A 57,671-nucleotide genomic window follows, 5' to 3' on the forward strand; every position below is an offset into this window, starting at 1 on the left:
GTTGAGCAGCCCTTGCTCCATGCCACTGGAGGCCAAGGCGGCGTTAAGTCGGCCAGTGAGGTCGGTAAAGCCCTCGCCTGGGGTCACCACCCGCAGGGTCTCGAGGCTTTGGCGAAGCATGCAGATGGATATGTTTCAGATCATCCATAGCATTCTGCCTAAGATAGGTTGATACCCATCCAGTGCCCCGAGAGGCTGCCATGCGCATATTACTTTCCTTGTTGATCGTTTTACCAGGCCTGGCAGTGACAGCCCCAGCGGCCCAAGCCCAGCGGCAGGTTCCGAAAATCGGCAACATCTGCCCAATGGGATACGTAGACATGCTGAATGGCAAATGCAGCACCCTGGGGCTGATGACGTACACGGTGCAACCAACCAACGGCAAGGCCTGCGCTGCAGGGTGGATGAACGTAGGCGGGAACTACTGCCGCAAAAAGTGAATTCTTCTAGCCACAAACACTTCAACGCAGCCGATTGCCCAGCTCTTACCCTTCTCTATGACGGGGGTTGCCCCCTGTGCCTGCGGGAGGTGGAGCTACTTGGCCGCAAAGACAGGCAGCGCCATGGTGAGCAGCTGAAACTCGCTTTCGTGGACATCGATCAGCCCGAATACAACCCAGATAGCTACGCCGGCATCAGCTATAGGGAAGCTATGGGGCGCATCCACGCCATTGATGCCAGTGGTGCAGTGCTGCGTGACGTCGAGGTGTTTAGGCGGGCATACGAGCTAATCGGCATGGGCTGGCTCTATGCCCCAACCCAGTGGCCCCTGCTTCGCCCCATGACGAACCTTGCCTACGGGGTCTGGGCAACTTTGCGGCTACGTATCACTGGGCGCCCCAACTTGGAGAGTCTCTGCCAAGCACGCAACGGCGCATGTCGTATCAACTAAACCAGAAGTAAATCGATCTAGTTGTCAACGGTAGCCTTGAATTGGAATGAACCAGTTACTCACCAACGGCATCACCTGCTAGATCAAGGCTGAGCTGGCCAATGGGTTCCCTACTCAACCGCCTGCCACTTGAGGAGCGCAGACCAGAACGCCGTGAACCGTGACGTTGCTGTATGGCATCAGCAGTTGCCGCAAAGCCATGCTGCTGGCGTAGGGCCCAGACTCGATCGCGAGCCAAAGCAGCAGCAGTATTCCAATCGATCAGTGGCAGCGGATAGGCGCGACCGATCTCAATGCCAAGCCGGGCCTGGGTGAGGTGGTCCATCGTCCAGGGGGTATGCAGATACACCGGTGGAACAGCCGCTAGCTCAGGCAGCCAGCGGCGGATGAAGACACCTTCTGGATCGTGGTCTAGGCCCTGCTTTAGCGGGTTGTATATACGGATTGTATTGATGCCGGTAGTGCCAGATTGCATCTGACACTGGCTCCAGTGGATACCAGGTTCGTAGTCGACGAATTGGCGAGCGAGATGTACGCCGCTCTCACGCCAAGGAATCCACAGCTGATAGCTGGCCACGGAAAGCAGCATCGCCCGCATACGGAAATTCAGCCAACCCGTAGCATTCAGGGCACGCATACAAGCATCCACAAAAGGAAGGCCCGTGTAGCCCTTTGCCCAGGCTGCCAAACGCTCAGGGTTACTTTCACGCATTCCGGCAGTGAGGGGATGGAGCTCGCTGTATTCCAAGCTGGGCTGGCATTCCAACTTCTGGATAAAATGGCAATGCCAGTGCAGTCGCTCATCAAAGCGCTGCAGGGATCTCCGCCATGGGGTAACTGAGAGAGCCTGGCGGCGTAGACGGCTTTTTTGCACTACCTCACGCATCGACAAGCTGCCCCAACTGAGATGGGGTGAAAGGCGCGAACAGTTCACAAATGCCGTATTGGGGCTAGACAAACCAGATTGGTAGGAGCGGCTGCGCTGATCCAAGAAGGAAGCGAGGGTTATCAAGCCCTGGGTTCGCCCACCCCTTTGCCGCCCAGGACAGGAATCGGGCTCCAGGCCAAGCTCTGCCGCCATAGGCAAGGGAGCAGGGTCGAGCCCTGGTAGTGGGGTGAGACGGGGCGGTGGAGCGCTTATCTCCTCGGCCATGCGCTCCTCCCAGCGCTTTGCCCAACCCGTTCGCCTGCTGAGCCGCCGGGTGACACCAAACTGGGGAATCTCACACCATTCAATGCCGTGCTGGCGAGCCCAGCCGGCGACGCGCAGGTCGCGGGCGTAGGTCCAGCCGTTGCCAGTTTCCTGGTGGCTCCACAAGCCAGCTACTCCAAACTGGCGATGGGCCCGCTCCAGCACCTGCTCGACCACACCGATACGCACCACAAGTGGTTGGCCGAGACCGGCAAGGTCCGCGCGCAGCTCTACTAGGCATTCACGGCAGAAGTCCCACTGCCGGGCGGAGCTGTCTGGTTGGCGCCACAGGTCAGGCTCCACCACATAAAGCGGCAGCACTGGTCCCCGCAGCGACGCCTCCAATAAGGGCCTGTGATCGAAGCTGCGCAGATCGCGCTTGAACCAAACGATTTGCAGCGGCCCCATGGCGTTAGAGGCGATAACCGCAGCAGAACATTAATCAATCTGGAGTCAGCCAGGCGGCCCAACCTGGTTACGGTGGCACCTTTCCCATCTCCCCCCACCTGAGCCCACGATGATCTACTTGCTGCAGCATCTGGCCGTAGTGCTGAGCCTGGCCCTGTTTCACATCGTTGGTCCGGTACCGATCGAACTGGGGATGCACGACGGCACCCTGGCCCCTTGTCCCACACCAGCGCACTGCGCGAGGGCGGACTGGCCTGTCCAGGAGAGCGGGGGCGATACTCCCCAAAGCGCCCTCGAAAGCCTGATTCCCGTGATTCAAGCGATAGGCGGCGCCGAGATTGTGGAGCGTGCTGAGGGCTATCTGCACGCAACCGCAACCAGCGCCCTGTTTGGCTTCGTCGACGATCTAGAGCTGTATGCCGACAACGAGCATGCAGTTCTTCAAGCTCGCTCCGTCTCTCGGCTTGGCGATTCAGATCTAGGCGTCAACAGCAAACGCCTAGAAATCTTGCGAAAAGCCCTCATACCAGCTCCAAAGGTATGAAATCAGCTGGCCGCCAACCTGCTCGGAGCGAACTCAGATTTTGCTCAGGAGGGAGGCGTTGATGGGTGCTTATGGGCGGGCTTTGGTGTTTCAGCGGCTGACTTCAAGCCATCAAACAACTGACCAAGCAGAGTTTTCATCTCAGGAGGCAGGGCCTCCTGGGGAGCTGCCTCAGAAGCCAGTACTAACAGGGCACAGACATCAACCAAACTGGATGCCTCTGATGCCGTAAGGGCGACCAGGTGCTCACCGTTGCACTGCGTAATTCGCATACAGCTGCGTTTCTACCAGTCAAAAGGTACTCCTTAAAGATTCTGGGTGTGACGAACCACTCCCAAATCGCCGAATCAAGGGTTCAGCAGCTCTTCAGACCAGGAGCCAGAGGCGCACCAGCGCCTGCGCTGGTGGGGTTGCCCGCCAAGTTCCAACAACTCGACTTGATGCACCTCAAAGCTCAACAGTTCAAAGTGACTGGGCATTGGTGTGGTGTCGTCAAGTTCCTGGGGAAAGGCTGCCTCCAGCTCGAGGGGGATTCCGGGCTCCGGCCAGCCCCATAGGGCCCTAGCGGAAGGTGTGAGGTTTTGCCAGTGTTGCTGACGCTGCTTGAGCAGCTCCGCAGCAGGAGACTGAGAGCGCCTTGAACGCAATCGAAACTGGCTTCGAGCCCGAGGCAAAAGCCAGCAGATTTCTGCGTCTGGCAAATTTCCCAGCTCGCGGGCTTTCTCACTGCGACCATCAGTGAACAAATCCAAAACTGCTGGAGCTGACCAGCCCCTAAATACCAAGGTGCGCACCCTGGGGGTTCCATCGCTGGCGACAGTTGCAAGTTGCAACCAGCGGCTACTTGAGGAGCTGCCCTCCCTCTGCAGGGCAGCTCGCAAAAGGGGGCGCCATGGGGGAAGACTATCCATTAGGCCTCCCCAAAACAGTCAGCAATCTCAGCGGTTTGAATTGCTGGCATTTATTTGCACGTAAGCAGGGGTCAAACCTGAAATGCGATCTGAGGGGGCAGACATTTCTGGCTTGATACGAACAGTTGGCTTAACGAGCAGACCTGGCAGCATGCCAGCATCAAATGAAAAGCGGCCTGGACCAACAAGCAACAGTGCAAGGCTGCCGCCGAGGTAGAGAACGACCAGTTCGAGCACGTAAATATTTAGACCAGCCGTAAGGATGTGTTGGTAAGCGGCAACTGTCATCGTGCCGGTGAGGGCGAGAGCTCCAACGGGCGTGAGCAAGCCGAGAATTACCAACCAACTGCCGATCAGCTCGGAAAAGCCAGCGGCATAGGCGAAAAACAAGGGGAATGGCAGGTGCAGAGATGCCACATAGGTATTGGCAAATTGCTGTGGATCGGCAAGTTTTTCATGGCCATGGTGAATCATCATCACGCCGATAGCCAAGCGAAGCAGCAGCAGGCCAAGCGACGCAACGCCGCCTGGCTTCAACACATAAGCCTCTAGAACGGAACGGATCCGTTGGGCTTGACCAGTGTTGATCCATAGAACATTTGCAGGGCTCTGGGCTGCAGCCGGTTGATCAGCAGGGCGGCTGAGGGCCACAAACCAAAGGGCCATACAGGCAGCCAGGAAGCCTCCAAACAGCTCAAGAAGTAGGGGCGTGGACATGGTGGGTTGATTGCTTCACCAATCCTGGCAAGCTTGGTGAAGAAACGTGAAGCGCCCGGCTTGGCTTGCCCAGGGCCTACCCCAAAGCAATGGCGATCATGCGGGCACTGGAGCGGTAGGCAAGTGTTTCAACTCCTAGAGCTTAAGGAGCATCGGGATGGCCGGAACCGATGCCGCGAAGCAGAGCAAGGTTCTGGAGGCCGCATTCCAAATGGCGCTGAAGTTGTCCTACCCGGGGGGCAGAGATTGAAGAGCAAGCCAATGAAGTGGCTGGTCTCAACAAAAAAGGATTGACCTGGCAGATAAATCGCCTGCTGGCCTGCCCGATCAAACCAATCCTTGCCCTCGATGCGAAAACGGGTGGATTTCACCGTGAGCCCTGTTTCCTCGGCAAAGGCATCACTGTCAAAGCGCAATTCACCAACTTCCCGGCCGAATGCCAATGCCTGAATGCCGAGCCAGTCCATTTGTTGGTGAAGCGGCGCATCGGGGGCAAGAGCAGGGACTGCCGCGGAAATACACTTTTGTAATTTATTTAAGTTGCAGGTTAAAAACGTTTCGCCAAAATTTCATCTACTTCGTATTTACTTCAAAAATCAAGGGGTTTGATGATACATCTGCTCTAAACGCTCGCGGCTGAAATCGACGTAAAGCACCTCTTCGCCGGGCTGGGGAGCCTCTGGATGAACCCTGCTGCGTTTACGAGGGGCTTGAAGAGAATCTCTCTGGTGGGAACTACGCAAGTTTTGGGACATCAGCGCGAAGGCACCGCCAGCGATGGCCGCAAAGAAAACCAAATAAATGACAACCAGTAAATCGCTCATCAGCATTCCGCTTTGCTGAATTTTAATATGAAGAAATATGAAACGTGGTTTTTCGATCTGTTGATGCGGCGCTGAGATCCCACAGCAGCCGGGCCAGTGCGTCGGAGCAGGCCTCCGCGCTGGGTTGGCTGGTCTCAAAACGCAGCCGACCCGGCCCCACAGCTCGGTTGCTCCAGTATTGAAATCCACTGGCGTGCGGTTTTGAGCCATCGGCGAGGCCGGCCAGCAGGGCGCCAGCCCTCTGGGGAGTTTCGGTGAGCCGCAGCAGGTCGCGAGCAACAAAGGCGAACAGGGCCTGGCCCACGGGGTTATGGCTGCGGCTGTAGCGGAAGAAGCCCCCCTTGCTGCGCGGGATCACCAGCCCCGGGCTCCAGGCGAGCACCGGCAGATGCGTGCCCTGCTCCCTCAGCCGCCGCTCCACCTCCCTTGCCATCAGCAGGTTGCAGAGCTTGCTGTCTTTGTAAGCCTTTTCGGCACTAAAGCTGCAGCTGCCATCCAGCATTAACGCCCCAGGGCCCTGACGCAGACCGGCAAGATCCCCGAGGCCAGCCGGGAGGCCCACTTTCCCCCCGGCGCTGGTGGGGTCGTGCACCTCCGATGCGGTGACCACCAAGCGAGGTGCATTGCTCCGGATCAACAGGGGCAAAAGTTGCTGCAGCAGGGCCTGGTGACCCAGGTGGTTGACGGCGATGGTGAGTTCAAACCCCTGGGCCGACCAGAGGGGCTCGACCATGCCGCTGTACTGCATGCCGGCGTTGAGCACCAAGGTATCGATCGGCTCGCCCTTGGCCAGCAAGGCTTCAGCACAGCGCCCGATGCTGCTCAGATCAGCCAGATCGCAGCTAGGGGTATCGATCTTGTCGCTCAGGCGCTGGCGCAGAAGCGCCGCGGTTGTCCCATCCCGGCAGGGGATGGTGAGGTGGTGACCGGCCTGGAGCAGCAGGGTTGCCGCCTCAAAACCGATCCCGGAGCTGCCACCAGTGAGCAGGATTTTGCGTGACTCTCCAGCACTGCTCTCCTCAACGGCCATAGCCCCTGTTCCAGGCAACACCCGATTCTGTTGATCCAAAAGGCGGATCGCCAGGTAGCCGGCTTGGCGCCACGATGGCTACATCAAGAGCGCAGCGATGGGGGTCGATGTTGGAGTGGGTGGGCCGTAGCGAATTAGGAGCAGTGGTGCTGCCTGGGCTGGTGGTGCAGGCGAGCAGAGCAGCAGTGAAGTATTGGGAAGAGGGTTGAATTAGCGATGCCTGGTGGGCACCACCTGCAAGCCAATCGGAGCCAGGGCAATCAACGCCAACTTGATGTGCTGCATGCCAAAGGGGATGCCGATCATTGAGTTGAGACCTGCCCCGGCCTGTTTTCTCAGTGCTGACGCTCGATCTGGAGGACTATGTCTTGGGGAGCCTGGCGCTACCTAGGGGTGTTTGGCATCTTGAGAGGGCCGAAGCAAAGTGCCATGAGCTGGTCAGAGCTGGAGCGCTTGGTGGACCAGGCCGAGGCACAGCCTTCCCTGCGGCGCTCGCTCAAGGAGTGCTGCTCGACCCCAGAGCTGATCCTGGCGGCACGGCGCCTTGGTGATCGGATCACCAGCAACGATCTCCTGGACTTTCTTGCGAAGACTTGACGCCCCTATTGGGAGTATGGGTTTAACTCAGGGCTAGGGGTGCGGCGTTGCTTAGGGGTGTGAAACCCCTTTGCAAACGCTTTCCTGCTCCGCAAGGTTCACGATGGGACAGGTTCAGAACAATATGAGCCCCTTCAACCAGGGCTTTCGACGACGCACCCGGAGTGTCAATTCGATAATCGAGCAGTGGCCGATCGTCTGTGGAACGGGGTCGTTGCTTGAGGCCCATCTGGTGGGCCGGCTGGGACTAGCTGAGGCCCTACCCGGTTTGGTTGGCTGCGGCACCAATGAGCAGGAGGTCTGGCAGCTCAGCACCACGCTCGAGCGGCAGGGGCTGGTGGTTCTTAGCGATTCGATCGCTGCCGATCGGGGGATCGCCCTGATCCAGCGTTTGCAAATGGGACACCTGGTCCATCGGGTGCTGTTGCTGGTGCAGGCAGTTCAAGCCGGCCGAATCAAGCTGCTCCTGAAGCGATGCCATAAGGCTTCGCCGCTGGCGATTTTGCATGTGGAAAGTTTCGGCTCGGGTGCGGTTATTCGAGCGCTTTTGTCCTTAAAGGCTGGTCGCAGCTATCTCGATCCCCAGCTGCGGGAAATGCTGGAGCTTGGTGCGGATTGTCAGTTGACCCGTCGGGAAACCCAAGCGCTGCAGGGTGTGGCCCGGGGCCTGAGCAACAAGCTGATCGCCGCCGAACTGGGGATTAAACCGGAGACCGCTCGCGACCATGTTTCGTCTTTGCTGAGCAAATTGACAGCTCATAACCGCACCGAAGCGTTGGCAAAGGCCTTGGAGATGGGCCTGATTGATCGCTGAACTGCTTTCAACGCACCAGCTGATTGCGCTTAAAGCGCAAATGCACCCAAAACGCACAGAAAACACCCCTATTTGCAGGGGGTTATAATGTTTGAGAGGCCGTAGACTAATTAGTAATTAAGCAAAAGTAATGCCATATTCCAGCAACATCCAGGTCGTCAACGACGCCAACGGCACCGCCCACGCCTTCCTGCTCGAGGACGGCGCCATCTGGCAGGGGGTATGGAACGCCGAGGCGGCGCGGTGGGACAAGGGCACGATCGTGCCGGGGGCGTTCGGCGGCGAGACGCTGCAGGCATTGGTGCTGCCCCGCTTCTGGACCACCGCCAACAACGGCGGCACCGCGGCCACGGCCTGGGATCCGGCGCTGGTGCTGGCCTACCGGGTGGGGCAGGGCAGTGGGGCGGAGATCCAGGCCAGCTTCGGACGCTGGGCTGCCCAGGGGCAGCTCACCTGGACGGCGCCGGTGCGGCTCACCGATGACCAGAGCGGTGATCGCCGCTTCACGCTCAGCGCCGGCGAGAACCAGACCCTCAACCTGGTGCTCGAGAAGCAGGTGGGTGCCACGCCCGCCAATGCGGTGCTCGACGCCCTGGCCAGCACCGCCGCCAGCGATCCTGCCGCCCTGCGCGATCAGCTCACGGCAACGCTGCAGAGCACCGCGCCGGACAGCGATCTCTACGTCAACCGCTACCGCATCGACAGCACCGGCACCCAGCTGGAGCAGCTGGTGTCCACCAGCGTGCCGGGCGGGCAGTGGCAGGCGATCACCAACCAGGCCAATCCGCTGGAGCCGGCGCCAATCACGGCGCGTCTGAGTCGGCCGGCGGTTTCGCTTTCGGGCAACACCCAGCTGGTGCGATCGATGCTCTATCCGCAGCAGCCGACACAGCTGCAAGCCGTTCAGGCGGCTGCCGGGCCCAGCCGCCTGGATGGTCCGGGCGCCCTGACGGCAACGGTGAATCCGACAGAAGCAAATCTGGCAGCCGCACAGCCGGCGCCTGTGCAGACGGCTTTTTCCGCATCCGCGGCGCCTAGTTTCCTGCGGCTGAATGTGAACGGCCCCTTCGGCGGCACCCTGGGTGTGGGCCTGAAGGGCCAAAGCGTGTATCGCTGGATCTATCAGACAGCCCAGAAAAGCACCCTGAGCCCCAATATCGACATTCTGGACCTGACACCGGAGCAGATCCTTGCGAGGCAGCGCCTCGGCCTCGAAAACTTCACGAATCTGGATGCTCCCTTCATCGGAGCCGCCTCAGCCCTGAACAAGGGGCTTGATGCCGCCACCCGGGAGAGGATCAACACCGACGCCATCACTCTTTTAAACGGCGGAAGCAACAAAAGACTTTTCATCTCCTCAGCCACGGGTGGTGTCAGTGCCACCCCTGTCTGGAACCTGAGGATCCAGGGTGGTTTCGGTCTGGTTCAAGGCGGCGAGAACCAGCTCAAATCCGTGAGTACCGCCAAGTTCGTGGTCGGCTACGGCAACGACACCACCCAGGTGAGACAGGGAACGGGGGCTCCTGGTTTCCAGAATGCTTACCTGGGAAATGGCAGAGACGGGACCCTGCGAGCAATCACGGCCGGGACCGAAAGGGCACGAAACATCCTCACTGGCAGGCAGCGAGACCTGAACCGACTGCTCGTCTCTAAGACCTGGAATGTCGGCCTGGGCGGATCGATCGGAACCGCCTACAGCTACAACAGCGCCAGCCCGTCGGGGCTCGAATCCCTCACCACCAGGGAATCCGTGGGCATTGATGCCCTACGCAGAGCCCGGTCGATCGATGGGCAGTGGCTGACCGAAACGATCGCCGATTTCTCCAGCGGTTTCTACTGGCAACAACTGACCAGCAATCCCGGCCGGGCTCTGCCGACTTACGCAGGCTCGGCCGGCCTGTTCAGCGGCGTGCTCGCGACCGGCCTGAACGGCCGAGTTGCCATTGCCGGGCTGCGCAGCGCCCGGGTGAATCCGTTCACGAACACCACCGGGAACGGTGTATCGCAACGCTCGATCGCCAATGAGATTGCGAAACTCACCGGCATCATCACGGCTGTCGGCGTCCCCCTGGGAGTCGGGATCGGCTCGCAGGACGTGAAAACGCGCTCATCTCAGGGCATCCAGACCCAGCTGCGCCTCTCTGCCAGCAAGCTGTACCGGGGCTTCGCCGGCTTCGATCTGAATTTCGGCGATCGTTTCTACAGCCAGGATTCAACGAACCAATTTGACAGCAACCCTTCGTTCTTCAGCAAGCTGGGGGATCAGGTCTACTTCGATGCCGGCATCCGGCTGTTCGGCGGGCTGCGGGTGCCGCTACTCAGCTACTACAACAATTTCATCATCCGCGACGAGACTTCGGCGCCGGCTCCAGCCGCTCTGCAGGCCGATTCCCAGATCGAGCCGCCGGCCAGCGGCCTCACGGTCAAGGTCGACTTCACCGCCGATGGTGCCTATCCGGCCACCTATCTGCCCGCCGACGGCAGCCCCCTGTTCGCCGGGGCGCCACTGATCAGCCCGGAGGATGCCCGCACCTTCCTGCTCGGTGATGCCCAGGTCAATGCGCTGCGACTGCTGAAGCTCGGCTCGGCGCTGGCGCCCGGCCCGACGGGTGTGGTGCAGATCCAGCTGGAGAACGCTGGCTCTGGGCTCAATGCCGGCACGTATCAGGCTGTGCGGATCCTCGGCGTGCCGCTGCTCAATGCTGGTTACGCCACGGTCGATGTCACGGTGGATGAGAGTGGGCGGATCAGCGCTCTCAGCAATCTGCAGGGGGCCGATTATCTGTCGCTGCCGGAGAAGACGCCCCTGAGCGGCGTGTTCTACCTGCCCCTCGATCTCTATCAGGTTGATCCCGAACTCAAGCGCTCGATCGCCCCACGGTTCACAGCTGGCAGCGGCACCCCCGGCTTCACGCCTCCGGTGCTGTCGATCAGCGCCTCCAGCAGCGGCAACAGCGGCCTGGGTAAGCAGCGTCTGTTCAGCTTTGATCAGGTGCAGGTGGTGGCGGGCGGCGCCGGCTACCAGCGCCTGGTAGCGAGCCGGTCGGGAGATTCCCTCAGCCCGGAGCAGCCCGCCAGCAACGACAACGCGCCTTACACCTATGCCTCCGTGCCGGTGAGCCTCTGGCTGGGAACCCAGGTGGTGCCGCTGCTCGGCCACGACGCCGGCAACCCGGCCACGGCCACGGTGCATCTGGCCGGCGGCAGCATCCGCCGCATCGATCTCGATCAGCCCTTTTACATCACGGAGGGCGACACCAGCGCCGCCGACCTCTACAGCCTGGCGCTGACCCTGCCCGCCGGGATCACGCCGTTGAGCCAGGCGAGCCTGAAGCTCTCGCCCAGCTCGGTGGAACTCAGCAACCTGGTGGAGGAAACCGATTTCTCCGCCCAGCCCGGCGCCGTGGACACCGGTGTGTACCTCGCCGCCGGTCAGGCCGATCAGCTGGCGCTCGACTCCGCCGATGGCTACCGCCGCCTGCAGAACCGGGTGGCCTACACCTCCCTCGATGCCAACGGCAAGGCGTTCACCGTCTACCTCAACAGCAGTGGCAAGAGCTTCGCCACGGCCACTGAGCTCACCAATGCGGCCATCGTCGCCGGCACGGCGCCGGAGTTCAGCTTCGCCAACCATCCCAGCTCGATCAGCATCAGCGGCCGCAAGCAGGATCTGCTCAAGGGCGACACGCTGGTGGTGTGGGTGGAAGCGGGTGATCCGCTGATTCCCTACGGCGACGCCGACGGCAACAAAAACTACCAGGCTTATCTGACTGCCGCCTATGGCAAGCAGGCGATCAACTACCGGGTGGCCATCAATGGCAGCTCCACCAACTGGCAGCAACCCGACAGCACCACCCTGTACCGGCCCAGCAATGCGATCATCTCCGATCTGCAGCTGTTCAATGTTCCCGATCCGCGCACAGGGGTGCAGCGCACGCTGCTGGTCTGGTCCGAGATTTCGATCGACGCGATCAAGGGATTGACGGAGGAGTTCGGTTCCGGACTATCGCTGCCCGCCACGATCAAGGCCACCTGGATCAACGCCGACAGCGACACGATCAACTGGCAGGACCTCAGCAAGGAAGTCGTCTCCATCCCCTGGGATCCCACCACCAGCGTCGGCCTCGGCATCGCCGATCTCAGCATCGCCTCGCAGACGATCAAGCAGGCCGATGGCACGGTGCTGCAGACGCCGCTGATCAGCTGGAGCCAGTCGGTGCGCACCCCTTATCAGGAGGCGGTGCTGAAGGATCAGCCCTCGATCTATCTGCCGATGGCCGGCCTGGCCCCCGGCGAGACCAGCCTCAACCGTGGCATCGCCAGCCCCACACTCTCGACCACCTTTGCCTCCAGCACCGGCCTGGACTTCAACGTGGCCGGCGCCCTGGCCGTGGAGCAGACGACCGCCGTCCGCAACAGCGATGGCACCGGTGTGCTCAGCACCGGGCTTGGCAATTTCAACCAGGCCGCCCTGGATCTGGTTTCACAGATTCCCGTTGCCACCCTGCCCAGCCCGATCAGCCCGGATCTCGGCGATCCACCGATCCCCTCGCTCCCCTACGCGATCGAGTGCTGGGTGCAGCTGCAGCAGGGATCCAATCCCGGCGGCGCAGGCCTGGTCGCAATGGGCCAGCCGTCGGAGTCCGCCGTCGGCGCTGCCGAACTGCCTGACGGCTGGCTGCTGCAGAGCTCCTTCCAGGTGCTGCAGCTCAGCACCAACGACGCCGCCAGCCTGGGGTTAATCGATGCCGCCTCGGTCCCTGCCGGGCAGGGCGATGCGGTCTGGGGCTGGACCTGGAGCCTGCAGGCCGATGGGGCCAACAGCACCGCCATGAACGGTACCGGCGGCAGCAATCTCTATGCCAATGCCCTGACGCTGAGCAATCTGGTCAGCGGCCAGAAAATCAGCGGTGTCGAGGACTTTCTGGCCAGCTACGGGCTGACGACGGAGCAGTTGCCAGGCCTCGATGGCACCACCGCCAACACCATGGCCCTGGCGCCGTCCACCAGCCTGGCCTTCGCGGATTACATCGATGCCGACAGCCAGCGAGCCACCTCCACGCTCAATGCCGTGGAGCTCGATCCCAGCACGACGCTGCTCAACCAGGGCTTCGTGAGTGCGGCGGATGCCGCCGCCAACGCCAGCCTCAACGCGATGCTGAACAGCCTGTGGCGCTATCAGCAGGCCACCGGCGAGGCAAAGGTGGTGTTCGGGGAGGATCCCAGGACGGCCCAGGCGCAGGGCTTCCCCGATCCGCTGAGCCCCGAGAACTACGCGGGCTACGCGCTCGGGTTCGAACTCTGGGGCGGCCCGGCCATCTCGGTCGACAGTGCCGGCAGGCTCGTCTTCGACGTCAGCAAGGACCTGGCGCTCACGGCTCCGCTGGGCAGCGATCAGCGCGACGACGCCTGGCATTACGTCGCCGTCAGCTACAGCCCCACTTACAGCGATTACAGCGTCAACGGCACCACCGTCCAGGTGCCCACCAACAGTGGCACGGCCTCGCTGTTCATTGACGGCAAGCTGGTCGCTTCCGCCTCGGTCAGCGATGCCTACCTGCCGTTCAACGTCAATGGCCAGGCCCAGCTGCTGACCCACAACGCCGGTGGCGCCATTGATCACGTGGCCTTCTACGACGCGGCGATCAATGCGCTCAACCCCAATCCGCCGGCCTCCGACCTGTGGCCCACGCTCACGGCCAAGGATGCCCTGGCCGAACTCCAGGCCCTCAGCGGCATCGCCCTGGCCGGCAGCCCTGCCCCGGGCCAGATCCCCGGGGCGGTCACCAGCCACTGGCTGGCTAGCAACGTCAACCCCCTGGGCGCCCTGCAGGCCACCTACACCAGCAGCTATCGCCGCAGCGACGACGGCAGCAGCTGGAGCTGGAGCGAGGCCAGCGGCTTCAATCCGCTGCTCGCTCCCCAGCTCACCGAGCCCAGCGCCAGCCGCAGCGGCTCGCCCAGTGATGCCTTCAGCCTGAGCGTCCAGCCCGCGGACTGGGCCTCACTGCGATCCAGCGCCAACAGCACGGCGGGCTTCAATCCCAGCGGTCAGGAGCTGCTCGGCGTCAGCGTCACCCTCACCGACAGCAGCATCGGCAGCAGCAGCACGATCCAGCTCAGCGCCGAGCAGGTGCTGGTGGGTTCCCAGACGATCGCGGCGCTGCAGCCCCGCTCCACCGATCCGGCCAGCCGCAACGATCCCGCCGGCCCGCAGCTGCTCTACACCGTGCTCAATACCAGGCCTGAGCTGACGCTGTTGATCCCGCGGGTGGATCTGCCCTCGCCCGCCACCACCACAGCCAAGGTCCAGCTCAGTTTCCGCAGCCAGGACAGCGCCAGCCCGGGCGACGTCGTCGTCAGCACGATCAAGCCACTCAGCTTCCAGGCCCTGGCCCTGGCCGATCAAGCCGCCGACACCGGCTTCGTGCCGCCGGATACCGTGCAGAAGCTGCGCGACGCCAACCAGGCCCTGGCCACCGCGGCGGTGCTGGAGGCCGCACCGCTGCAGCTCAAATACATCGACAGCGGCCAGAAGTTCAGCAGCGAAGCCACCGCCAGCGCCGCCAATGATCCGGCCAGTTCCGTGCCAGCCCAGAGCTTCGGCGCCTCCCAGGTGGCCGGCAGCTACCGCCTCGCCAGCGATGACAAGACCCTCGAACGCGGCTGGATCGCCATCGCCCGCACGGTCAGCGACGATGCCATCGCCAACCTGGCCGGCCGGGTGTGGGTGAACTACAGCGGCCTGCGGCCGGTGGATCCCTCTGCCCAGGGCAATGCCAAGGTGCCGGTGGAGCAGGCCCCCTCCACCTGGCTGAATGCGCTGGCGCAGTCCAATTTCGATGCGCAGACAGCCAACCTGCCGCTACTCAATGACGGCCGCTACCCAAGCGACAGCGGCGGCCTGCTGATCAAGGCCGATGAAACCCTCGGCATCGATGCCAATCTCGGCCAAGTGATGCTCAATGCCGATCTCGATGGCGATGGCAACGAGGAGCTGATCATCGCCGCGCCGCAGGCCTCCGGGGGCGGCCGCGTTTACATCATCTCCGGCAAATGGATCGCCGACAATCTCAACAGCAATCCGCTCACCCTTGATCTGGCTAACCCCACGGCCTTCGGGGCCGATGTGGTGACGATCCTGCAGCCGGGAATCAGCAGCAGCAACCCCCAGAATCCTGGCAAGCCCGATCGCATCAGCTTCGCCAACTTCGGCTCGGCGATGGCCGTGGATCCGCTCAGCGGCAAGCTCTGGATCGGCGCGCCACAGTATGTGCGCGAGCTGCCGCAACGGCCGGATCAGACCGAGCTGGAGTCGCTGGTGGCGATCGGCGCGCTCTATAGCTTCGACTATAAAAATCAGCGCAGCAGTGCCGGGCAGCCGCTGAAGCCTGTGGTGCTGGGCGCCGCGGGAACCCAGACCACCCAAGGTGCCGATGGCGGCTCCCTGGTCACCACCACCTGGGGAGCCCAGCTGGGAATCGCCCTGGCGTTCAGCGCCAGCGGCGAGCTGGCCGTGTCGGCACCGGGAACGCCCTCAGCCCAGGAGTTCTACGGCACCGATGAGCTGATCCAGCAAACCATCTCCGGCAAGATCGATGCCTCGCAGAGCAAGACGTGGGGCTCGCTCTACCGCGCCGGCTTCGCCGCCAAGCCCAGCGACCCCGCCGCGATCAGCCAGCTCAACGGCACCGACCGCAAGGTGCTGACGCGGGTCGATGGCAAGAGCTGGCAGCCGGGATCGGCCAACGTTCAGCGGCTGCGCACCTACATCGCGAACAACCCCGATGTCACGATCGCCTCGCCGACGCTGAGTTACAACCAGGCCCTGCAGACCGACGCTGTCGGCGCTGTGTTCCTGCTCAGCGATCCCGCCAGCCTGGCGGCGCTGACCCCTGCCGGGGGGGGCACCGCCCAGCTCTGGGCCGAGGACGTCGCTGCCAGCGGTGGGGCCAGCTTCTACGGCAGCAACATCGTCAACACCCTGGGTGCCACCGGCTTCGGTTCCAGCCTGGCCTTCGCCGATCTGGCCAACATCGCCCGCGATCAGCTGCTTATCGGTGCCGACAGCACCGGCGGCAGCGGCAGCGTGCTGGCGATCGACCCCAAAGCATTCCTGGGTGGTGGATCCACCCTGGCCATCGCCGATCAGCCCAACAGCTACATGGCCCATCAGGCGGCCTTCCTCAATCTCCTGGGTGCGCAGAATCTCGATCAGTTCGGCCGCCGTCTCGTCAGCCTCGGTGATGTCAACAAGGACGGCTACGACGATGTGCTGGCCACCGCCCCCAACAGCCGCGGCGGGGCCGGCTCCGGCTATGTGATCTTCGGCTCCGATCTGCTACCCGATCCCAAGGCCCCCGTTCAGTTCATTGGTTCGGTGGCGCCAGGCTCGATCGGCGTGCTGCAGGGACCCGCTGGTCCGCGGCAGGCGCCGATCCTCGAGGAGATCGGCTTTGGCCCTGATGGCCAGTCCGGCGCCGGCGCCTTTGGCCGCGGCGATGTGGATGGCGATGGCTATCCCGATGTGCTGCTCGGCTCGGGCGGCAACGGCAGCGCTTATGTCACCTGGGGCAAGCCATACCTCTCCGCCATCGACAATCTGGCCCTGGAGAAGCTCTCCAGCTCCAATGGGTTCCTGCTCGATGGGCTGGCCAGCAAAGAGCAGGGCAGCCTGCGCGGCATCGGTGATTTCAACGCCGATGGCTATGACGATTTCATCTCCATTCAGCGCGGTCCGGCGCTCAGCACCGTGCGCCTCGAGCTGGGCGCCTCCACGCAGGACCTGCTCGCTGCCTATCCCTACAACTTCTACAACTTCACGGTCAGCAACGACACCCAGGTGGTGTCGATCGGCGACAGCAACGGCGATGGTTTCGCCGATCTCGCTCTGTTCATCGACAAGACCTACAGCGCTGATAACCAGGGGGCGGGCAGCAGCACCGGCATCCTTTACGGTCGCAGCAGCGACAAGCTGCCGATCGGCAGTGGCTTCGGCCTGCTGGCTCCCGCCGGTGCGCCTCTGCCGGAGCGCAACGTGGTGAGCGGCCTAACCGATGCCACCCCCGCCTTCCTGACGGTGGGCACCACCATTTACAGCGTCGTCAAGGGAGTCGGTGATACCGACAGCGTCTGGTTCAACCAGAGCCGCGACGGCGGCAGCAGCTGGGACAGCTGGACCAACCTCACCAACCTGCAGCCCGGTCTGCGCACCGCCAGCGGCCACGGGCCGGCCCTCTGCTTCGCTGATGGCCGCCTGGTGCTGGGTCTGCTTGACCCCGCCGGGCAGATCAGCCTGAGCAGCTGGGACCCCAGCAGCGAGGACCTGAGGCAGTGGACTGCCCCCGCGGCCGTCGCGATCGACGGCCAGCCGATCCGCTCCAGCCAGACCCCGCAGCTGGTGGCCGCGGGCGTCAACCTGGCGTTGCTGTGGGTGGAGCCCAGCGGTGAACTGCGCAGCTCCACCAACACCGAGCCGTTCAACGGCGGCGCCTGGCAGTCGGCCGAGAGCCTGCAGGAACGCCTCAGCGACGGCAGCTCCCGGGCGCTGCGCTCGATCACCGCCCCGTCGCTCAGCGATCTGGGCGGAGGCCTGGTGGCGCTTGCCGTGGCGGAGGACGACCCGGCTGCCAGCCCCGGCGCGATCAGCCGCATCCGCCTACTCACCAGCCTGCCCAACAGCCTGCGCTGGGCCGAGGCCTCGAGCTTCCAGGCCAGCGGGTCCCCCCTGGCCACCGGCCCCAGCCTGACCCGCACCGACACCGGGCTGGCGCTCACCTACGGCACGGCCGACCAGGCGGTGGTGCTGCAGCGGCTCGATCTGCTCGATCTCGACGGCACGTCGCTGAACACGGCCGATCCCCTGGAGCCCCAGATCCAGCAGACCTGGCAGGCCACCAGTCTCAGCGGCCTGAGTTCCGCCTATGGCACGGTGCCGCTGGTGGTCAACGGCACCCTGCTGCTCGGCAACGTGCGCAGCGGCGCCGAGAACACCCAGATCTGGCTGAACGCCATCCCCGCGTCCCAGCGCTCCGGCAGCAGCGTCTGGATCGACAGCAGCGTGCAGCTGAGCGATGGCAACGGCGACTGGCTGGTGCGCCAGCAGGCCGGCGCCGAGCATCCGGTCGCCTTCGGGGTGCTCGATCCCGCCTGGCAACAGCCGAACGGCGGCCTCTCGCCCTGGGCGCCCTCCTACGCCGAGCTCAACGGCGTGCTGTACGCGTCCGTGCGCGGTTGGAGCAGCAACGACACGAATAAGCAACTCTACTGGAACCGCAGTTTCGACGACGGCCTCACCTGGAACGGCTGGCAGCAGCTGCCCGGTGGCATGACCTCCGATCGGCCGCCGACGATCGCCGCATACGAGGGCACGCTGTATCTCGTCTACATCGGCCAGGACAACTCCCAGACCCTCAACCTCACCAAGCTGGAGAACGCCGACACCAACCAGTGGGCTTCTCAGATCCAGGTGCGCGCCGGCATCAGCGGCGCCTCCAACCAGACCGCCGAGTTCGCCACCCTGGTCAATGAAGACAGCCAGCTGGCCCTGTATTACGTGGGTAGTGGCAACAACGAGCTGTTCAGCACCAGCTCCACCGACCCCTACAACACGGGCAAGTTCACCACCTCCACGCTGATCAAGTACAACAACAACAGCGGCATTCAAACGGCCTCCGGACCCTTGGCGGCCGCAAGGCTCGACGGGAAGACCTATCTGGCCTACCAGGGCGGGACGTATCAGAGCGGCAAGAACCTACCGGGGAAGCAAAACCAGATCTTCCTCACCACCGGCAGCGCCAACGACACCAACTGGACCCTGGTCAACCCCGTGCCGCAGCCCGGCAGTCCCAGCCACACCGGTGTCGGTCTCGCGGCCAACAGCAATGGCTTGGTGCTCAGCTTCAGCGATGTGGTCGACGGCAGGAACGTCGTCTCCTTGCAGCAGGGCATCGGCTCCGACAGCAGCTGGAGCTTTTCTCCCTACACCGTGCTGGAGACCCCTGAGGACAGCGTTCCCCGCTACGACGGCGCCAACAGTCTCTACGCCCAGACCGGCAGCGACCGGGTGCTGGTGGCGACGATCGACTCCAGCGCCAATGAGGCGATCAACAGCGCCCGGGTCCTGCCGCTGCCCCCTTCGTTGGTGCTCAGCCCCGAGCAGACCCGCTCGACGCTCACCCCGGTTGGCGACCTCACCGGTGATGGTCTGGCCGACATGCTGATCACGGCCAACAACGTGGTGCAGCAAGGCACCGGTGGCGCTAAGCCCCAGCTGCAGACGGGGGTTCGCCTGGTGAGCGGAGCCGTCAGCGGCGAGGCCTTCAGCGCCGCCAACGCCAACGGCCAATCCGCCACCCAGCAGACCCTGCAACTGGCACCGGCCTTCGCAATCAATGCCGATCCGGCCAGCACCGCCCCCACCGCCGCCGGGGCCATCGGCGGCCTGCCCCAGCTCACCGTCTCTGCCACCGCCCTCGGCCAGCGCACCGGCTTCAGCACCCTGCCCGCCAACCAGAGCCTGGCCAGCTTCAGCGCCTCCGCCGCTGATCCGAGCTCGCTGAACCAGCTGTTCCGGGGGGCCGCTGAGTCCGTGCAGACGATCCCCACCCCTGTCCTGTGGGGCAAGCCCAAGCTGCGCTCCAGCAGCTTCGGCGATCTCAACGGCGACGGCCGCCCCGACCGGCTGGCCGCCGATGGCCTCGACCGTTTCCAGACCGCCAGCGGCGAACTGGGCTACACGCTCTGGGACATCCGCGCCGTCGGCGACGCCAACGGCAACGGCGTCGATGACGTGCTGCTGGCCCTAGTGCCCCGCGGCCCGGCCTATCAGCCCCAGGCGGATGGCAGCCCGTCGTTCATCCAGCCGGTTGTGCTCGATGGCTCCCTGTTCAAGGTCGACAAGATCAGCAACACCTTCTCGCTGGATCGCCTCAAGGCGCCGCTGAATCCCTACACCCAGCCCGAGGTCTTCGATCTCGCCAGCACCAGCAGCAAGGACTATCTGCCGCCGCTGCAGGCCTGGATCGATCCGATCCTGGGCTTTGTGCCCGGCAGCCTCACGGGCGCCACCGCCGTCAACGCGAGCGGTCCCGGCGAAGCCTCCGCCAGCGGGCCCCAGTTGGTGGTCGATGAGCTCGGATGCGAATTCCTCGTGTACACCGGTGGCACCAGCGGAGCTTCGGTGCTGGCGAGCGCACTGCGCCTCGGCTACCGCCGTGGCGACGACAGCTGGGCCAGCAGCGACATCCCCCTCGGCGGGCGCACGATCTCTGCCGTCACCCCCTCGGCGGCGTTCTACGGCGGTCGGCTGTATGTGACCTACGCCGACCAGAACGGCACGGTCTGGATCTCCTACACCAGCAATCCGATCACGCCGGACAGCGACCCGAGCCAGTGGAGCTGGAAGGATTACGCCGTCAGCATCAACGGCAGCCTGGTCAGCACGCTGATCAGTCCCACCCTGGTGGCCAACCACGGCGTTCTGACGCTGATCGTCCCGGGGGCGAAGCAGCCGGACAAGACCCTCGGCATTCCCACCGAGGGCCAGCAGATCTATCTGGCTTCCAGCAACAATCCCGAGGCCGGCGACAAGAGCGCCTGGGGATCCGGCTTCGATGCCACGACCAACCGCTTCAGCGGCAGCGCCAGTCCCCTGCAGGTGCAGACCAGCCCAGGGGATCAGCCCCAGCTGGCCTACACGGGCGTCCCGGTCGTCGCCACTGTGTTCCAGGGCCAGACCGTGCTGGCTTACCAGAGCATGCAGCCGGCGGCGAAAGGAGTGGTACTCGTCACCGAGCCGCTGGGTACCGGCGGGGCCGGCTCGACCCCCGTCTACGCCCTCAAGACCACCGGTATCCCCGAGGTCAATGGACTCAGCCTGACCACAGACCAGGCGCTGTTGTATCTGGCCCACGCTGACAGCGAAATCGATACCGCCGGTACCGGCAATCAACAGGTCCTCGTCTATTCCTCCAAAGCCATCGTGAGTGGCTTCTCCCCCGGAAAGGGCTTCGCGGCCAATGCTGCGAACTGGGATGAGCAGGGCGCCAATCCGATCGGCAACGTCGGCAGTCTGCCCAGCTATGTCAACAGCGGTACAGCCGGCAAGAACAGGACGATCCGCGATCAGGGCTATCGCTTCCCCACCGTCTTCGGGGTGACGATGAGCCAGGGCAGCCTGATGGGCAACTGGTCCAAGTCCGGCTTCGGAGCCAGCGTCCAAGCAGCCGAACTTAACACCAGCGTCAGCGCCCCCTCGCAGGTCTCCCTGGCGGGCTATTCGATCGATGGCGGCAGCGACATCAATGGCGACGGCTTCCGTGATCTGCTGGTCTCCGATCCCAGCGATCCCAGCCGTGCTGTCGACAATCAGTACGCCCTGTTTGGTGGCGACTGGCTCAACATCGCCACCAAGGTGGGCACCACCGGTGACGACTTGATCGCCGGCACGGTGCTGAGCGATGTGATTTATACCCTCTCCGGCAGCGATGAGGTGCGCAGCAACGGCGGCCGTGATGTGATCCTCACGGCCGATGGAGACGACCGGGTGGCGATTGCCGACAGCCGCTTCCTGCGCGTTGATATGGGCGGCGGATTTGATCAGTTACTGCTCGAGGGCCTGCTGAACCAGGCCTACGACTTCCGCCTGAATGTGCCCGATCCCGAGTACTACGCCGGCACCAAGCTGCAGAACATCGAGCTGATCGACTCGCGCGATTACGGCGCCAACATCCTGACCCTAGATGCGGCGGCGGTGACCGCCTTCAATGCCAACCGCTTCCTGTTCCTGACGCCCGACACCAACGACAACATCCGGCTCAGCAGCGACTTCACCCGCAATGTGAACTTCGATACCCGCGTCGGCGGGTTGCTGTGGAGCGCCTTCACCACCGCTTCGGCGGCGGCCACGCCCAGCGAGACCAGCCCGGCTGTGGTCTACGTGCTCAACCCAGAGCCGCAGAACCCCGGCTGGCTGGCTGCCGGCGCCAGCGACCCGGGCGTGTGGATCCAGGCCCCCGGCAGCGCCATGCCCAGCGGCGCCCGCATTGCCGCGCTCGCCGCCCGCGGCGCGGCGGACGCCCCTGATGAGGCGGCCGCGTCAGCCGCCCGAGAGGGCACCACCAAGCGTTTCGGTCGCGGGCTGGCGGTGACGGCCTTCACCGCCTCCAGCCGCGATGGCTTCAGCCGCTACCAGCTCTCCCGTCAGGACGGCGCCACTCGGCAGATCGTGGCCTATGCCACGACCACGGAGAACAGCCGCGCCAGGCTCGGCGCCGATGTGATGCACGCGGCCGGCGTGGTGGTGTTTGAACGCGGGGAGACCCAGAAGCAGGTGGTGGTGCCCTGGCTGGCCGGGGACCTCGCCAGTAGCCGCGGCAGCTCGTTGACGCTCGATGTGCGCGAGCTGCCTGACCGGCGCCAGAAGGAGCTGCATGTGCTGCTCGAATCGCTCCCCGATCCCGTCAGCGGGGACCGGCCGGTGTTCTCCGGCGTCGTGTTCGACACCGATCCGCTGACCGAACGTGCCCGCATCCGCCTGCGCGCTGACACCAACAGCCCCGACGACAGCGACCTGCGCCTGCGTGTCGGCGTCCGCAGCTCGGCCGACAGCTTCGCCACCACCGCCAGCAAGGAGGTGGAGCTGCGTGACTTCAACCCCCAGGGCAGTTTCACCCTGCCGGTGGATTCGCTGCTCAACCTGCCGCTCGATCACGATGGCAGCCGCAATGCCCAGGTGAGCGCAACCCTGGAGCTGGATCTCAACGCTCCCCCCGATCGGCCGCAGGTATCCCTGCTCGGCCCCTCCTACGAACTCCAATCCAACATCGAGATCAACGAGGGAAACACCATCTCGTTCGCGAATGACGGGCCGCTCACCACCTGGCGTTCCGACAGCGGCTCCGGCCTGGTCAACTTTGGTCTGCAGAGAGAGAACCCTGTTCCAAGCACCGTGCGCGAGCTGCTGCTCAGCGATGCGATGGGCGGCAGTGCCGGCTCGATCAACCCCATCAATGTCCTCGACGACAGTCCCGAGGGCGGCTGGCAGAGCAGTGAGGGGATCGCTGTCGGCAGCCGTTCGATCAGCGATGTGACCTTCCTCTCCGGCCCGGCCTGGACCCCGACTGCCAGCCGCGACGGCATCGATCTGGAGCTGCTGGAGCTCAGCCTCAACGGCAACCAGATCACCGCCAGGTTCGAGGGTGGCGTCAGGGCCGAGTTCTGGCAGGCCAGAGGGACCGCACACACCCTGGAGCCTGTGCCGGCCTCAGTGAAGGTGGAACGGCTCGCCGGTTACAACAACGCCATCGGTTTCTATTCGGTGGATAGCATCACCGGCTTAGTCGACGGCCGCAGCCCCGGCGAGGCCGGTTATCTCCAGGCCGCCCTGGCCCGCTGCGAAGCTGAGGATCTGCTGCTCTCTGCCTCCGAGCTGCCAGGCTTTGGCCAGGCGCTCACTTTTAACGCCCTGCCGATCGACAGCCAAAAGAGTTATGGCGTGCTCCTGCTCCAGGACGGCAATCGCGAAACCATCTTTTCCTCCTTCAGCGCCGCCAACCCAGGTGGTGAAACCCAGATGGTACGCCTCGGGTCCGAGGCGAATCGCTTCACGCTCGGCCTCGAGGACATCGCCGTGACATCAGGCCTCAGCGACAGGGACTTCAACGACAACATCGTCAGAATCAGCGGCGTGTCGCTGGGGCTGTTCTGAGTGGTCGACGCTGCAGAGGGCCAAACCCAGTGGGGCTGGCCCTCGCACAAAATGCAACGGGGACTGAAGCAACAACCAAATAGCATACAGATTGCTATTGATATCATAATCGATTGGCCGAACTCGACAGCATGAAGCAGCAGCCGGACCGATTGTCTACTACTTGCTTCGACAAGCCCGATTCCGCTATCCGTCGGCGATGCCAATTAGAATCTCCTTGTCGAATTCGCTAGTGCCATTGCCAAGTCAGGCCATTGCAGCGCCAGAGCCAGGCAGTCCTATCGGAAGAGATGGATCTGGGTGATCCTGCTCACATCCGATTGCATCAGGGGAGAAACAAGCTCTCCCCATCACCTCGCTAAAGCGAGGCCATTAAGGCTGACAACACACGATGCTGCGCATTAGACCGAGCAAGTCTTGATACGATGACAACGACGTTTAAAAATCCGGCATCTTTCCCATTCAATAATTTTTCAAATACAGCCGTTTCCGATCGTAGATGGCATGTCCTTTCAGGTAGAGTTGTGTAGGCACTCGCTGGCGGCATTATCATTATTGACATTACCGGTGCCGAGAATGCAGGGATTAAAATCTTGGGCACTCTCGCTGCTAGATCTGGCGACGGCCTTATCTTCGGCGAAGGTAGAGAAAACCATGGGCTCTACAACTTTGGTACCCTCAATGGTGGAACTGGCAACGACGCAATCCGTGGCAAACGCCCAGGTTCAGACGAGGCTCTGAAACAGCACTAGCGCATCCACATAACCCAGCTGTCGGTGACGAAAAGCGCCGGGCAGGATGCCGATCAGCTGGAAGCCGTTCTGTTGCCAGCAGCGCAGACCAGCGGTGTTGGTGCTGACCACCAGGTTGAACTGCATCGCTCGAAACCCCAGCCGGCGGGCGGCCTGGAGGGAGTGCTGGCAGAGGCGGCTGCCGATGCCCTCGCGGCGGCAGTGCTCCGCCACCACATAGCCGGCATTGGCGACATGGGCGCCGAGGCACAGGGAGTTGGGCCTCAGGTAGTAGCTGCCGACCACGGTGCCGTTGCCATCAAGGGCCACCAACACCGCCTGGCTCTGCTCCACCCACAGGGTCCGGGCCTCGGCCTCGGTGATCGCCGGGTCGTGGGGGAAGGTCTCTCCAGCGCGGAACACCGGCTCCAACAACACCCATATGCCCGGCCAGTCAGCCGACTCGAATGGGCGGATCTGCAGTGGCGAGGCCACCGGGTTCAGAAGGCATGGATCAGCAGCAGGATCATGGTCTCTGCCGTGCCAGCGGCCGGACACGTGCCCCTGGCTGGATGACGTCGCCACAAAAGAAGGCGCCCCCGGTAGGGGCGCCTTAGCACCGGTCGCAGATGCACAACCTGGCATTTCGGATGCCATCCGGTCAGGTGTCGTTTTATCTACGGATCACCTGTCTGGGGCCTGGCAGGCAAGGAGTTCAGTCAGGGCTCAGGGAAGAGATGCTCGGGGCTTGACCTTCCCAGAAGCGACTGCTGGCCGGGTTATGCAGCCCAGCGTTCACACTTCAAAACCTTGGAAATAGCATATAGCTCACTCGTCCACTTGGGGTGGCAACCATTCGGTGCCACGTTGGGCCTGTTTCCAATCAATCACCTTAACAGAGACTCCCGGGGGACTGACCCGGATTGCTTTGAGGAGAGAACCTTGGGGGTCTTTCCCCTCAATCACAAACTAATCCTTTCTGGCAACAAGAGGGGATCGTCCGTGTTCCTCTTTCCGCATGGAGATGGGCGGTTTCAGGATCCATCCTTGCCGCTTGTTGCGCATCGACCGGTTGAAGAGCAACCCTCGGTGACGCCACCTTCGTGAAGCCCCGTAACCCCGGAGATCAAGAGCAGCATCGAATGTGCATAAATCCCTGTCGCCAGCCTCTTTTCGTCCGAAGGTGAGGCTGCCCGATTCGGAGGCTCCATCGATGGAAGACAGCCCCCCTCATCAGCTGCCAGGAGTGCGCTGACGATCCGGCCCCTGCTCCAACAGTCTTGACGGATCTCTGGCTTCCCTTGCGTGTGACGTCTGTTCATCCAACAGCCCCGCCGTCCATTGCACCGTTAACGGCCTCGCCTCAGGTGCCCCGGACCCAACAGGAAGCCCTATTTGAACCCTGGCCCCAGGTGCCAGCGTCAGCAGCTCCGACCCTCAATCCAAAACTCACGTGATCTGACGATCAACCGACCGCGCAGCTGCGCCCCGATGTCCTCGCGGGCAACACAGCTGAGCAGGCAAACGCCCGGGGCCCACGCTCCGGGCTTTGTTGCGCTCCGTGTTCCACTCAGCCCAGGCCGCCCAGCCGGATCAGGGCACCCACCACCACGAAGGCGATCGCCAGGGCGGTGATGCCACGGATGTGCCAGGCCAGGCCGCTCAGGTTGTCGTCTGTGAGGTTTGGAATGAGCCGCAGCCGGGCATGAACGGCCAGGGCGGCGGTGCCGGCGAGCAGCAGCAGCTTGACGCCCACCAGCATCCCGATCGGGTTGGCCGGGCTGAACAGGCCCTGGAAGCCGGGGAGATAGATCCAGCTCATCCAGAGCCCGGTCACCACCTGAATCGCCAGGGCCGTCAGGCCCAGCGGCTCAAAGACCTCCTCGAAGGCGCGGATCTGGGCCGCGCTCTGCGCCCGCAGAGCCCTCGGTAGCACTCCCAGATCGAGCACCAGATGCCCGCCGGTCCACACCGTGGCGGCCAGGGCATGGACGATCACCAGCAGCGGGAAGGCGGACACGGCAGCTCCTGGGCAACTCCTCCACGATGGGAGCAATCCGGCGGGGTGAACGTGAAGATCAACACCCGCACCGACAAGGACCAGACCCTGGAGGACAAGGTGGCCAGCGTGCAGGCGCTGCTCTGATGCCAGGCCACAGAGAACAAGCCAGCCAGGTTCTGGCCTTCTGGTTCAGCGAAACCCTGCCGCGCCAGTGGTTTGCCAAGGACCTCGCCTTTGACGCACAGGTGGGCGAACGCTTCCTCGGGCTGACCCGGCGGGCGATCGCCGGCGAGCTCGACGCCTGGAGTGCTGAGCCGACCGCGGCCCTTGCGCTGGTGCTGCTGCTCGATCAGTTCCCGCGGCAGATCTGGCGCGACACCGCCATGGCCTTCGCTGGTGATCGTCAGGCTCTGGAGCTGAGTCTGCAGGCGGTGGAGCTGGGCTGGCTGGTGGCCGAAGCAGAGCAGGCGCGGCGGCAGTTCTGGCTGATGCCGCTCATGCACAGCGAAGACCTGGCGGTGCAGGAGGCGGCGCTACCGCTGTTCAAGCAACTCACCGACCCCCGCACCGCCGATTTCGCGCGTAGGCACCGTGATGTGATCGCCCGCTTTGGCCGCTTCCCCCACCGCAATGCCGTCCTGGGTCGAGTTTCGAGCGCCGAAGAGCTGGCCTTTCTGCAGACCCCAGGCTCACGCTTCTGAACCATCAGACCCCTGGACGGCTGGCAGGTGGCCGGTCTTGACCCAGATCGTGCAGCCCGCCTCACTCCAGGGCCGGTGCACGCTGCCCGGTGGATTGCGCAGCCAGCTGCCAGCCGGATAACTGCCGTGCTCGTCCTGAAACACGCCATCCAGCACGAAGATTTCTTCCCCGCCGGGGTGGCTGTGGGGCTGGAACCGTGTGCCCGGCGCCCAGCGCACCAGTGCCACGTGCTCGGAGCCGAAGCCATGCAGCGGCAGCACCTCCAGCCCGCTCACCAGGCCCGGCACCCAGGCCGCGTCGGTGGTGTCGAGCACCAGCTGCTGCTGATCGGCTGGGTGCATTTGCTGCAGCTTCACCAGGAGCGTGCAGCCCAGCTCACTGAAGGGGGCATGGCTCGAGCCCACCGGATTGCGCAGGTAGGTGCCGGCTGGATAGTCCCCCAACTCGTCGGAAAAGGTGCCCTCAAGAACGAGGATCTCCTCGCCGCCGCTATGACTGTGGCGCTCAAAGCGACTCCCGGGGGCGTAACGCACGATCGAGGTGGCGCGGGCTACTTCACCGCCGCGGCGATCCAGCATCCGCCGCTCCACCCCGGCCATCGGGGAAGGCGTCCACGGCAGGGCAGTGGTGTCCAGCGTGACGCGCTGGTCGAGATCGGCGTGGAGATCCATGACACTGCTTTAGCTCAGTCCTGGGCTCGTGCCTGGGGCGGTCGCCACTGTGCCGTTGTGGGCTGCCAGCCCAGTTTGCGTTTCTCGCTCCAGAGCTTGAGGGCCTGCTCGCGGCTGAGCTCCAACCGCTTCTACCGCTGCGCGGAAGGCTGCGCCTAGAGCAGCGGCACCGGTTGATCTGTCAGCAGCTCCCCCACGGTGAACTCCAGTCGCTTGGACCAGCGATCCCAACGGCTGGGCCGGAAGTGCAGCACCTTGCGACCGTCACTGATCCAGGCCTCTTTGGGCGACAGCGGCGGCCGGTTGCTGGCTCTACCGCTCAAGCCACCTCAGGAGCCCAGCCCCGATGGCGGTGCAGGTCTTCTGTCCGCCGCTGCAGCGGTGGGTGAGGTGCTCGCCATGGGCGATCAGGCCCTGGTGCAGGTGGCAGGTGAGCAGCGGGATGCAGTTCGGCCCCGGGTGATGCCGAAAGAAATGGCAGGTCATACAGACCTTGCGGCTGCGGATGGAACGGAGCACCGCCTGATCCAACCAAGGCCAGTCCTCGATCTCCCCCTTGCGAGAGGGCTCTAGGCGGGAGAGGGGGACTGGCGGTATGTCACCACAAACATGCGTACGCCTGTGCTGCCAGGGTGGGCGGCTGGGCGCCAGCCACACTGGTCAGCAGAGTCACCGCCGCCATGCAGCTTGATCAGTTCTGTCGAGAGCACGAGGAACTGATCGGGGTGCTGAGCAAATTGTGGGAGCTGGCGGAGCCGGGCTCAGGCGACCAGCAGCGGGCCTTGGTGCTGTTGACCAGGGTGCTGCATCGGCAGATGGTGTGGCTGGTCGCTGAGGCCGACCGGATGGAGCTGGTGAGCGAGCTGGCGTTGACAACCGCTCCAATGGCAACCGGGATGGCAACAGAACAATGAAAGCTCCCGCTGTGCTGCTTGAGCGCCTTGAGCAGATTCCAGTCATGGCAAGGGGTAAGCGCCGCCTTGTGGTGGTTCTCAGCCAACTTGGCGACTTCGACAGCCTCGAATACGCCCAAGCCCTGGTTCCTGCCCTGCCGCAACTGGAGACTGCCGGGATCGCCGTGCTGGCAATCGGTATCGGCCAGGCTGCCGGAGCCGATCGCTTCTGCGAGTTCACAGGCTTTCCCCGCGAGCTACTGCAGGTGGATGCAGACCCGCGGCTGCACCGTGCCCTGGGCCTCTACGAAGGTCTGCGGCAGATCGGCGGCCCCTGGCCCAACCTGCTTTTGATGTGCGCCGGCATCGGCTCCCCCGGTACCTTGGCCGAGGTGCTGCGCGGCTACACGGGCGATCGAGCGGCTCCCCAGCGAATCGCCGACGAGGAGACCATCCAGGCCGGCCCCTTGCCACCTATTAAAGGTTCGTTCTTTGCCCGGGCTGGCGGGACCGGATTCCAGCGCCCCTTCGAACTGGCCACGGTTCGGCTGCGCAACATGAGCGAGGTGTTGGGCAACTGGCGCACCTACGTGCCCTGCGACGACTTTCTTACCCAGCGCGGCGGCACCTTCCTGCTGGAAGACGACGACACCCTGCTCTACAGCTACAAGGATCGAGGGATTCTCGGCTTTTCGGCATCCATGGCAAGGCCGCTCAGCTTCCTGGATCCTTACCTCGCCTGATTATTTCCCTGTCTTTTTTTTGCCTTTGCTTATCTGCACAGACAACTCTTTAGAAAGACAGCGCCGAATCCGGTGGAAGCCCACGGGCCCTCGCCGCCAGGCCCTCGCCACATTGCGTTACACTAGCCGTAACAAACCGCAACACTCATGGCCGATTCTACTTCCCGCTTCGGATTCGTTGAGTTTGCTGAAACCTGGAATGGTCGCCTAGCCATGCTCGGTTTCGTAATCGGCCTCGGCACTGAGCTACTCACTGGCCAAGGCATCCTTTCCCAAATCGGCCTGGGTTGATCACCATGGAAACCGATTACACAGCTGCAATATTCACCGTGATTGCCCTTGTGGTGGTGCTCGGTGGCATGACCACCTACGTGCTCAGTCGCCCAACTGATCTGACCCCGAGATCCTGATAGCCGTAACTCTCAGCGTCGTTGAGCCAAATTCCTCCTTCTTCGTTGCAAAAAAATGACAAACACTCCGGCTGGCCGAGAATGGCTTAAGCATCGGGCCGAAGAATTGATTCTATTGGAACAGCTCAAACGCGTTGAAATGTTCAACGGCCGAGCAGCAATGTTGGGCATCTTGGTTGGCATCATCACAGAAGGGCTTACGGGCTCTGGTATCGCCCATCAAATCGGCCTCGGAGCGCTGATAGACGGTTACGCTGCCTGCCGCACCCAGTTTCTTCCCTTCTGTTTCTGAGTTTAATAGCTGTGCCTTTGGGCTTCAGTGCTCTCAGTTGCGACCTTAATGTTGGGATCTTAGTGTTGGGAAAAGATTGCATTGCAGCAGGACAATTTGCAGCCAAAACTTGCTGATCTCCAAGCTGCCCTTGAGGTGCCCCTGCCCCAGTTATGGAGTCAGCTTGGTCAGCGGCAGCTAAGGCCAGAGCTGATGGATCAGCCCGGACTTGATCCTCTGGATCATCAGCAAGCACTGCTTGGTCTAGCTCGCATCAATGCATTGACCCGCAGCGCTGCTTGCTTCTTTCCTGATATCCGTCGACTAGCAAAACTGAATCCTGCGCGGCGGTTGCGCCTCCTAGATGTGGCCTGCGGTGGGGGCGACACGGTGCGTGCCATCAGTCGCATGGCCAAGCGGGAGGGGATTGATCTGGAGGTGCATGGCTGCGACATCAGCGCTGAAGCTGTCTCCCTGGCAAGTGCAGCAGCTGAGGCGGAGGGATTGGAGACTCATTTCTTCCAAACCGACGCAATCAATTCCCCTCTTCCTGGCGGTTATCACCTAATCACCACCTCGTTATTTCTGCATCACCTCACGGAAGCCGATGCAGAAAGCCTGCTGCGCTCTATGGCCGCCGCCACCCTCAATCAGCTGTTGGTGCACGACCTAATCCGCAGCCCCATTGATCTGCTACTCACATGGATCGGCACCCGGCTGCTGAGTCGCTCAGCGATCGTGCACATAGATGGACCACTCTCGGTGGGTGGTGCTTTTCAACTCGACGAGGTGGCGCAGCTGGCCGCATCGGCTGGCCTGGTGGGTGCCCAGATCACCCGGTTCTGGCCCGAGCGTTTCCTGCTCTCCTGGAGTCGGAATGCAGCAAACGCCTGAACTCGGACCGTTGCATATTTCGCCTTGCTGGGATGTGGTGGTAGTGGGTGCTGGACCGGCCGGCGCCCTTGCAGCCCATGGTCTGGCCTGTCGTGGCGTGCGCGTCTTGCTGGTGGAGCAGCGCCACTTTCCACGCTGGAAAGTCTGTGGAGCCTGCCTCAGCCCCCAGGCCCTGGCAGCACTTAAAACAGCTGGACTTGGCGACCTAGTGGCGGCCCAGGGTGGCCTACCCCTTGAGCGACTGCAGCTGGGGGTAGCTGGCCTGGTGAGCCCGATCGCCCTGGGAGCTGGCCGGGTCCTGTCCCGCTCTCGCCTGGATCAGGCTTTGCTGGAAGCAGCTGTTGCAGTTGGTGCCACGGTGATGACGGGCACCCGAGCCGTACTGGGCGCCGCCGCCACCGGCTTAGAACCAGACCGGGAGGTGGTGCTGCAAAAAGGCACTACAAGGTGGAGTGTCAGCGCCAAGGTGGTGTTGATCGCGGCGGGTCTCAGCCACCGCGCCATCGATAACGAGGCTGAGATCAGCACCAGCATCGAGCCCCATAGTCGTATTGGCGCAGGGTGCGTACTTCCAGGGGAAGCTGCCGAGCTGCCGCCGGGTGTGCTGCAAATGGCTGTGGGCCATGGCGGTTATGTGGGTCTGGTGCGGGTCGAGAGCGGGGAGATAAACCTGGCCTGTGCCTTCGATCGGCCCATGCTGGGCTCCGGTGGTGGTGCGGCCCTGCTTTGCCAAAAAATCCTGGCAGAAGCGGGCTTTGCGACTCTGCCTAGCCTTAAGGAATCAGCCTGGCAACTCACCGCAGCGCTCAGTCGTCACACAATTCCGCTTGCGGGTCACAGGCTGCTGCTGCTTGGTGATGCCGCCGGCTACGTGGAGCCCTTCACCGGTGAAGGCATGGGCTGGGCCCTGACCTCCTCACTAGCTGCCCTGCCTCTAGTGCTTCGCGGATTGGAGAACTGGGATGGCGCAATTGAGTCGGAGTGGCGGCGCCTGCACCGCCGCTGGGTGGCACAGAAGCAGAAATCATGCCGAGTGCTGGCAGTGGTTTTGCGGCACCCCAGGATCAGGTGGGGGCTGCACAGGCTGGCTGGGAGCTTCCCCTCGGTCGCCGGCTCCATGATTGGGCTTCTGCAGCGGCCCGCCCTGCCCTGCTCGACGGACTGATCAATCATGCCCCTGTCCTTGATTGGTCTTGGCACTGCGGTGCCCCAAAGGCGCATCAGCCAGCATGAAGCCCTGGCCCTTGCACCGCAGATGGGCAACGCCAGCCCTCGTCAACAACGCCTGCTGGAGAGGATCTACCAGCGCTCGGGGGTGATGCACCGCCACTGCATTCCCCTGCCTGACTCCGGCAACCCCTCAACGGCTGAACGGATGAGGCGCTACCAACCGGCAGCGCTTGAGCTCGCCCTAGAGGCTTCCCGTCTAGCGCTTAAGGATGCCGCTATCGAGGCCAGCGCGATCACCCACTTAATCACCGTTTCATGCACGGGCTTCGGCGCCCCTGGCTTCGACCTCGCCTTAATCGCCAACCTGCCACTAGCCATGGATGTGGCCAGAACTCATGTGGGTTTCATGGGTTGCCATGGGGCGTTCAACGGACTGCGGGTGGCACGGGCCTTTGTGGAGGCTGATCCCAGTGCCTGCGTGCTGCTCTGTGCAGTGGAGTTGTGCAGCCTTCACCTGCAGGAGGGCTGGAACCCGAACCACATCGTGGCCAATTCCCTGTTCGCCGATGGGGCCGGTGCTGTGGTGGCGGTGGGTTCGGCAGGCGGTGGGGACGGCTCGAGCAGGAGCAAGGGATTGCAGCTGGTCAGCTCAGCCTCGACCGTGCTTCCCGGCAGCGAAGAACTGATGGGATGGATCATTGGGGATCACGGTTTTTCGATGGTGCTCTCGCCCCAGGTGCCCAGTCGCATCGCGGCCAACCTGGTTCCATGGCTGGAGTGCTGGCTGGCGACCCAGGGCCTGGCCTTGCCGCAGGTGGAAACCTGGGCCGTTCATCCCGGCGGCCCCCGCATTCTCAGGGCAGTGCTGGAGAGCGCGGGGTTGGAACCGGCTCAAATTGATCTGTCCACCGAGGTGTTACACCAGTTCGGCAACATGTCTTCAGCCACGATTCTGTTCATTCTGGAGCGACTACGCGCCACGCCCGGCCAAGGGCCATGCCTGGCCCTGGGTTTCGGCCCGGGGCTCACTGTTGAAGCGGCGTTGCTTATGCGGCGGTAGTCCATCTGATGGTGGATATATCAAAGGGCCGCCAACAAAAAACCCCCTCTTGCGAGGGGGCTGGGGAGATTCCGTTTGGGTTTGGCGTTAGCCAGGCTGTTAAGCCTCAGCCGGGCTGTTTGCCTCAGCCAATAGCAGGTGCGGTCAGTGCCACGGGGGTGGCGGTGGCATCAGCCAGGTCAAGCGCGGGTCGGCTGGAGGTGGAGGACATGACGACCGTCGCTGATCCGGCCCTCCTGGGGCGAGAGCGGCGCGCGTTTGCGATCACCGACGTGCATGGGCCTACAGCTCAGGCCACTTCAGGCGCCCAGCCCCGCTGGCGCACCATGTCGTCCGTCAAGCCCTGACAGCGGCTGGTGAGGTGCTCGCCGTGGGCGATCAGGCCCTGATGTAGGTGGCAGGTGAGCAAGGGGATGCAGTTCACCCCGGCGTGGTGGCGGACGAATGGCAGGTCATGCAGACCTTGCAGCTGCGGGTCTTGAGCAGGCGACCTCGTCGAGATAGGGCCATGCCTCGATGGAGGCTTCCACAGACCCGCCAGCTTCAGCCGCTTGCCGGCTCAGACGGACAGGCATAGCCCTCTTGCGCGATGCGAACACATGTATTGGCATGGCTTGGTCGCCCTTGTTGTGTTGGCGGCGGATCGCCCTCCGGTGGGTGTGGCGCGGTGGCGGCCACAGCTGATCCCATCGGCGATGGCGAGGGCGTATCTGGAGAGCTGTCATATCCGGCCTCAAGGTCTAACATTCCTGCTGGATCTGCCCGAGGCCTATGGCGGCTTCCAGTTCAGCAGGTTTCAGGAGCACGCGCCAAAGATCAAGTTACAAAGGTGATCAACCGAGTCCAATCTGACACCGTTGTTATCGTCTCGCTTGAATCAGCTTAATGACCATGTGCTGCAAAGTTTACAAAGACTGGTCAATAAAAAGGCTCTTTGATTTAGCCTGGCTTTGTTGATTCCGAGTTTCGAACCCTGGCCCACTTTGACATGAACGAACCAATTGCCTCCAGATTCCACTGATGGGGACTGTTACGGTTGAAACCTTTTGGTCTGTAGTGGATTCCGGGTTTGAGTAGACCTGCGAGACGCTGCCGCCTGAGTGTCTCGCGACTGTTTCCCATCATGGGAAAGCAGTCAGTCGCAGAAATCCACATAAGACCATCTGAAGTTGACCTAGTCATTGGGCACTCGCTTAAGCTACAATCACCTGTTGAGGGTTTCGACCATCCCGTTGAATTTATTGGCTCGTCGTCTATTCATGGCCGAGATTTTGTGCAGATTTTTTCCTACCTAGGAGACGTAAGGTTTGAGCACTGCGGCGCAAGGGAAGGGATCTTAGAAGCGGGTGTGTGCCAATTTTTGCTGGATTGGGCCGTCCCCCCTCTGCCAGGAAAGATGACGCCTCTCCATTGCAGTCACCGCCATTGAAGATGCGGCCTTCCAGGCCATGCACCGCCAGGTTCATGCGCCAGAGCCACCCGGTTTCATCAGTCTTCTCCACGCCATAGATCGCCAGGTCGCTGGCCGGGTTGCGGCGGTGCACCTTCACGAAGCGACCCCATTGATGGTTGAGGGGTTTTCAGCGAGGGGACCGTCCAGGGGTGTCCGACAAGGCGCCAGGATGTCCTGAAAATGTGGGTGTGGATGGGTGGGTGGAATCCTGAAATGGTTCTCACATCGGGATACCCAACCCTGATGAACGCTCACCGCTGGCGGAAAACCAGCGAAGTGCAAACAAAATTAAAGCCATATTTCCTGACTATCGCCTGATTCCTGTGGGATTTTCTCAGATGCTTAATCACATTCCCCTTGCGATCATCATCCTGTGCTAAGGGAAGGCACTCTGCTTGTCACCATTTTTGCTGGGCATCGCTGGCTAAGTCAGCTCTTGGGGCTTCAGCGGCGGTGGTGACGATTAGTGCCGGCTGGGCGAAGGCCTTGGTAGTGAATGTGCCAGGATATGGGAACTGGGATGTGAGCACATTTACCGAAAGCCATAACAACAATACCAACAAATTTGCAACGGCCGCCGATGGTGCGGTGATGCCTTGGTGGACCAACGCTTCCCTGGCGCAATCCTTCGCCAAAGCCGTGGGAGCGGGCTTTGGGTATCCCAACTTGGAGGGTATGAACCAGGCCACGGGTCCTTTTTTTGGTGTGAATACTCTTATTATTCGTGTCTCCCTCTAGCTTTTCCTCCTTTTTCGTTATGTGTTGGTTTTGTGTCTGTAATTGCCCCCAGTTCCTCGCCGTATAGCCCACCTGTTTCCACATTAGCGGTGGTGGGCAAAGCCCCCGTATATGCCCAATCCCAGTTGATCTCCACCCCCCCGCCGCCGTTCCCGGCCCCCTGCCAGCTCTTGGTGCCGCCGCTGCCTTCGGCTTCGGCCGCCAGCTGAGGATGCACATCAAAGCCAGCAAAGGCGTCAGTTCTACAGCGTCAACTTTTTGATTGCGGGCGAGGCAGGTGCTTCAAATCACCTCATCAACCCTTGTACTATTGGTCACCATTGGAAAGACAAGCGCTCATTTCACTTCAGCAAAAAGGAACTTCTTTTATTGAGGCCCTTTAAGCCCAGCGGAAACAACAATGGTTTTAGCCGTGTGCACCCATCGGCCTTCTTGTACTGACCCGATCCAGCATCGTTTTATTTCTAACAGCCCTACAGCATGCAATCTAAATTCCCTGCCCGCACCAACCCGATCCTTCCTTGGCCGGTATTTTTGAGACCATTTCACTAGCGCTGTTGGGGATCTACCTGGCGGCCGTTTTGGTTAACACCTGGCCCCCAAGCTTCCGGATCCCCAATGGCATCTAGGCCTAACACCAGATCTGATCAACAACGGTTCGCTTGCCTTGGTGGGTGCCCTGTTCACACCCCTGGCCTTCAATCTTCGGCGTTGTCCTTGCGTACGTTGATATTAACATTAACCATCGGGGCTTCTTGAAGGAAGTTAATCCCGGCGGCCACATCCTGATAGGGCATCTTTGCCAAGTACTCGATCAGTGCATTGCGTTGCTCCTGGCTGATCAGAACCATCGGAACCACCTGCGTGTCTTTGTCGCTTTCGACAATCTGGAGGGATTCATCTTCGAATGCTGTGCTATCGCTCATGAAAAATTGGGTGGCTGGTGTGACTGATGGACTGGGAACAGCGGAGCCGAGATGAAAAGCAAGGCTGCCGAACGCAGGGGCAGCAGAGGTGATGTGCCACCGGTTCTGCTATCGAGCCCAGAACTGATCTGGCTTTTCGTGGTCGATCCTTGTTACATCGATAACCTAGATGGGAGCCCTCGATGCCGTCAAGAACCTCCGCCAATAGGCACGATCTGTTGTCCGTTGGCCTGCTGATATGGCGGGTCATCGTGAACAGTGCTGACTGAAAGTCTCAACGGCCCCACTCCAGTGCCTGGATCCCGCTCCCACCGAGCGTACTGTTGATGTCGGGGGCCATGGCCATCAAGCCAGCCCCGATAGAGCGGAAGCCAGTGGTCTGCATCAGGTTGAGGCGCAGGAGCGCCCCAACCTGAACGCCTTTGCGTTCGGCGTAGCGGTGGACGACCTCGCTGAGTTGTACCTCATCTTCACCTGAGGTCACCAGTTCAAGGAACCCGTTTGAGCTGATCCTGCGCTGGCAGATGGCGCCTGTGGCGTTCTGTGCCCTCAGATTCCAGAGCAATTGGCAGCCCAACGCATCATTTTTAGACTTGTTGCCCAGAGCCTCCTTGGCAAGAACAACTCTGCGGGCTCGTAAGAAAGTGAGTCACCATATAGCGCCGCCTTCAGCCCTGAACCCACCCCAGAGATCATGATGTGTTCACACTTCGTCATCGCATCGAGGCGAAGCAACTGATTCCGGTAATAGGTCGCTGCCAGTTGAATGCAGAGATGGCCTATGTTTTGAACTCATCAAGCAACCTATACAAAATAGGGAGACTTGGCGATGGACTCCGAACAAACGTCTGAGACGCCACTGCCGCCATGAGTGATTTGCCGGAGCCCCTGTTCAGCGCTGCCGCCCCAGATCTTGCGGCTTTCCCGCTGAGCCCCTTCGGCTGGCCACCCTTCGGCGGCACTGGCCCGGACGATCCCGCCTTGGCCGCTTCACTGCTCTTGCCGGGCACCTGGCCCGGCGATCCAAGCCAGCCGTTTGCGTCCTGGACCAGCGGATTGCAGTCACCCCACGGGCGCTGGGATGCCGCTGCGGCCGACGCCTCCGGCTCCACCGCCCCACTGGATGCCCCCAGCGATCGGGCCGCCGGCCGTGATGTTCTCACCGGCTCCCTTCAGGACCCGATCGCCGGCCTGGACCTGCCGCCGTGGGGCACGGCGATGGCGCTACCGCCCAGCGGCCTCCGGCGCGAGCGCAGCAATGAGCTCTATGTGATCAGCGGCGGCGATGCCACCCTCGACGATCTGGCCAGCCAGCTGAAGCGGAGCGGCGGTGCGCGGGTGCTGCAGCTGAAGCCCGGTGAAGGCCTGCGTGAGCTGGTGGAGCGCCTGCAGAGCGAGGTGGAAACCGGCTCCTTGCATCGGCTGCACCTGATCAACCACGGCGCCCCCGACCAGCTGGTGATCGGCTCCACCGTGCTCAGCAGCCGCAACCTGGGTCACTACCGGAACCTGTTGGAGCGGCTGGGTTCACGGCTCAGCCATGACGGTGACCTGTTGCTCTGGGGCTGCGACATCGCCGAATCGGCAGCAGGGCAACGGATGGTGAGTCGGTTGGCGGAGCTCACCGGCGCCGATGTGGCCGCCTCCATCGACCTCACCTTTGCTGACGCTGCCAGCGGCCGCAGGGACTGGGATCTTGAAATCGCCAATGGCGCGGTGGCAGGCGGCTACCAGGACCAGCTCACGGGGCTTGGTTGGAGCGGCAGCCTGGGGGGCTCGGTCTCATTCACCGTCGCCGATGGCAAGCTCTCCATCTCGGATGCCAGCGGCACCTTTGGCATCAGCGGTGACCTCGGTCCGGCCAACAGTGGGACCGTGGTTCTCAGCGGCGCCATCAGCCAGAGCCTGAACGTTATCAACCTCAGCAGCATTGAGGTGAGCGGCAAGAGCTATGGGATCAACAACATCAACCTTGATGATCCCCAAACAGCACAGCTGCCTAAAGCTTATAACATATCCCTGCGTGCAGAAGGTGGCGATCCGACCATCGATCTAACGGGCAATGTCGATACTTTTGGTGGAGACGTTGCGATCAAGAGCCAATACGACTTCATTGATGTCCCGCTGATCTTTTGGTTCCCCCAGTCAAGCGGCTCAATCAACCTGGGCAGGCAAGACTCAGGCCTAACACTCAGCACTCGCAAGCTCACGATTAGCCAAAGCATCAAGGTCGGTACACCCGAAGCTGTCGATTCGAAGCAGAACCCCAATCTAAATGCTCTTGTTGATTCTTATTTGATCGACAAAGTATTGAACACCGGGGCCTATGGCATCCAGAATGCGATTCTACCTGTCAGTGTCAAGGTTGGCTCGATCGATAACAATATCGCGTTCACCAATGCCAAGGTCACTGCCGCTGATGTTGAGGTTAAGGGAGACTCAAGCCTAAGCCTGTCCAGTCAGGCCTTCGTTCTTGACTCATTTAGTCTGATTAGCGCAGGCCTGACAAAGTTGATTCCGAAGCTTGACGTGGCCGCCTCCGTTGTCGTGGGCTCGGCGAAGACCAACATCTCGCTCAGCAGCTCCACAATCGACGCCAGCGGCGAGGTGACATTCGCCAATACATCCAGCAGTAAACTTAGCGCTTCAGCCCAGGTTGCCAGCAATACATCACCGAAGTCTTTCTCCGATAAAAGCCTCTTTGAAGTCACCAAGCCCTCCGGCAGCAAGAGCGGCATAGCCTTGGGGGTGACCTATGGCACCACCGAGAGCACGGTGGACCTCGACAGCACGTCGACCATCAGCGCAGGCGGCAACATCACGATGTCGGCCACCAGCAAGCCCAGTGGCTCGGCCAGCGCCAAAACCAGCATCTACGTGGATGGCGCTGTCGCCTTGATGAGCGCGGCGAATCAGGACAACGCCAAAGCCACCATCACCATTGACGGCAAACTCACCTCCGGACAATCAGCTTCTCCCTCCCTGGCGCTGCCAAGCGTTGATTACATCCCCAGCCAGTCCTTCAGCGTAGCCAGCGATGGCAGCGTCACCAATGCCAGCGGGCAGGCCGTAGGCCCAAGCATCACTCTCGACAATGGACAAGTGATTCGGTTTGCCGCAAACGGCAATGATCTCTATACGTTCCTTGGCAGTAGCGGCAGCTCGGTTGATCTTGCCGCCATCAACCCCATCACCGACTCGCGCTTTGCCCAGGCCCCGGCCTGGAGTTTTGGCGCCAACCCCGATCTGCAGGTGGGCGATACGGTGAAGGCGGTGGGTTTGGCCACCGGATACACCTACCTCGTGGAACCAAACGATGCAGGTGCGTTGGTTCTCAAAACCGCCAACGGTACGGCGGCAGCCAGGATCGACAACCTGCCAGACGGCAGCTCCCAGCTGATCGATCTGACCACTGACCAGCCGGGGTTCCGCTTCGTGGATGGTGATGTGGTGCGCTGGAGTGATGGCCAGACCTATCAATACCTGGCGGACCAGCCGCAAACCATCAATACCTATACCAATTTCCCCTTCAATCCACTTGAGGGCTGGAATCTGCAGTCGTTTCTGCAGGACAACCAGCCGCTACAGATCACCGCGATTCTCCCTGATCCAAACAGGCCCGGATCAGCGAACTATGTGCTGGCGGCTGATCAGCCAGAAGCGATCAGCGCCGCCGGCGCCACCGGCACTCAGCATCTCCTCTATGCCTCCGGCAGCCTGCAGTTCAACGGCGGCTCCAGCGATGCGGTGGATGTGGCGAACTCCGAAATTCTGGTGCCCGCCGATCAGATTGATCTCTACAACCGCTTTTCACAGGGCCAGGTGGTCACCTACACGGTGCAGGCCGATGCCACCTCCAAGCAGGACAGCTTCCCGATCGATGGCGTGGTGTCGGGCATTCCCTACTACCTGATCAAACGCGGCATCGATGCCCAGGGGCGTGGTCGCCTGGCCCTGGCCGCCATTCCCGACGACGTGGTAGCCAACAACTGGATTCTGTTCTCCGCCCTGGGGGCCGGCGGGGTGCATCTGCTCAGCGGCGAACTGGGCGGCACCGCTGCCCTCACCCTCACGCCCGATTCCGCCATCAGCCCGGCGGCGATCAGCCCCGTGGCCCAGACCACAGCCCTGCAACTGCTGGGCACCTACGGCAATGGCGACACCATCAATCTCGGCTTGCTCAACAGCGCCGGCGGCAGCGATGCCCAGGTGTTCACGCTCACCTTCGCGGGCCTCAGCGGCGACCAGGCCCAGATCCAGCAGCAGGCGGTGCAGCAGCTGGTGGCTGGGCTCAATGCCAGCCAGGCCATCGGCAGCGGTGTTGGTGCCTTCCTCCAGGCCAGCATCGACCCCGCCTCGCCCAACACCCTGCTGCTTCAGGGCCTGGTGGCCGGGGTGCCCTTCAGTGTTCTGCCCAGCACCAGCAATGCCAGCGTGGCCCAGATCAGCCAGCTGCAGCTGCAGGGCACCTTCCAGGCCGGCGATCAGATCCAGCTGGAGGTGGCCCGTGCCGATGGCCGCGACACCGCAACATTCACCTACACCACAGTGAATGGCGACAGCCAACAGATCGCCCGGGCTTTGGCGTTGTTCCTGCAGAGCCAGCCCTTCGCCACCGCCAGCACCGGCTACCTCACGGTGGCCATCGATCCAGCCAGCACCGCCAGCCTGCAGCTCACGGCCAAGGTGCCAGGCGAAGGCTTCCAAATCTCCCGTGCCTCGGTCACCGGGAGCACGGGGCAGCCAAGCGGCGGCCAGGTGCGTCTGACCACCCCGCGGGACAATGTGCTCGATACCAGCACCGATCCCCAGCTGGGCATGGCGGACACGGTCGACGCCGTCATCGCCCCGAATTGGCTGGGTCCGGTGTTCCAGGTGAGCGCCATCGACGGCAAGGCCACCGGCGCCCCGCCGGACAGCCTGGTGACAAACCAGCTGGCGGCCCTGAAACAGGGCCTGTTCCAGAGCGGCGATGGACGCTTCCTGGGGGCGGATCTGGTGCTCAGCAGCGGCAACAAGCTCTACACCAACGCCAGCACCACCACCAGCGCCGCCACGCTCAAGCCGCGCCAGACGCTCTATGTGGAAACCGGTGATGCCCCCGGGGTGAGCGGGGCCTACTGGACCTATGCCGGCAGCACCGATCTGCAGATCAGCAGTGCCAGCCAGCTGCGCGCCCTGCTGCCTGCCAAAGCCTCCAGCGACTGGCTGCCCACCTATGGGCCCAGCGCCAGCATCGCCCGCACGCTCGATGCCAACAACCAGCCGCGGCTGCAGTTGATGGGGGTGTCGAGCGGCGGCTGGACCCTGCGGGACAGCGCCATCGCCGCGATCTGCCAAGCGGCGGTGACCGTGGAGGTGGGCATGCCGCTGTTGAGCTTCGATCCCACCGCCGCCGGCACGGTGGATGCGGTGAACAACACCCTGCACCTGAGCGGGCTGAATGCCTTCAACGGCCAGGTGTTCACCTACTACAGCGATCCCAACTACAGCAGCACGGTCACGGTGCCCGCGCTGGCTTCAGGCTTCGCGGAAGGGGTCGTCGCCGGCAGCAACCGCTGGAACGCTGTGCAGCTGCCTTCTTCCCTGGCCGATGGCGCCCTGGTGGCCGCCACCTTCCTCACCGGCATCCCCCTACCGATCTCTGCCAGCGCCCCTGCGGACCTCACTCCCACCAACACCAGCCCGCTGCCGGCAAGCCTCGCCGGCATCGCCAACGGCTCCTCTCTCTACCTACGGCAGCTGAAAGACACGGCCGGCAACCCCACCGGCGTGGAGCTATTCAGTGATGCAGCGGGCAAACAGCCGATTCTGCTCGGGGCAGCGGCCGCATCGCCGGATCCGGCCTACTTCCAGGTTCGCGTGAGCCAGAGCCAAGGGTCGGTGCCGATCCAGGGCCTCACCCCGGGCGAGCAGTTTCAGCTGCACGCCCTTGGCAACGATCTCTACCAGGTAGCGATTGATCCCCTCCAGTTCAATAAATCCCAGCCCTATGCCCTGCGCGGCCAGCAGATCACGGCCGGCACCCAGTTGCAGAAAGTCAGCGATACAGCCAGTAGCACCAGCCTCCAGGACAAGAACACCAGTAATCCTGGCATTACCTTGACGACGTCTATCGACGCCAAGGACAAGGCCAAGTCGTCCGGTGGACCAGGGGGCAACCCCAAGCTCCGCGACTATGCAAGCAATCCGTGGCTGGGCCTAAACCAGTTAAAAGGCTTTTCGGGAAAGACACTTGAAGCTTTTCTGGGCACGAAGTTCAAGGATGCGATTAAAGAAGGAGGAGGTGGCTATACGGCGGGAGGCAATAAGGGTTCTATCTCCGGATCTGTTGCTGTCAACGTTGTCAGCCACACTGCCAGAGTTACACTCGGCGATAACGCTATTCTCACATCATCTGGAAAAATTGCAATTAGCAACACGACCAAGACCTTGCTGAACACCTGGTCGGAAGCCACCGCTGACTCTGAAATTAGCACCCTAGGCGTTCTTTCCGTAGGCGTAGCTGTGAACACGGTCGACAATACGGCCGAGTCAGTCCTCAAAGGAACCATACAGGCAGCCAAAGGAAACGCTTTGCCGAATGTCGAGATAACCAACACAATCGCCTATCCCAGCCTGTTTTTTGACACCTTCGGTAGCCCCGAAAAGATTGGAAAGTTTTTCAGCAATCCGTCCAACGCCGTCGGGGCTATCTCGAACGTCAGTGGCACATTGATGCAGAATGGCTTCAATTCGTTCGCCACGATTAAGAACAAAGGCAAGGCCAGTAAGTTTGGATTAAATCAAGATGATGTTTTAACGCAGCAGGCTGGCACCAGCCTGGCAGGGGCCATCTCGGTGAACTATAGCCAGGTGACCAACACGGCCCGCACCCTCCTCGCGGGCGCCATCAAGGCCAACAACTTCATCCATACGAGTGTTGTGGACAACAGCCTGGTGCTGGGTGCCGGCATGTTGCACCAGGATTTTGGGCTTGATCGTATCTTCAGCGGCTTTATTGGCGACAAACCAGGAATGCCACCAACGCCGACCTTTTGGGGAGGCAAGAAGGGATCCAAGCGAGCCGCCGAAGGGTGGGGAGCTGCATTCCAGGAATTCCTCAGCTGGGGCAATGTGGGCAAAAACGGGATCGGCGCTTCCCTGCAGTTGCTAAAAATCGCCAACAGGGCGAAGCTGGAGATCGGAGCATCGGCCAAGATCAACCTGGCCGGCAAGCTATCAGCCAAAAATAAACAAGACGTTTCGGGAATTAAGAACAGCGCAGGATCCACACAAGGTGCCAACAATTTGGTGAGCCTTGCCGTGGGCGGGGGTAGCTCTGAGAATTTTGGCCTCACCGGTAGCGTGTCGGTGACATTTGGCGATGGTAACGATACGGGCACCAGCGTGGATCGTGGCGCCACAATCAAAGCGGCAGCAGCCAGTCTGGTGGCGCTCGATAATGCTAACAAGGTGGATATCGCCGGCGCGCTCCAGTACAGCACTGCAGTGGGAATCAGCACCTCGCTGATCATCAATCAGCTGCGACGCAAAACCCGCAATTCCCTGAACAGTCTCATTCAGCTCAGCAGCGATGAGCTTGATAACTTTGTGCTAGATGCCGCCAACGATGGCAGCATCACGGCCATATCCGCAGCCGGCACCTTCATGCGCACCGCAGGGAGAGGTGGCGGCAAAGTGAACTTTTCGGATGATAAACTTAGCGAGGATACAAGCAACAGTTTGTCGTATTGGACAGGCCAAATCATATCCTTTGGATTGGCGGGTGCTGGCAGCGTCAACGTTCAGCAACTGGCAAACACCGCCGAAAACAGCATCGATGCCGGCAACGCTGTCGTTGATGCCGCTGCTGGGGCCTTTCGCATCAGCGCTTCGGCAGCGGACCGCACCAAATTGCAGAACTGGAGCGGTGCCTTCGGCTACGGCGGTGGTGGTGCCACTCAGCCAACGGCAAACGCAGCGGCAGGGATCAAGCGCCAGGAAGAGTCCGGTCAGTTCACCATCGCCGGCGCCGCCACCGTCAACCAGGTGTCCCGCCAGGTGGGCAACTCGCTAAGCAATGCCGACTTCGGCGCCACGGCCCTCAGCTACTCCGCCAAGGCCATCACTTCGGACGCTGAAGCCACGTCTGGGGCCATCAGCCTGGCCATCGGAGTGAACAAGGCCACCAACCTGGTGATCCCCGGATCGTTGGCCTTCAACTTCGACAATCCGCCCGGCAGCGACGGCAATGCCATCTCATCCACTGTCAGCAAGATCACGGGCACCAACCTCGTCAGCCTCCAACTCACGGCCACCAATGGAGCCGATGCCACGGCCATCGCCGGCACCCTGGGCCTGGCCATCAATCCGCTGCAACCTGATCCAGTTCCAGACCAGCAGCAAACCAGCGTCCCGGCCACCATCGGTTTTTCCGTTGCCGTTAACGACCTCAGCGCCACCACCAGCGCGGCGGTGAAGGACAGCAGCCTCTCCTACGCACCCACCCCGGATCTCAGCACCAAAGTGGTGGAGCTGGTGGCCGAAACCAAGGATCTGCAGCTCACCACGGTGAGCATTGCTGCCGCGGGCTCCGGCACCGGCGGCTCCGCCCAGAGCAGCCTCGGAAGCTATGCGATCGCCGGCACCGGCGCTGGCGCTCAGAACACTTACAGCAATCCGATCAGCGTCACGATCAGCGGCAGCACCATCCAGCCAGTTGATCACAACGCAACACGGGATATCAGTCTTGGTGCCACCGCTGACGAGCAGATCCTCAGTGTCACCGGCGGTCTGGATGTGGCCATGGCTTTCGCTGCTCAAGAGCAAACCGGCCCCACCGGCGCCCTGTCGGTGGCCGCCTCCGCCTCTTACAACGAACTCAGCGGCGCCATCACGGCCCAGATCGATCCCAACAGCAGCATCACTGCCAAGGATCTGAGCCTGAATGCCACAGACAACAGTCAGATCGGCGCCTATGCGATTGCCGGTGCTTTGAGCGTTACCACCTCGAAGCTTTCATCCAGTTTCGGTGGCGCCTTTGTTGGAGCCGGCACTGGCAACACCATCGATCGCCCCCTCAAAGCCGTGATCGGTGATCCGGATGCCAGCACCCCCGGTAGCGGGGTGGTGCGCACCACCAGCACAACCCTCAAGGCTGAGCGAGGGACTCAATCGCGGATCATCGCCGATGCCGCGGGCGCTGCCCTCACCTTTGTCTCAACAGGGACCGAGTCTAAGTCAATCGCTGCCAGCTTCGCCGGCGGCTTTGCCTTCAATGAGCTCAAAGGCGGCATCACGGCCGGCATCTACAACATCACCGACTACAGCAGCACCGGTGCCACCGTGATCACGGCCACGGGCAGAAAAGCCGATCCTTACTTGCTGGCCTACGGCAGCATCGCCAGCTTCGCCGGTGGCTTTGCCGTCAGCGTTGACCTGGGCTCCACCGAGGGTCAGGCCATGGCCGCCGGCGGTGCCTTGGGGCTGGCCGTCAGCAAGAACACCATCAGCGATGCGGTGACGGCGAAGATCGCCAACCTGCGCCTGGCCAATCCCGACAAGGCCTTATCGCTTGGCTCCCTCACCATCGAGGCCAAGGATGAGCGGCAGCTCAACACCCAGGCCACCGGCGACAGCCTCACGGTTTCCCGCGGTGGAGGCACGGCCGTGGCGGTGGGTGTGGGCGCCGCCAGCAGCACTAACACCATCGAGGCAGCGGTGGAGGCGGCAGTGGAGCTGGCCTCAGACCAACTGCTGAATCTGAACGGTTTGCTGAGAGTGACAGCGACTGACCTGGCCCAGATCCAGACTTTCGCCCTCGCCGTGGCGCTCTCCTACGCCGATGGCTCCAGCGGCGTGGCCCTGGCCGGGGGCGGTGCCGGCAGCACCAACACGATCACCGCCCCGGTCACGGCGCGGGTGAAGGCGGGCAAAGTCAAAGGCGGCACCAACAAAACCGCGCAGACGACGATCAAGGCCGCCAGCGGCGAAACCAATGCCCAAGGTGATGTCACCAACAGCCGCGAACTGGTGGCGCGCCTCGGGGCGGGATCCCTGGCCGTCGCCCGCGGCCGGTCGGCCACCTCCTTCGGGGCCAGCATCGGCGCCGTCGATGTGAACAACACCCTCCAGGGCGCTGTGACCGCCGAGCTACGGGCCGACAGCGTGAATCTGCCCGGGGCGCTGAACCTCAGCAGCGTCAGCGCTGACAAGGTCGACACCACCGTGGCGGCGGCCTCGATGGCGGTCGGCGTGAGCCAGACGGGTGCCAGAGGCGTTGCCATCGCCCTCTCGGGGGCGGGCGCCGGGGCGCGCAACACCCTGGATGCGGCCAGCTCCGCCAACGTGGTGCGATTCTCGGATGCGCTCAGCGATGGCAAGGGAGCGCTCACAGTCGGTGGAGCGCTGAACCTCACCAGCACCAGCACCGGCACCATCGAGGCCAAGGTTGGCAGCGGCTCCCTGGCGCTGTCCTACGCCGGAAACGGCAGCGCCTTGTCGCTTGCTCCTTCGGTGGGCGTTGCGGTGGCCAGCAACACCCTCAAGGCTGACGGCAACGCGGCCTTGAAGGGGTTTGGCAGCGTGACGGTGGGCGGCGACCTGAGCCTCAGCAGCACCAGCACCCGCACGATCGACAGCACCTCCGTGGCCGTGGCGATCGGTGCGGCCATCGGCAGCAAGTTTTCCCTCGGCCTGGCCGGCGGCGGCGCCAATGCCCTCAACACCATCGAGGGCGGCAGCCAGGCGCTGCTGTGGGCCGACACCATCCAGGCCGACACAGGCACCATCAGCCTCTCCGGCACCAGCAGCGACACCATCACCGCCCAGGTGCAGGCGATCGCCGGCGCCGGCCAGGGCAGCGCCACGGGCAGCGGCGGTGCCGTCTCGATCGGCGCTTCGGTGGCCCGCAACCGCCTTGGTGTCAGCAGCGACGGGCCAGCCGCCAGCGGCGACGGCCTGGCGATCGGCGCCTCCGTCCGCGGCCACGACGGCCAGGCCGGAGTGAACTCCCTGGCGGCCCAATCGCTGACGCTGAAGGCCGACCAGACCAGCACGATCGACGCCACCGTGGGCGCCACCTCTGCCGCCATCGCCTGGACCAATAGCGGGTCTGTGGGGGTGGCAGCCAGCGGCGCCGGCTCCGAAGCCACCAACACCCTCAAGCAGAGCGTCACGGCTGAAGTGGTTGGCGCCGGTGATGGAGCCGCCCTTCGCCTCAGTGGCGGCGACCTGACAATCAGCGCCATCGATTCCAGCTCCGTCAGCAACACCGCCTGGGGGGCGGCCCTGGCGCTGAGCGTCGCACAAAAGGGCGTGTCCGTCGCCCCGGCGGTGGGCGTGTCGCTGGCCGACAACACCCTGATCCGGCAGCAGCGGGCCGAGCTGGCGGGCTTCCGGCGCAGCGCCACCAACCCGCACACGGGGGGAGTGAACAGCCCCGGATCGGTGAGCATCACGACTGAAAGCAGCGGCACGATCCAGGCCAAATCGGTGGCGGTGGCGATCGGGGTCGCCATCGGCGACAAGTTCAGCCTCGGCCTGTCAGGCGGCGGGGCCCGCAGCTTCAACACCCTCCTGGGGGCCAACCAGGCCCTGCTCAGCGACAGCGATCTCGGTTCGACCAGCCAGGCGATCGTCGGCGCTCTGAGCGTGGAGGCAACAGACACGGCCACGGTTAACAGCGAAGTGGATGCCATCGCCGCCAGCATCAGCTTCTCCGCCAGCTCCAGCACCGCCGCTGCCGCGATCGGCGTGGCCCTCAGCCGCAATTTCATCGGCGAAACCCAGGGCAACCGCGGCGTCAGCGGCGGCAGCCCCCTGGCCCATGCCAATCCGGTGCGCCAGCAGGATGGCGGTGCGGTGCAGGGCAACCTGCTGCAGGCCGGCATCCGCGGCAGCAATCTCCAGCTCCAGGGCGATCTCACGCTGAAGGCCGATCAGAGCAGCACGATCAGGTCGTACGTCGACAGCTTTGCGGCGGCGATCGGCCTCAGTCCCCTAGGGGACACCTTCGGCTTCTCCCTGGCCGGAGCTGGCTCCGAGGCGACCAACCGCGGCCTGCAGACGGTTCTGGCCAGCTTGGAAGGTGACTCCGCGACAACGAGGCTGGCCGCCGCCGAGGTCCTGGTGGAGGCCCTGGACCGTGCCCGGATCGACTCCACCGCCTGGGGTGCTGGCTTGAGCGCCAACTACGGCGGATCAGCGTCGGGCAGCGCCAGCATCGGGGTGTCGCTGGCTCGCAACACGCTCCGCACCCGAGTCGAGAGCCGCCTGAGCCGCCTCGGGAACGCGACGACGACGGCGCTCACCGTGGCAGCCCACAAGGCGAGTGCCGAGGGAGACCAGCCCACGATCCGAGCCACCTCAGCCGCTGTCTCGGTCGCCCTGGGCGCCTCCCCCTACTCCACACTGGCCCTCTCCGGCGGCGGCGCCGATGCCATTAACACCGTGCTCGGCGACGTGCTCTCCACCCTGGAGAACGTCGATCTGACCAGCAGCGGCGCGATCCGCATCGAGACCGCCAACGACCAGAAGCTCAAGGCCGGCGTGGGCGCCGGTGTCGGCTCCGGGTCGTTGGCCCCCAGCAGCCTCAGCGCGGCCGTGGGCGTCGTGAAGGTGCAGAACCTGATCGGCGTCGGCTCCGCCTCCGCGGACGACCAGGCCCGCGCCGCGGTGCGCAGTGCCGTGATCGGCAGCCGCCTGCAGACCACCGGCTCCGACGCCGACCTGAGCGTGACCAGCGGCAGCACGGCCGCCTACGACGCGCTGGCGGTTCCTGTGAGCGTGGCGCTCACCACCGCCGGGGTTGGCAGCGGCGCCTTCTCGGGCGCCTTCAACGACTCGCGCATCGCCAACGCCGTCGCCAGCGACAGCAGCGGCAGCACGCTCCTCTCCGCCCGCGATCTGGTGATCACCGCCACGGGCGACAGCCAGGTGAGCCGGGCGAAGACCGACGGCGGCAGCCTGGCGGTCAACTTCGGTGCCAGCGGGGTCTCCGTGGCGGTGGGCGCCGCCCAGAACGACAACCGCATCGACAACAGCATCGCCGTCACGATCAGCGACGGCGCCAGCTCCGGCCAGCCGGTGCCCCAGCGTTCCGCCCTGCAGTCCGGCCGGCACCTGATCGCCGGCGCCCGCGAGGAGCGGGCCAGCCTCAGCAGCATCGAGGCGATCCCGGTGGCCGCCGCCCTCGGCGGCGCGGTCGCCCTCTCCGGCGGCGGCGCCGGCATCCGCTCCGTGGTGGCCAACCAGGTGACCACCCGCGTGCAGGGGGCCGTGGACCTCAGCGCCGGTGTGCTGGCCGGGGTCTCGCTGGAGCAGGAGTCCCTCAGCAGCGCCAGCGGCGGCGGCGTGCAGCAGACCGAGCTGCGGCCCTCCGGCCCGCTGCGCATCGGCGACACGGTGCAGTTCAGCCTCGCCCAGGGGAGCGCTGTGGTTGAGGTGAGCTGCACCTTCACCAGCCTTGACCCGGCGAGCCAGATGCAGCAGCTGGCGGCGGCCATCAACGCCGCCGTTGCGACCGCCAGGGTGGCAGAGCCTTCCCTGAGCCTCAGCGCCGCGGCGGTCAGCCTCACACCCGACGGTGCCACAGATCCGCTGCAGGCCGTGAGGCTCAAGGGCGCCGCCGGGGCCGGATTCAGCGTGGCGGCACTGGCGGTCCTGCGGCCCCGGGCGCTGGCCGGCTCCCTGCTGCTGCAGGCCGGGGCCCTGAAGCCGGAGCTGTCGCAGGCCGGAGCCCTGAGCAGCGGCGACACGGCAGGCACCAGCCTCGAGGGCCGGATCGTCGCCGTCAGCGCCGCAGTGGCGGCCAGCGGCGGCATTGCCGTGGGTGTCGGCACGGTGTCCAACGCCGTGGAGAGCAGCCACACGCTGCAGGTGGACGGCAGCAGCGGTCAGGGGACGGGCCAGAGCGCCAGCCCCTCGCTGCGCGCCAGCGACAGCCTGCAGCTGCGCAGCCAGGGCCGCCAGGGCATCGCCCAGACCCAGGTGATCGCCGTGACCGGCGCCGGCGGCGCCAAGTTCGGCGTGGCCGGCGCCCTGAACTTCGCCAGCGCCGAGGGGCTCGGCAGCAGCCGCACCCTGGTGAACGGCGGCCGCCTCGAAGCCGACCGCATCGACGTGAGCGCCGGCGCCAGCAACGCGCTCGACAGCAGCGCCTACGGCGGCGCGGTGGCCGGCGCGCTGGCCGGCGGCGGCTTCGGCTACTTCCAGGCCCACAGCACCCTCGGCAGGCAGGGGGGAGAGGCGGAGGTGGAGGCGCGCCTCGGCGACGGCGTGGTGGGCCGCGCCCGCACGATCAGCCTCAGCACCAGCAGCGCCGACAAGGTGCTGGCCGATTCGGTCAGCGCCTCCCTGGGCATCGGCTACGCGGCCGGCGCCGGCGCCGGCGCCCAGAGCCAGGCCAACACGTACCAGACCCTGCGCACCGCCATCGGCACGGGCGCCGACCTGCGGGCCAGCGAAGCGATCAGCCTGGCCACCACCGTGGACCAGAGCAACCGCGACGGATCCACCGACGAGATCGTTGACAGCCGGGCCCAGGGCATCGCCGTGGCGGCCGGCATCGGCGTGGCCGGTGGCGGCGCCGCGACGCGCAACACGATCGCCAGCGATGGCCGCATCGAGGTGGGAACCAACGCCCTGCTGCAGGCCCCCAGCCTCAGCCTCAATGCCGCCAACCGGCTGAGCAAGAACAAGTGGGGCGATTTCCGCAACGACAAAGCAACATCCGAAGAAAACTTCGAGGCAGACCCAGGCACCGGCCAGACCTTCGGCGGCGATGCCAACACCCGCAGCATCGCCGGTGGCGCCGCTGGCATCGTCATCAGCCCTTCGAAGACCAGCATCGGCAGCGACACCAATGCCGATGAAGCCTTCGGCAGTGACATCAGCATCGGCAAAAACGCTCAGCTGCTGGCTACGGGCAGCAGCCGGGCCCCCGGTCGCCTGGCGCTGTCGGCCGCCAACGACGTCTTCGCCACCGATCTCAATATCCTCGATGCGGTCTCCGGGTTCGGTGTCAGCGTCGGCACCTCGACCCTCACCAACGACGCCCGCGCCCGGATCACGGCGGACATAGACAGCCGCCTCAGCAACGCCAGCGGCGATGTGAGCCTCAATGTGAGCGGCAATGGCACCCTCAGCAGCAGCAGCTCGGGCCTTTCTGGACTTGTCGGGGTGGGCGTCAGCGTTGCCAATGCCACCAACCGCCCGAATCAGAGCATCAACCTGGACGGGGCCACGATCGAGGGCGGCAACATCCGGCTCTGGTCCGGGCTGAGTGATGCCGGTGTGCCCAACCTGCTGCGCACCGTCGCCGATGCCAAGAGTTCTGTGATCACGCTGGGCGTCACCGTTCCCGATGCCACAGCCATCACCAGCGACACCAACAGCATCAATATCGCAGGCAACAGTGCGTTGAAGGCGCGGGCCAACGTGGACCTGCGCGCCCAGCCGTTGTTCGGCACCCGCGGCCCCAAGGCCCGCAGCAGCACCGATGCCCAGGTTCGCATGATTGTGGGCATCCCCATCCCTGGAGAGGAAAACCGCGACGACACCACCACCAACACCATCACCATCGCCGACACGGCCCGGGTGACCGCCGGCCTGCAGCACGATCTGCGCCTCTGGGCCCTGCCGGCCGGCGCCGACCTGGCTGGCCAGAACGCTGCCCTGCTAGCCACCCTGCCGGCGCCGCTCGAGCACGACAAGTCTCTCAGCGACGCCCAGAAGCAGGCCCTCGGCATCGATCTCAGCACCGATTACACGTTCCGGGTTCTTGATGCCCCGGCGGGCAGCGGCTCCGATTACGACAACCAGGTGGCGGTGCTGTTACCCACGGAGCTGTGGAACAACACACCGCCGCGGCTGGTCGTGGCGAACCTGGGCTCCACCCTCAACCTCGAGCGGCGACGGCTGCAAGCGCTGCTGGTGGAGTACTCCGGCGTGCCCAGCCAGCAGGCCTTGATCCTGGCTCAGCAGCAGGAGCTGCTCGATCAAGCTCAGCGGCTTGGCCTGCTGGATCAGACCGGCACGATCAATGAAAACTTGGATGTGCTGGCCCTGCAGCTGCCGGCCCTGCGCTCGGCGCCGGGCTCGATCTTCCTGAATGCACCGGGAGAGGGCGGCAGCATCTCCCTCAACAACTCCACAATCCTGCCGGCCACGGCACCGACCAACCTGCGCGCCTTCGGCGATGCCAAGATCGGTGTGCGCAACGTGCTGCCGCTGGTGCTGCAGGCCGGCGATATGCAGATCGACGACTCCCGCGTCGCCGATGTGGTTAAAGGCACGTACACGCTGTTCGATTCCGGCCGCATCTATATCAACCAGGAAAAGACCCTCGACCAGGTCTCCGGCACGAAGGCTGAGCAGCCGCCCTCACGGATCAACATCGACCAGGCTCCGGATTCGAACCTGCGCATCAACGGCCAGATCGCACCGATCGCGCCCGATCTCTACATCAATGGTCAGATCGTCAATGAAAACGGCGAGGTGACGATCACCAATAGCGCCGCCAGCGTGATCATCAACGGCGAGGTGCGCGGCAAGCCGGTCAACATCAACGCCGCCGGCAACTTCAGCCTCACCAGTGGCACCTGGGTGCACACCGGCAACGACCCCGCCCAGCTGGTGGGTTCCGAATACATGATTGAGGCCAAAAAGAAGGGCAAAGCGACCCTCAACCTTGATGGCCTGAACTACATCCTCGATAAGGCCGCACCCGCCGCCATCGTGTCGCGCGGCGACATCAGCATCAACGCCCTCTACCTCGATATCAACGGCCTGATCCAGAGCGGCACGTCCGACCTGGCGATGACGGTGGCCGCCGACTTCAACCCAAGCCAATCCGGATCGATCGTCGGCAGCAACGGCGCCGGCATTGCCGGCATCCAGTTCGGCAGCAGCGCCGGGCAGAGCATCCCCCTGGCTGGCTATGCCAATGCAGCCGATCGCACGATCACCCTGGATCCGATCCGCGTCAGCGGCGGCAAAATCCGGCTCGCCGGCCAGATCCTCAGCACCGGCAACGGCCGGGTGGTGGCCTTCGACGGCCAGCCCAACCTGACGATCGACAACCGCAGCGGCTGGACCCTGGCCCTGGGCGAGGTGGACCTCACCGCCGGCAAGGGCGAAATCACGATCACCGACACGCCGAACATCCGGTGGGTGCCGAGCGAGATCGACCTCGAGAGCTCCTCGTTCCTGTTTGATGCCGCCACCCCCACGGGCATGCGCGATGGCGACAAGGTGCGCTTCTCCTACACCGATGCCATTGTCCTCGATGCCAATGGCAACGCCAACAGCAGCAGCGACTCCCCTGTGAAAGGTCTGGAGCGGAACGTGACCTACACCGTCAAGGTCACGAAAAGGTCGGACCACCGCGAAAGCGTGAAGTTGTTCAAAGACGGGAATTTGGTGCAGTTTGAGGCCCCGGCTACCACCCGCAGCTTCGCGCTGGTGCCGGATCTGCCGGTGCGGCGCAGCCGCTATAGCTTCGAGCGCCCCGCGGGCATCGCCACGATCAGCGCCGACCACGATCTCTTCGATGCCATGCAGGCCGGTACAGGCGATCCCTACGTGGCCGATCCCTCCCGCCCCCGCGAGACCTTCACCCCGTCCGCGGGTGGCGAAGGCAACCTGTTCAGCACCGCCTACATCCCGGCGGCGGGCCTTACCTACAGCTGGGCGCAGGGGCAGGGCAAGACAACGACCACCGTCTACAGCTGGGAGCAGACCACCTTCAACCTGCTCGGCTGGGACTGGACGTTCGGCGTGAAACCGACCACCCCACCCGTCAGCACCGTCACCAATTACACCGATCTCTCGCCATTGCTGGAGGGGCAGTCGCTGCTGCTGGCGCCCCCTGGCGACAACTGGACGAAAGACACGGGCTACTCCGTCAGCTTCGAGGAGCGGAAGACCACTCCACTAGATTCACGAGTCAACAACTGGGTCACCGGCGGCGGTTGGCTGCGCAAGAAGACCTACCACACCCAGAAGACCGAGATTCAGGGCCAGAAGGATGTGTGGACCCACACGATCAAGGCCGACTGGCCGATCGCTATCGGCTTCCAATCCGCCGCCGGAAGCAATGCCGGCCAGGTGGCAATCAACAGCGTCGGCGCTATCCGGCTCAATGCGGATGTAGCCTCCGCCCGCGGCATCGATCTGCGCTCCAGCGAGGGAGACATCACCATCGCGGAGCTGCTGCTGCAACCCAACGCCCTGCTGCGCTCCGAGGCCAGCCTCGGCAGCATCACGGCCAACCTCGGCGCCGCCGTCAGCGATGGTAGCCCGATCGATCTCACGGCCCGGGCCGGCCGCGACCTCAGCCTGCGCCTGTTCGCCAACAACGGCTCCACGGCGCCGCTGCGTCTGCGCCGCAACCCCGAGAGCGCCGGCAACCCCGCCCTGCAAGCCGGTGGCACCCTGTCGCTGATCTCCGGCGGCAGCCTGGATCTGAGCAACCAGGATCTGAGCGACCAGGGCGCCGCAGCGGACGGGCGACCCCTGCTGCGGGCTAACCGCCTTGAATTGAGCCTCGGCGCCGGCGATCTCGGCAGCGCCGCCGCCCCGCTGCGGATCGACACGGGTTCCGATCCCGCCCAGGGCGCCGGCCTGGCCCTGCAGCTGGCGTCGAGCACCAGCCCCTCCAGAGCCGCCCTGCGCGAGGTCAGCGGTTCCCTCACCCTGGTGGCCCCCACCAGCTTTGCCAGCAGCGAGGCGATCTCCGTGAACGGCGACCTCAGCTTGCGCGTTGATGGCGGCGATCTGCTCGACGGCAGGAGCCTCGACAACGACGTCGACAGCGCCGAGCTGCAGGCCCTCGACGCCACCTTCGCGATCACCGGCGAGGCCGGCCGCCGGCGGGCGCTCGAGGAGATCGACCGCCAGGACCAGGGCTTCTACGACGATTACTGGCTCCTCTATCGCAACGCCAGCCAGGCCCCCGGCAGCGAGGTCTGGACGGCCGATCCCCTGCCATCCGGTCCCTTCCGCCTCACGCAGAACCAGCGCGACCGCTTGCGCCTCTCCGTGGAAGAAGGAGGCCGTGGCCTGGATGCGGCCCAGTTGCTCGCCTATGAGGCCGCCCTCGACCGGGTGCAGCAGTCAACCGGCGCCGGCCTTTACAACCCCGCTTTCACCTACACGCGTCCGGAAAGCGAACGCCAGGCCTACCTGCGCCAGCGGGTGCCGAGCCTCAACGCCTTCTACCACCCCCTCGATGCTGGGGTGTACCAGCGGCTGTTCCCGCAACAGGCCGCCGAGCAGAAGCTGCCACTCCCGTCCGCGGGCAGCGGCGCCGCGGCGCCAGCCGCCATCCGCGCCCGCAACCTCAACCTGCAGATCAGTGGCGCCATCGGCCGCAGCGGCCAGCTCGAACGGCTGCAGCTCCCCGCCGGCGGCTACGACTTGATGCCCGAGGCCGACGCCGCCCTGCTCAGCGGCGCCACCCCCAGCGATGTGGTCGGTCGCACCTATGCCGTCTATCGCTACAAGGGGTCCACCGCCCTCGATGTCAGCGCCGGCCTGCCTGCTCTGGAGGACGCCGGCCTGTTCGAGGAGATCGGCAGCGCCTACACCGCCGGCGAGGGGCCGGTGTATCGCTACCGCGGCCCGCGCCTCGACGACGTGAGCCTGGGCGAATTGGATGTTGCAGCCCTCGATGGCAATGGCCAGCTCCTCTGGGAGCTGGTCACCCCGGGCTCCGCCGATCGCATCCGCTTCAACACCACCGCAGTGGGCGTCACGCTGATGGAGGGCGATCTGGTGCGCGACACCCGCGCCAATCTGGCGACGGGCGATGTGGTGCTCGTCGACCGCCCCGCCCTCTACGGCTACTTCCGTTACATCGGCCCCGCCGGTCGCCTCGACCTGCTGCTCAGCGACTTCGGCCGGGGCGCCGATGCCGCCCTCTGGTCCGCCCTCGCGGACGGCAGCCAGAACGCGCCGCTTACGCCCCAGAAGCTGCCGGCCGATCGCCTGCTGCAGCCCGGCGCCCTGATCACCGATCCGCGCCAGCTGCGCAGCGTCACCCTGCAGCGCCAGACAGCGCTGGGGGTGAGCCTCAGCGGCAGCCTCAGCGCCAGCGCCACCGATCTGCGCCTGCGTTCGGCGGGCAGCCTGGAGCTCGCCTCCGTCAGCGGCGACGGTGTGATGGCGCTCACGGCCGCCTCGCTCAGCCAGAGCACTGGCGGCAGTGGCATCCACCAGCGCCGCGGCGCCCTGCAGCTGCGCTCCACCGCCGGTTCGATCGGCAGCGAGGAAGCACCTCTGAAGGTGCAGCTGGAGGGTGTCGCCACCTTGCACCTCTCCAGCAACGCCGATGCTGCCATCGCCGCCAGCGGCGACCTCGCCCTCGGCGCCCTGCAGGCGGCCGGCAAGCTCAGCCTCCGCAGCGACGGCGACATCAACGACGGCGGCCGCCTCGACGCGGAGATCGCCGATCCGCTGGCCAACCTGCGCGCGGCGGTGTTGCAGATCAGCGCCGCCGGCCAGCTCGGCACCGCCGTCTCGCCCCTGCTGATCGCCGGCGGCAGCCGCCTGAGCGCCAGCAGTGGCACCAGCAGCGGGCCCAATGGCCTGATGGCCCTGCGGGCCGTGGGCAGCACGCCCGTGCTGCTCAGCAACCTGACGGCCGGAAACGAGGAAGCCGGGAGAGCCTCGGTGTGGCTCAGCGGGGCAGGCTTCGCCGCGGCGCCAGGCGCCAGCACCCCCCTGATCCGCGCCGGCGGCCTGGTGCTCGATGGCCTAGCCGGCTTCGGTGAGGCAACGGCTCCGATCCAGACCCAGCTGAACCGCCTCTCCGGTGCCGTGGGCAGCGCTGGCCTGTTCCTCGCTAACCAGGGCGATCTGGCGATCACCCCCGCCAGCGACCGCAGCGGCAGCCGTCGCTACTCAGGCCTGCTCCTCCGTGCCGGTGGCAGCGTCAGCAGCACGGGTGCCCTCAGCCTTGAGAGCACCATCGAGAACCGTGGCGGCAGCCTGACCTTGCAGGCCGCCACCCTGCTGCGCCTGCGGCAGGAGGCCCAACTTGACCTCACCGGGGCCGCCGCCACCCTCCAGGCCGGCGACCGGCTCCAGGCCGATGCCGGCTCCACACTCAACGCCGGCGCGGGCAGCCTGCGGCTGGTCGGCAACGGCATCGCCCTGCGCGGCATCCTCAACACCGCTGGCACCCTGGCGCTCGAGGCCGGAACGGCCTCCCTCGATCTCGCCGCCGAGCTCACCGACGCCCAGAACCAGGAGCTGAAGAACGCCGGCATTAACCCGGCCAGCCTGCGCAGCAACCTGATCCTGGCGGGCACCCTCAGCAGCAGCGCCAGCGATGGCCTCAGCCTCAGCAACGCTGGCTGGCTGGCCCTGCTGGGCATCCTCCAG

Annotated in this window: 32 protein-coding genes and 1 pseudogene (2 of these 33 only partly in view); 16 read left to right on the forward strand and 17 right to left on the reverse strand. The window is 63.8% G+C overall.

Going from position 1 to position 57,671, the window contains the following annotated elements:
- Positions 1-120 carry the 5' portion of a secondary thiamine-phosphate synthase enzyme YjbQ gene (locus tag KBY99_RS02890; protein ID WP_106501934.1) on the reverse strand. The gene continues 333 nt to the left of window position 1, outside the view, so only the first 120 of its 453 coding nucleotides appear in the window; the start codon lies at positions 118-120; the stop codon falls past the left edge of the window.
- Positions 121-436: 316 nt separating this feature from the next.
- Between KBY99_RS02890 and KBY99_RS02900 the strand changes: the two genes are divergently transcribed.
- A complete protein-coding gene (locus KBY99_RS02900; RefSeq protein ID WP_254997213.1) occupies positions 437-892 on the forward strand; it encodes a thiol-disulfide oxidoreductase DCC family protein in 456 nt (151 codons plus the stop codon).
- Positions 893-947: 55 nt separating this feature from the next.
- Here the strand turns inward: KBY99_RS02900 and KBY99_RS02905 are convergent, their stop codons facing one another.
- Positions 948-2,492: an FAD-binding domain-containing protein gene (locus KBY99_RS02905; RefSeq protein WP_254997214.1), complete on the reverse strand. Its 1,545-nt coding sequence runs from the start codon at positions 2,490-2,492 to the stop codon at positions 948-950.
- 109 nt (positions 2,493-2,601) lie between these two features.
- Between KBY99_RS02905 and KBY99_RS02910 the strand changes: the two genes are divergently transcribed.
- Positions 2,602-3,036, forward strand: coding sequence for a DUF1499 domain-containing protein (locus KBY99_RS02910; RefSeq protein WP_254997215.1), 435 nt, complete (start codon positions 2,602-2,604; stop codon positions 3,034-3,036).
- 347 nt (positions 3,037-3,383) lie between these two features.
- Here the strand turns inward: KBY99_RS02910 and KBY99_RS14900 are convergent, their stop codons facing one another.
- From KBY99_RS14900 to KBY99_RS02920, 3 genes and pseudogenes are all read right to left on the reverse strand, one after another.
- A complete protein-coding gene (locus KBY99_RS14900) occupies positions 3,384-3,683 on the reverse strand; it encodes a hypothetical protein (RefSeq protein WP_409996522.1) in 300 nt (99 codons plus the stop codon).
- A 6-nt stretch (positions 3,684-3,689) separates the two neighbouring features.
- Positions 3,690-3,947: pseudogene (locus KBY99_RS14905) on the reverse strand (pyridoxamine 5'-phosphate oxidase family protein); the annotation flags it as partial.
- Between the two features lie 27 nt (positions 3,948-3,974).
- The gene (locus KBY99_RS02920; protein ID WP_254997218.1) at positions 3,975-4,664 is read right to left on the reverse strand and encodes a DoxX family protein; all 690 of its coding nucleotides are present in this window, start codon (positions 4,662-4,664) and stop codon (positions 3,975-3,977) included.
- A 266-nt stretch (positions 4,665-4,930) separates the two neighbouring features.
- On the opposite strand from KBY99_RS02920, the gene KBY99_RS02925 reads away from it, so the two are divergent.
- Complete coding sequence (locus tag KBY99_RS02925; RefSeq protein WP_254997219.1) at positions 4,931-5,194, forward strand: hypothetical protein; 264 nt, start codon at positions 4,931-4,933, stop codon at positions 5,192-5,194.
- 66 nt (positions 5,195-5,260) lie between these two features.
- Here the strand turns inward: KBY99_RS02925 and KBY99_RS02930 are convergent, their stop codons facing one another.
- The gene (locus tag KBY99_RS02930) at positions 5,261-5,488 is read right to left on the reverse strand and encodes a hypothetical protein (RefSeq protein ID WP_254997220.1); all 228 of its coding nucleotides are present in this window, start codon (positions 5,486-5,488) and stop codon (positions 5,261-5,263) included.
- 22 nt (positions 5,489-5,510) lie between these two features.
- On the reverse strand, positions 5,511-6,518 hold the full coding sequence (locus tag KBY99_RS02935; protein WP_254997221.1) for an SDR family NAD(P)-dependent oxidoreductase: 1,008 nt from the start codon (positions 6,516-6,518) through the stop codon (positions 5,511-5,513).
- Between the two features lie 429 nt (positions 6,519-6,947).
- Between KBY99_RS02935 and KBY99_RS02940 the strand changes: the two genes are divergently transcribed.
- From KBY99_RS02940 to KBY99_RS02950, 3 genes are all read left to right on the forward strand, one after another.
- Complete coding sequence (locus KBY99_RS02940) at positions 6,948-7,115, forward strand: Nif11 family protein (protein ID WP_254997222.1); 168 nt, start codon at positions 6,948-6,950, stop codon at positions 7,113-7,115.
- Positions 7,116-7,239: 124 nt separating this feature from the next.
- Positions 7,240-7,929, forward strand: coding sequence for a response regulator transcription factor (locus KBY99_RS02945; protein ID WP_254997224.1), 690 nt, complete (start codon positions 7,240-7,242; stop codon positions 7,927-7,929).
- Positions 7,930-8,059: 130 nt separating this feature from the next.
- Positions 8,060-23,638, forward strand: a complete 15,579-nt coding sequence (locus tag KBY99_RS02950) for a DUF4114 domain-containing protein (protein WP_254997225.1) — start codon at positions 8,060-8,062, stop codon at positions 23,636-23,638.
- Between the two features lie 725 nt (positions 23,639-24,363).
- On the opposite strand, the gene KBY99_RS02955 is transcribed toward KBY99_RS02950, so the two are convergent.
- Together KBY99_RS02955 and KBY99_RS02960 are read right to left on the reverse strand one after the other, a co-directional pair.
- A complete protein-coding gene (locus KBY99_RS02955; RefSeq protein WP_254997226.1) occupies positions 24,364-24,864 on the reverse strand; it encodes a GNAT family N-acetyltransferase in 501 nt (166 codons plus the stop codon).
- 1,075 nt (positions 24,865-25,939) lie between these two features.
- Entirely contained in the window at positions 25,940-26,389 is a 450-nt protein-coding gene (locus KBY99_RS02960; protein ID WP_254997227.1) for a CopD family protein, read from the reverse strand.
- A gap of 125 nt (positions 26,390-26,514) precedes the next feature.
- On the opposite strand from KBY99_RS02960, the gene KBY99_RS02965 reads away from it, so the two are divergent.
- Positions 26,515-27,072 carry a DUF924 family protein gene (locus KBY99_RS02965; protein WP_254997229.1) on the forward strand — a complete coding sequence of 186 codons (558 nt, stop codon included), beginning with the start codon at positions 26,515-26,517 and terminating at the stop codon, positions 27,070-27,072.
- Here the strand turns inward: KBY99_RS02965 and KBY99_RS02970 are convergent.
- From KBY99_RS02970 to KBY99_RS02985, 4 genes are read right to left on the reverse strand one after another with little or no spacing between them, the layout of a single operon-like run.
- Positions 27,061-27,744, reverse strand: a complete 684-nt coding sequence (locus tag KBY99_RS02970; RefSeq protein WP_254997230.1) for a cupin domain-containing protein — start codon at positions 27,742-27,744, stop codon at positions 27,061-27,063. The genes KBY99_RS02965 and KBY99_RS02970 overlap by 12 nt on opposite strands.
- Positions 27,745-27,758: 14 nt before the next feature.
- The gene (locus tag KBY99_RS02975) at positions 27,759-27,869 is read right to left on the reverse strand and encodes a DUF1651 domain-containing protein (RefSeq protein ID WP_254997232.1); all 111 of its coding nucleotides are present in this window, start codon (positions 27,867-27,869) and stop codon (positions 27,759-27,761) included.
- 30 nt (positions 27,870-27,899) lie between these two features.
- Positions 27,900-28,067 (reverse strand): hypothetical protein, encoded by a 168-nt coding sequence (locus KBY99_RS02980; RefSeq protein ID WP_254997234.1) that lies wholly within the window; start codon positions 28,065-28,067, stop codon positions 27,900-27,902.
- A complete protein-coding gene (locus tag KBY99_RS02985; protein WP_254997235.1) occupies positions 28,057-28,263 on the reverse strand; it encodes a hypothetical protein in 207 nt (68 codons plus the stop codon). Before KBY99_RS02985 ends, KBY99_RS02980 begins: the two co-directional genes overlap by 11 nt.
- A 161-nt stretch (positions 28,264-28,424) precedes the next feature.
- On the opposite strand from KBY99_RS02985, the gene KBY99_RS02990 reads away from it, so the two are divergent.
- The 7 genes from KBY99_RS02990 to KBY99_RS03020 all read left to right on the forward strand — a co-directional run bounded on the left by KBY99_RS02990 (position 28,425) and on the right by KBY99_RS03020 (position 33,185).
- Positions 28,425-28,658: a hypothetical protein gene (locus tag KBY99_RS02990; protein WP_254997236.1), complete on the forward strand. Its 234-nt coding sequence runs from the start codon at positions 28,425-28,427 to the stop codon at positions 28,656-28,658.
- The gene (locus tag KBY99_RS02995) at positions 28,655-29,380 is read left to right on the forward strand and encodes a peroxiredoxin-like family protein (protein ID WP_254997237.1); all 726 of its coding nucleotides are present in this window, start codon (positions 28,655-28,657) and stop codon (positions 29,378-29,380) included. Before KBY99_RS02990 ends, KBY99_RS02995 begins: the two co-directional genes overlap by 4 nt.
- A 147-nt stretch (positions 29,381-29,527) precedes the next feature.
- Positions 29,528-29,671 carry a chlorophyll a/b-binding protein gene (locus tag KBY99_RS03000; RefSeq protein ID WP_254933204.1) on the forward strand — a complete coding sequence of 48 codons (144 nt, stop codon included), beginning with the start codon at positions 29,528-29,530 and terminating at the stop codon, positions 29,669-29,671.
- Between the two features lie 174 nt (positions 29,672-29,845).
- Positions 29,846-30,082 carry a high light inducible protein gene (locus KBY99_RS03005; protein WP_254997238.1) on the forward strand — a complete coding sequence of 79 codons (237 nt, stop codon included), beginning with the start codon at positions 29,846-29,848 and terminating at the stop codon, positions 30,080-30,082.
- A 192-nt stretch (positions 30,083-30,274) separates the two neighbouring features.
- Positions 30,275-30,955 carry a methyltransferase domain-containing protein gene (locus KBY99_RS03010; RefSeq protein WP_254997240.1) on the forward strand — a complete coding sequence of 227 codons (681 nt, stop codon included), beginning with the start codon at positions 30,275-30,277 and terminating at the stop codon, positions 30,953-30,955.
- A 10-nt stretch (positions 30,956-30,965) separates the two neighbouring features.
- Positions 30,966-32,120, forward strand: a complete 1,155-nt coding sequence (locus tag KBY99_RS03015; RefSeq protein WP_254997243.1) for an NAD(P)/FAD-dependent oxidoreductase — start codon at positions 30,966-30,968, stop codon at positions 32,118-32,120.
- A gap of 6 nt (positions 32,121-32,126) precedes the next feature.
- Positions 32,127-33,185, forward strand: coding sequence for a type III polyketide synthase (locus KBY99_RS03020; RefSeq protein WP_254997245.1), 1,059 nt, complete (start codon positions 32,127-32,129; stop codon positions 33,183-33,185).
- 289 nt (positions 33,186-33,474) lie between these two features.
- Here the strand turns inward: KBY99_RS03020 and KBY99_RS03025 are convergent, their stop codons facing one another.
- Together KBY99_RS03025 and KBY99_RS03030 are read right to left on the reverse strand one after the other, a co-directional pair.
- The gene (locus tag KBY99_RS03025) at positions 33,475-33,609 is read right to left on the reverse strand and encodes a hypothetical protein (RefSeq protein ID WP_254997246.1); all 135 of its coding nucleotides are present in this window, start codon (positions 33,607-33,609) and stop codon (positions 33,475-33,477) included.
- 829 nt (positions 33,610-34,438) lie between these two features.
- Positions 34,439-34,735: an SAM-dependent methyltransferase gene (locus KBY99_RS03030; RefSeq protein ID WP_254997247.1), complete on the reverse strand. Its 297-nt coding sequence runs from the start codon at positions 34,733-34,735 to the stop codon at positions 34,439-34,441.
- Positions 34,736-35,094: 359 nt separating this feature from the next.
- Here KBY99_RS03030 and KBY99_RS03035 point away from each other — a divergent pair, with 359 nt between their 5' ends.
- On the forward strand, positions 35,095-35,376 hold the full coding sequence (locus tag KBY99_RS03035) for a hypothetical protein (RefSeq protein ID WP_254997248.1): 282 nt from the start codon (positions 35,095-35,097) through the stop codon (positions 35,374-35,376).
- Between the two features lie 698 nt (positions 35,377-36,074).
- On the opposite strand, the gene KBY99_RS03040 is transcribed toward KBY99_RS03035, so the two are convergent.
- Both KBY99_RS03040 and KBY99_RS03045 read right to left on the reverse strand, forming a co-directional pair.
- Positions 36,075-36,302, reverse strand: a complete 228-nt coding sequence (locus tag KBY99_RS03040) for a hypothetical protein (protein WP_254997250.1) — start codon at positions 36,300-36,302, stop codon at positions 36,075-36,077.
- A 274-nt stretch (positions 36,303-36,576) separates the two neighbouring features.
- Positions 36,577-36,786 (reverse strand): hypothetical protein, encoded by a 210-nt coding sequence (locus KBY99_RS03045; RefSeq protein ID WP_254997253.1) that lies wholly within the window; start codon positions 36,784-36,786, stop codon positions 36,577-36,579.
- Between the two features lie 383 nt (positions 36,787-37,169).
- Here KBY99_RS03045 and KBY99_RS03050 point away from each other — a divergent pair, with 383 nt between their 5' ends.
- Positions 37,170-57,671, forward strand: the 5' portion of a protein-coding gene (locus KBY99_RS03050; protein ID WP_254997295.1) for a DUF4347 domain-containing protein. It continues 14,430 nt past the right edge of the window; the window shows 20,502 of its 34,932 coding nt (coding positions 1-20,502); it begins with the start codon at positions 37,170-37,172; the stop codon falls past the right edge of the window.

The organism is Cyanobium sp. Maggiore-St4-Cus (assembly GCF_024345615.1).
GTDB classification, from domain to species: Bacteria; Cyanobacteriota; Cyanobacteriia; order PCC-6307; family Cyanobiaceae; genus Cyanobium_A; species Cyanobium_A usitatum.

Bases quoted from the DNA above. Each gene is read 5' to 3' on its own strand.
- KBY99_RS02905 (WP_254997214.1), bottom strand. From the start codon at position 2,492: ATGGGGCCGCTGCAAATCGTTTGGTTCAAGCGCGATCTGCGCAGCTTC.
- KBY99_RS02910 (WP_254997215.1), top strand. From the start codon at position 2,602: ATGATCTACTTGCTGCAGCATCTGGCCGTAGTGCTGAGCCTGGCCCTG.
- KBY99_RS02920 (WP_254997218.1), bottom strand. From the start codon at position 4,664: ATGTCCACGCCCCTACTTCTTGAGCTGTTTGGAGGCTTCCTGGCTGCC.
- KBY99_RS02930 (WP_254997220.1), bottom strand. From the start codon at position 5,488: ATGAGCGATTTACTGGTTGTCATTTATTTGGTTTTCTTTGCGGCCATC.
- KBY99_RS02935 (WP_254997221.1), bottom strand. From the start codon at position 6,518: ATGGCCGTTGAGGAGAGCAGTGCTGGAGAGTCACGCAAAATCCTGCTC.
- KBY99_RS02940 (WP_254997222.1), top strand. From the start codon at position 6,948: ATGAGCTGGTCAGAGCTGGAGCGCTTGGTGGACCAGGCCGAGGCACAG.
- KBY99_RS02945 (WP_254997224.1), top strand. From the start codon at position 7,240: ATGAGCCCCTTCAACCAGGGCTTTCGACGACGCACCCGGAGTGTCAAT.
- KBY99_RS02950 (WP_254997225.1), top strand. From the start codon at position 8,060: ATGCCATATTCCAGCAACATCCAGGTCGTCAACGACGCCAACGGCACC.
- KBY99_RS02965 (WP_254997229.1), top strand. From the start codon at position 26,515: ATGCCAGGCCACAGAGAACAAGCCAGCCAGGTTCTGGCCTTCTGGTTC.
- KBY99_RS02970 (WP_254997230.1), bottom strand. From the start codon at position 27,744: ATGGATCTCCACGCCGATCTCGACCAGCGCGTCACGCTGGACACCACT.
- KBY99_RS02990 (WP_254997236.1), top strand. From the start codon at position 28,425: ATGCAGCTTGATCAGTTCTGTCGAGAGCACGAGGAACTGATCGGGGTG.
- KBY99_RS02995 (WP_254997237.1), top strand. From the start codon at position 28,655: ATGAAAGCTCCCGCTGTGCTGCTTGAGCGCCTTGAGCAGATTCCAGTC.
- KBY99_RS03000 (WP_254933204.1), top strand. From the start codon at position 29,528: ATGGCCGATTCTACTTCCCGCTTCGGATTCGTTGAGTTTGCTGAAACC.
- KBY99_RS03005 (WP_254997238.1), top strand. From the start codon at position 29,846: ATGACAAACACTCCGGCTGGCCGAGAATGGCTTAAGCATCGGGCCGAA.
- KBY99_RS03010 (WP_254997240.1), top strand. From the start codon at position 30,275: ATGGATCAGCCCGGACTTGATCCTCTGGATCATCAGCAAGCACTGCTT.
- KBY99_RS03020 (WP_254997245.1), top strand. From the start codon at position 32,127: ATGCCCCTGTCCTTGATTGGTCTTGGCACTGCGGTGCCCCAAAGGCGC.
- KBY99_RS03040 (WP_254997250.1), bottom strand. From the start codon at position 36,302: ATGAGCGATAGCACAGCATTCGAAGATGAATCCCTCCAGATTGTCGAA.